Here is a 40,897-nt window from a genome sequence, read left to right as displayed (position 1 = left end):
GCGGGGTGGCGCCACCCCTGGCCCGCCGGTCGCGGCAGGGACGAGCTCACCGTCCTGCTCGCGGCGGCCATCGACGTCGCGGTCACTCCCGCGGACGTATTCCAGGTACGCCGACGGCGCGAGTCCGCGCTCTCCTCGACCGGCATGACACCCGTGGTCGCAGGTCGGCAGACGCCGCAGGAGGCCGATCCGAGCGAGCTCCGGAAGCTGATGGACGAGAACGAGGCACTGCGCGGCCAGGTGACCTGGTTCAAGCAGCAGATGCGTCAGCGTCAGACGATGACCCACGAGGTACGCACGGCGGCCCGACGCGACGTCGCGGCACTGAACGATCGCATCAAGGAGCTGGAGGACCAGCTGAGCGCTCGGCAGGCCCCGACCGTCAACCGAGTCGCCAAGCGCGCATCGTCCGTCCCCGGGCGGGCGCGTTCCGGCTTCGGACGCGTACCCGGGGCCCGGCGCGCGGCCCGCCTGCTCAGAAGGGTTCTCCGCGCGCTCCGACGCGTGGCCAAGCGCTAGCGCGCTTCAGCCGGTCACGCGTCGGTAAGCGGGGCCGGCGCGAGCCGCAGATGGATCTCGTCGGACCAGCCGAACTCGAGCTTCGCCGCCTCGGCAGCGGTCGGCTGAGGCACCCGCTCAGAGAGCTCGCGGGCCACGACGATCGGCTTGTGCTCGCGGCCGTCCAGCAACGACCACTGCGACCCCTCACAGGCTTCGTGCTCGACCGCGGTGCTGCGCAACGCACCCACAGGCACGGTGATCAGGAAGACCCCGTCACGGTCGGCCACGTCCAGGGCGACATCGAGGGGCTTCTCCGGGGTCGGCCAGGTCCGGAGCACCGCTCCCGTCGACTCCAACCGGGGACCGTCCGGACCACGCAGGATCAGGTCCTCACCCTGCCACCATGCGTCGTGAACGACGGGGCGGTCGGGCGTCGCGGTGATGACGAAGGAACCGTTCGGGTCGCGGGTGGCGTTCACCGCGCGCCCCTTCATCAGAGATCGAGACCCGAGAAAGTCCGGGTGCACCGGCAGCGGAGACGTACGTCCCTTCCGGGACAGCTTCACCCGGGTCGGCACGATCTCCTCCATCGGCATGTCCAGTCCGGACTTCTCGAGGACAGCCTCGACCGGCACCGTCAACTGCCACGGGGTGATGCCTCGCTCGCCCCGCTCGCCGATCGTCAGCGGATGGGTCACCACCGAACCGCTGCGGTCGGTGAGGGTCAGCTCCGCATGCTCGGGAGGAGTGCCCCGGAACGCGCCCCGGATCTCGATCTCGTCGCCGAGGTCGGTGGTGTGATCCACCCAGGCGTCCGGAAGGTCGCGGACGGTGACCCCGAAGCCCCCGGGGAGGCGTCCTGGGCGGCACCAGCGGTTGCCGATGCGGCGCCAGCCCTGCCACCGCTCACGTCCGTCTCCCGACGTCGTCACCTGGATCACGTCGCGGACATCGCGGTTGCGGATGCCGATCATGAGGCGCCATTGGCGATCGCCTGCCAGTCGCGACGGGTCGATGCTCAGCTCGAGCGTGGACCTGTCCACCTGGCCGAACGGGATCGCCCGCGGGCGGGCGACATGATCCACCGGCACCTGGCCGCCGGCGGGGCTCTCCAGCCACACCTTGAAGCGTGTCCGTGGCGCCAGCGCGAGGGTGTTGATGCCGATGTTGACCCGGACTGCGACTCGGGATCCGTCCCACCAGGCCTCGGTCGCCACTGCCTTGGCCTTCATGTACGCCGGGGCCAGGCGGAACACCGAGTCGGGGACGCCGACAGCGGCGTCCTCGAAGGAGGGGAGCTTGGCGTACCAGCCGTCCCTTCGGCGGGCCAGCGGCGCCTGGGTCCCGTATTCGGCCCGATAGCGGGTCAATGTGGTGAGCGCGTCATGCTTACGACGCTTCAGCAGATCGAACACGAGTCGCTCGAACGGTCCCTGACGGTTGAGGATCGCGTCGTCGACGCGCGCCAGGTAGCGCTCCGCCAGGTCGAAGATGCGTCCCGACTCGTCGGCCGGATGGTCCTCGATCGACCGGGCGAGCACCTGGACGTCCGTTGCCGCGAGATGGGACTTGACCAGGTCGGACAGGTAGGGAGCCTGCTCCTCGACCATGTCGAACAGCATCTCGGCCGAACGTACGCGATCGCTGAGGTTGTCGAGATTCCAGTGGCTCTGCGTGATCGAGGCCTCGCCACCGTCGCGATGCCGCCAGTAGTAGATCGGCTCGGCGAGAACGTCGACCTGGCGGGCGCGGATGTGCGCGGCAAGGGCGACCGGGTAGTCCTCGTAGAGCATGTCCGGGTAGCTGAGGCCGGCGGAGTCCCAGAAGTCGCGCCGGTAGACCTTGTTCCAGATGTAGCGATCGATGCCCAGGATGTGGGTCCGGCTGCAGTGCGTGGCGATGCGGGTGGTGACGAACGGGCGCCGGTGGGACCACGACTGCCAGACCGACACCGAGTCGAAACGGCGGGCGTTGCCGGCCACGAAGTCGGAGCCCGAGCGCGCCAACGTGTCCGTCATGAGCTGGTAGGCGTACTCCGGGACGTAGTCGTCAGCGTCGACGAACGCGAGCAGGTCACCCCTGCTCGCCTCGATCCCGATGTTTCGGGCCACCCCGACACCGACCTTCTCCGAGGAGACCACCCGGAATCGCGAGTCGCTCGATGCGAACCGGTCGGCGACGCTCGCGGACCCGTCGGTGGACGCGTCGTCGACCATGACCACCTCGAAATCCGAGAAGGTCTGGGCGCGAAGCGACTCCAGGCACGTCTGGAGGAAGGGCTCCACGTTGTGAAACGGGATGACGATGCTCAGAGCGGGATGCGGCACATTCTCACCTTAAGTCGCTCCGTCCTCGAGCCTTCGCAACCGCTCCTCGAAACGCGTGGCCGCGGTGATGCGGGCACGCACCTGCTCCTGCTGACGCTGGATCTCGGCCCAGATCGAGGAGGCGTCGACGTGGCCGTCCGACGGCGCTCCGGCCGCGAGGTTGCCGCGCTCGACGGTGTCACGCAGGGTCTCCAGACGTGCCTCGAGGGCCGCTACCTGCGGGCTGACCCGAGCGAGCTCGCGCTCGAGGTCACCGATACGGACGCGCTGCCGGTCCGTGATGGCACGCAGCTCCTCGATGGTGGCTCGAGCCTCGTCCAGGTCGGCCGCGGAGCCGGCCAATCTGTTGACCTTGCCGCGCAGTCGGTTCATCGCCATAGGGTTACGCGCCCCTCCTCGAGCCAGTCGGTCATGACGCGTGCCTCCGCCTCGATCCGATGCTCCGGCGCCACGGGCGAGGAGCCGCCTGCCTGGTAGGTCCACTCCGTCTGCCCGGGGTTGTCGACGAACGAGAACCCGGACAGCAGGATGTCGGACTCCGGGAACAGGTTGACCGCCAGCCACGCGGCGGTGAAGCCCGTCGTCGGCGCCAGCTTCTCGGTCCGCCAGGGGATGTCGAGGTCGTTCCCGGTGCCGGTGAGCAGCTCCCCGTTCGGGATGGGTACGAAGCCCAGATCGGGCGGCCATGACATCGGCCACACCTCGAGACGGCCGTGGAAGCGCATCGGTTCGGCGAGGAGGTAGAGGCGCTCGCGGTAGCGGTCGAAGGTGAACCGCGTCGGGCGGGTGATCCGGTTCCAGATCACCACGTCGGCCCGTGATCCCTGGGCGCGGGGCTCACCCGGGACATCCAGCACGAAGCTGTTGACCCGGATCACCAGGTCCGAGTCGTCGATGGCCTGCGCTCGGTCGTCGCTGGGCCCCAGCGGAGCATTTCCGAGCACCGCGACCGACCTCACCGGCGCCCTTCTGGCGTACGTGGTCATCAGGTCGCGTAGGTAGGCGAAGCCTTCAGTGACCGTGACTGCCCGTTCGGCGATCAACGTCACCGGCTTCCCCTTTCCAACGACCCTTGTCGCAGCGTCGTCACAGATCGCAGGGACGCGGCAGGCGCGTTACCCGTTCGGAAAAATCATAACGAGCCAGACCTCCGACAGTTACCCACCCGAGTATCGATTTGAGCGTGGGGGCGCGTTTTCACGCGTGCCGACGCAAAGTGCCATGACGCTGTTGGCGCCTCGTCACCATCCATACATCTGTGCGTCGTTCGCTGGTCAGGCGGACTGAGCCCCGGTCCAGCTCGTACGCTCGGCCTCGAGCTCGGCACGTACGGCGTCCAGCTCGGACTCCAGCTCGGCGACCCGGATGGCCGCCTCGGCAGCGTCGGCTTCGACGGCCTGGAGCCTCGCCTCGAGCTGCTCGCCGCGCATCTCGGCCTGGGCGGCCCGGCGGGCCTCCTCGCCACGGCGACGGACGGCCTCGGCGGCACGCTGGTGAGCGGCGGCCAGAGCGGCCTCGAGCTCCTCGACGGCCTGGACGCGTTCGGCGAGCTTCGCATCCATGTGCTCGCGGAACTCGGCGTTCTCCTCGGCCCGCTTCTCGGACTCGACGCGGTAGGCCTGGGCCTGCTCGGCCCGGTCACGCGCCCAGTCTCGGCGGGTCTGGAGAAGCTCGGAGTGAGTGATCTTGGTTGCGGCAGCGCCACAGGCGAGCCCGAGAACGGCTGCGAGCACGACGACCAGCCAGGACCCGGAGGCCACCGCGGCGGTGATCGTGATGGCGGCCAGCGCCAGCAGGCCTACAGCAACCGTCAGGCGTGTGCTGCGCTGACGCCTGCGTGTGACTGAAGTTGCGGATGGGGAAGGCATGCTTCCACGGTACGGCTAGTTTTCATCGCGTTTGCGGACCCGGCACGCGTGTTCGAGGAGTCGAGCGGCGATGAGGATCGCGGTTCCGGCCACGGCCGCGAGGGCCGAACGGACCAGCCGCTCCCCTGCCGCGGTGTTGGCGTCGTAGCCCAGCCAGCTCACCGCGTAGCCCAGATAGCCGCCGGCGAGGAGCGCGCCGACCAGGGTGCAGGCGCGGGCGAGCACCAGGCGGTTGACCGCCTGATGAGCCTCGATGCGCTCGCCGCGTACCTGCAGCTGGCGGTGGGTGATCCAGGCGGTCACGCCCAGAGCCGCCGCGATCAGCAGCAGCACCACCGGCTGCGCCCAGGTGATCACCGGGGCCACCCCGCGCCAGGACTCCAGCACGGGGTGAGCCAGCCAGCCACCCACGATCCCGATGACAGCCCACGCCGTGATGGCTCCGCCCGACATCGGGTGGAGCCGGCGCTCGTCGTCGGCGGGATCCTTCTCAGGACCCTGGTCGGGGTCCTCGGGTGCTCTGCTCAGATCCGGCTCAGAGCTCGAGGGTGAGGTCGTCGCGGCGGGTGATGCCGGACTGGTCGGACTGCTCCAGCAGCTCGGCGATCGGACCCACGCCGGGAAGATCGGCGCTCGGCTCCAGGTCGAGCCACGGCTTGAGCACGAAGGCCCGCTGGTGCGCACGCGGGTGCGGCAGGGTCAGCGACTCCTCCTCGAGGATCTTGTCGCCGACCGAGATGACGTCGATGTCGAGCGTGCGCGGCTCGTTGAAGATGCCGCTGCGCGAGCGTCCGTAGGCGTCCTCGATGGTGAGCGCACGCTCGAGCAGGCGCGTCGGGGTGAGCGTCGTGTCGGCAAGGACGATCGCGTTGAGGTAGAGCTCGGAGTCCTCGGGCGAGTCGACCGGCTCGGTCTCGTAGACCGGCGAGATCGTGGTCACCCAGACATCCGGGGTCTCGGCGAGAGTGTTCAACGCGTCCTGCAGATTTGCCAACCGGTCCCCGAGATTGGAGCCCAACGACAGCACCGCCCGCCGAATCGGCCGCATCTCCCCGGTGAGCGTGTCGGCGTCGATGATGTACGGGTTGGGTACCTCTGTCACGTGCTCTGCCTCCGGGTGATCGTCAGGGTGACGTCTTTGAACGTCGCTTCGATAGGCGCCCCCGGTTTGTGAACCGTAACACGTACCCAAAGTGCGCGGATGTCTGCAAGGCAAATGTCCGCGATCCGCTGGGCAAGCGTTTCGATGAGGTCCACCGGGTCGCGCTCAACATTGGTTTTGACCGCCATCGCGAGACTTCCGTAATCCACGGTGTCTTGCAAGTCGTCCGTTTCCGCGGCCTCGCGGGAGTCGGTGCCGATGACAAGGTCGATGATGAACTTCTGCCCCTCACGGCGCTCGAAGTCGAACACTCCGTGATGGCCGTAGCACTCCAGACCGAGGATCTGGATTTCGTCCGCGGGTTCCACAATGTTCATCGAGTGGTTCATCCAATTGTCTCCAGCTTGGCTGCCGCCGCGAGGGTGTCCCTGGCGGCACGTACGTCATGAACACGTGTGGCCCAGACACCGCGTTGCGCGAGAAAGACGGTGATCGCATCGTGGGCATTCTCACGCTCGGTCACCGGACGCAGGGTGCCGTCGGGGGCGGCCAGCAGGCGGCCGAGGAACGTCTTGCGGCTGGCACCGATGAGCACGGGGAAGCCGAGCTTGTGGAACTCCTCCACGCCCGCCAGGAGCCGCCAGTTGTCGTCGGCCGTCTTGGAGAAGCCGAGCCCGGGGTCGACCACGATGTTGTCGTCCTGGATCCCCGCGGCTCGCGCCGCCTCGATCCGCTGCTCCAGCTCCGCCTTGACGGTGGCGACCACGCCGTCGGCGTAGACGAGATGGTCCTGGTGCTGCATCTCCGCGCCGTGCGCACGCCAGTGCATCACGACGTACGTCGCACCATGGTCGGCCGCGACCTTCAGGATCCCCGGGTCGGCCAGACCGCCCGAGACGTCGTTGATGATCTTCGCCCCGGCCTTCAGGGCCGCCTCGGCGACCTCGGGACGCATCGTGTCGACCGAGAGGGTCGCGCCCTCCTCGGCCAGCGTCTCGATGACCGGCACCACCCGGGCCAGCTCGTCGGCCACCAGCGGCCTGGTCGCCCCTGGCCGGGTCGACTCGCCGCCGATGTCGAGCAGGTCGGCCCCCTGCTCCAGAAGCGCGTGACCGTGAGCCACCGCGTCATCGGTCGCCAAGAAACGTCCGCCGTCGCTGAACGAGTCGGGCGTGACGTTGACGATTCCCATGACCTGCACGCCACGACCCTATCCGGCGACGCCGGAAGGGCAGACTTGACCAGGCGGGCCCGCTCAGCCAGGCTGCCCGGCATCTCATTTACCCAGGGAGGCGTCGTGGCCAAGATCCTGCTCCGCTCAGCGAGGGACCCGTTCGAGGTGATCGAGGCGGGCGACCCGCGTGCGTGGGGCATCGGGTTCTACGGCACCAACGTCGGCAACCTCCTCTTCGCCGACTCGACACACCGGCTCCTCAGCGTGCCCGGAACCGAGATCGTCGCGAACCGCTTCGTCCATGAGCGGCGCGCGTTCACCGCCGACGAGGTCGCGGCGACCAACGACGAGTACGACCACTTCGTGGTACCGCTGGCCAACGCTCTCCGACCGGAGTTCACCCGCCCGTTGACCCGGCTGACCGCCTTCATCGAACAGCTCACGATCCCGACCACCATCGTCGGCATCGGCGCACAGCTCTCCCTCGACGACCTCGACACCGCTCCCGACGACGAGCTCGCCGCCCTCCATCGCCGATTCATGAACAGCGTCCTCGAACGATCCTCGAAGGTCGGCGTACGCGGCGAGATCACCGCCGCCTACCTGCGGCGGCTCGGCTACGGCGACGAGCACGTCGAGATCATCGGCTGTCCGTCGATCTACCTCAACGGCCCCGACCTCACCGTCCGCGACGAGCGCTCCACCCCGATCGCCGACGAGGACCCGATCGCCGTCTCGATGAGCCCGCTGACCGCGCCCTGGTTCGAGACGTACGTCGACGCCTTCGCCGACCGGCACCCGCGCATGACGTACGTCGGCCAGACCCACCACGACTTCGCCATGCTCCAGTGGGGGCGGCACCGTCAGCCCGAGATGGGTATCGACCGCGACCACCGGCTCTACGCCGAGGACCGGACCCGGATGTTCCTCGACGCCGGCTCATGGATGCGGTTCCTGGCAACGCAGCGGTTCGCCTTCGGCACGCGCATCCACGGCAACGTGGCCGCGGTGCTCGCCGGGACGCCTGCCATGGTCGTCGCTCACGACTCACGCGTGCTGGAGCTGTGCGACTACCACGGCCTCCCCTACACGATGCTCGACTCGATCACGCTCGAGACCACGGTCGACGAGCTGTTCCAGGCAGCCGATTTCACCAGCTTCCACAACCGCCTCGCCGACGGCTGGAAGCGGCTGACCGCGTTCCTGGACGACGCCGGCCTGGCGAACGTCGCGCAGCCCGGCCAGACGAGTGCGGCGTACGACGCCGAGCTCGCCGCGCTGGAGCCCGCGGCACCTGTCGCCACGCTCCGTGGATCGGGCGATGACGCCATCCGGCGCATCGAGGACCGGATCCACGCGCTCAAGATCGCCTCCGAGCACGCCGACACCGCCGCCAAGCGTCGCGAGCGGGAGCTCGAGAAGAAGCTCACGGCGTCGGCGAAGAGCCAGGCCAAGCGGATCGCAGCCCTCGAGGCGACCACGCGCAAGCAGCAGACCCGGATCGAACGGCAGGCCGGCCGCCTGGACCGCCAGCGAGCCCTGATCGACGAGCTGCGCGCAGACCTCGCTCGTCACCAGGAGCGAGCGGGCCTGCGCGGCTTCGTCCGACGGGTTCGTCGCCGCCTGCGCCGCTCCGCGGGCTAGCGGGTTCCGCCCCGGATCAGGGCCATGGCCTCGGCCCGGGTGGTGGCGTTGGAGCGCATCGTGCCGCGTACGGCACTGGTGATCGTGCGGGCGCCGGCCTTCTTGACGCCGCGCATCGTCATGCACAGATGCTCGGCCTCGACCACCACGATGACGCCGCGCGCCTCGAGGAGCGCCATGAGCGCGTCGGCCACCTGGGTGGTGAGCCGCTCCTGCACCTGCGGTCGCTTGGCGTAGACGTCGACCAGCCGGGCGAGCTTGGACAGGCCGGTGATCTTGCCGGAGGAGGCCGGGATGTAGCCGACATGGGCGACACCGGTGAACGGCACCAGGTGGTGCTCGCACATCGACCACAGCTCGATGTCACGGACCAGGACCATCTCGTCGTGGCCGAGGTCGAAGGTCGTGGTGAGCACTTCCTCGGGCGTCTGGTGCAGCCCGCGGGTCACCTCCTGGTAGGCCCGGGCGACCCGGGCGGGAGTCTCGAGCAGCCCTTCGCGATCGGGATCCTCCCCGATCGCGTAGAGCAGCTCGCGCACGGCCGCCTCGGCCCGCTTCTGGTCGAACACCGGTACGTCCGCCACGTCCCGCTCGGGGACATGGACGGGCGCTACGTCATCGAAGTTGTCGGACATGTCTTCAGTATCAGGCGGGCGGGGTGCCCTCGGGCGAGCCGGCCTCGGTCGGCTTGGCGAGGTCGACACCGTTGGCGGCCTGGGCACCCGACTGGGCGCCGGACTGCTTCCCGGCGGCTCGGATCGCCTTGGCGAGGTTCTCCTTGTCGCGCTCGACGATCCACCGCGGGATCTCGACCGCCGGGCGGTCGGAGGGGCGGCGGGTGTCGGAGCCGGTCCAGGCCGGACGCGGGTCGCGGCGACGCAGCGGCTCGAAGATCTCGGCGACCTCGTGCTTGGAGAGCGTCTCCTTCTCGAGGAGCTGCAGCACCAGGCTGTCGAGGACGTCCCGGTTCTCCTCGAGAATGTCGAAGGCCTCCTGGTGCGCGGTTGCGAGGAGCTTCTTGGTCTCGTCGTCGACGACGGCGGCGACCTCCTCGGAGTAGTTGCGCTGGTGACCGATGTCACGGCCCAGGAACGGCTCCCCGTTGGACTCACCGAGCTTGATCGCGCCGAGGCGCTCGGTCATACCGAACTGGGTGACCATCGCGCGGGCGAGGTTGGTCGCCTTCTCGATGTCGTTGCCGGCACCCGTGGTCGGGTCGTGGAAGATGAGCTCCTCCGCGGCACGGCCACCGAGCATGTAGGAGAGCTTGTTGAGCATCGAGGACCGGGTCTGCGAGTACTGGTCGTCGTCGGGCATGACCAGGTTGTAGCCCAGCGCCTTGCCGCGCGGCAGGATCGTGATCTTCTGGACCACGTCCGGGCCCGGAAGGGCTGCGGCGACCAGCGCGTGGCCACCCTCGTGGTAGGCGGTGATGAGCTTCTCCTGCTCGCTCATCAGACGCGTGCGCTTCTGCGGGCCGGCGATGACCCGGTCGATGGCCTCGTCGAGCGCCCTGTTGGTGATCAGCTTCTGGTCGCTGCGGGCGGTCAGCAGCGCGGCCTCGTTGAGCACGTTGGCCAGGTCGGCACCGGAGAACCCGGGGGTCCGGCGGGCGACCGAGTCGAGGTCGATGTCGCCGGCCAGCGGCTTGCCGCGGGCGTGGACCTGCAGGATCTTCTCGCGACCGGCGAGGTCGGGAGCGTCCACCTGGATCTGGCGGTCGAAGCGGCCCGGGCGCAGCAGCGCCGGGTCGAGCACGTCGGGACGGTTGGTCGCCGCGATCAGGATGACCCCGCCGCGTACGTCGAAGCCGTCCATCTCCACGAGGAGCTGGTTGAGCGTCTGCTCACGCTCGTCGTGGCCACCGCCCATGCCGGCACCACGGTGACGGCCGACGGCGTCGATCTCGTCGATGAAGACGATGGCGGGAGCGTTCTCCTTGGCCTGCTCGAACAGGTCGCGGACACGGCTCGCACCGACACCGACGAACATCTCGACGAAGTCCGAACCGGAGATCGAGTAGAACGGCACGCCGGCCTCGCCCGCGACGGCGCGCGCGAGCAGGGTCTTACCGGTGCCTGGCTGGCCGTAGAGCAGCACGCCCTTGGGGATCTTGGCGCCGACGGCCTGGAACTTCGCGGGCTCCTGCAGGAACTCCTTGATCTCCTGGAGCTCCTCGACAGCCTCGTCAGCACCGGCGACGTCGGCGAACGTCGTCTTCGGCATGTCCTTGGTGATCAGCTTCGCCTTGGACTTGGCGAACTGCATGACCCCGCGACCGCCACCGCCCTGGACCGAGTTCATCAGGAACAGGAACAGCACGATGATCAGGACGAACGGAAGCAGGAAGCTCAGGATCGAGCCGAGCACGGAGGGCTTGGCCACCTCGGAGTTGAACTCCTTGAGGTTCTCACCCTCGGCCTCGGTCTTGCGCACCATCTGGATGAGCGCTTCCTGGTCACCGTCGACCCAGGAGGTCGTGACCTCGGAGCCGCCATCACGGGTGCCCTTGACCAAGGTCGCCTTGATCTCCTGGTCGCCGTCGACGAACGTGATCTCCTTGACCTTGTCGTCCTGGATGTATTCGGTCAGCTCGCTGGTGGTGATCTCGTCGCCGCCGTTGCGGGGGGCCAGATACTGCAGCGCCAGGATCACACCGAGCACTGCCACGATGATCCACAGCCAGGGACCTTTGAATATGCGCTTCACAGGCTTCTTTCAACCGTTTACGGGGTCAGACACGCACGCAGGGCAGCGTGCACGTCATTTAGAACGACGGTACACGCCAAATCGTGCCCACCCCATCTGCGCGGTTCCGCTGTTGGCGTAACAGCAGGCGCTCGCCGGCTCAGTTCCAGCCTCAGCTGTAGATGTGCGGCGCGAGGGTCGAGATGTCGCGCAGGTTGCGGTACTTCTCGTTGAAGTCGAGGCCGTAGCCGACCACGAACTCGTCGGGGATGTCCCACCCGACGTACTTCACGTCGACCGGCATGCTGACCGCCTCGGGCTTGCGGAGCAGGGTGGCGATCTCGATGCTCGCCGGGCCGCGGCTGGTGAGGTTGGAGGTCAGCCAGGTCAGGGTCAGGCCGGAGTCGATGATCTCGTCCACGACGAGCACGTGCTTGCCGGTGACGTCGGTGTCGAGGTCCTTCAGGATCCTCACCACACCGGACGACTTGGTGCCGGAGCCGTAGGAGGAGACGGCCATCCAGTCCATCTCGACGTGGCGGTTCAGGGCGCGCGCGAGGTCGGCCATGATCATCACCGCGCCGCGCAGGACGCCGACGATCAGCAGCTCCTGACCCTCGTAGTCCTTCTCGATCCGGCGGGCCAGCTCTTCGACCTTCGCCTGGATCTCGTCGTGGGTGAACAGGGTCTTCACGAGGTCGTCGCCGACGTACTCGGTGTCCATGTCCGTCACTCTAGATGGTGGTGACGCATGCGGCGGAATACCCGGTTCACCGGGTATCCCTGCACTTCTCAGGCGTTGCAATGCCAGAGAAGTGCAGGAACACCCTGAGAAGTCCGGCTTACGACCCGCTCGACGCAGGTCGGATGTGGATCGAGCCGTCGCGACGTACGGCCTGGCGGTGTCCGGGAAGGTCGATCCAGCGCTGGCCGCGCCAGTCAGTGACCAACCGGTCGATCGCCAAGACGTGCTCACGGGTCAGCTCCGCCGGTGGGCAGCCGGCTTCGATCGCGGCGATCCGGAGGACCCGGGTGCGGACGGCGGACGGATACCCGGCGAGGGTCTCGACGGGGAGGGATCCGCCGAGCTCGCGGTGCATCGCCTCGGCGATGTCGTCGATGAAGTCGGCGTCCTCGCGGAGCTGCTCGGCGGTGCGAGCCAGCGCGTCGGCGACCCCCGGGCCGAGGTCCTCCTCGAGCGTGGGCAGGACGCGGTGGCGGATGCGCGCGCGGGTGTAGGCGAAGTCGCGGTTGTGCGGGTCCTGCCAGACGTCGAGGCCTTCGACCTGGCAGGCGGTCTCGGTGTCGATCCTGGTCGTCGCCAGGAGCGGACGGCGATAGCGGTCGAAGCCGGCTCGCATCCCGGATAGGCTGCGCGCGCCCGAGCCCCTGGTCAGGCCCAGCAGCACGGTCTCGGCCTGGTCGTCGCGGGTGTGGCCGAGCAGGATCACGCTCGCGCCGAGGCGCTCGGCGAGCTGGTCGAGGACCGCGTAACGGGCCTGGCGCGCAGCCGCCTCGGGACCCTCACCGTCGGCCTTGACCTCCACCGTCGCGGTCACGGTCTCGTCCACGCCCATCTGGGCGAGCTGTCCGACGACCTTCGCGGCCTGTGCGTGGCTGCCGTCCTGCAGGCCGTGGTCGACGGTCGCGCCGATGATGTGCAGCCCGAGCTTGTGACCCTCGAAGACCGCGGCCGAGGCCAGCGCCAGCGAGTCCGCTCCCCCGGAGCAGGCCACGATCACCTTCTCGCCCGGCTCGAGCCGCTCCAGTGTGGCGCGGACGGGTCGCCGTACCGCAGCAACCGAAGGATGCAAGCTCATGCCGCCGCCTCCGTCGAGGAGCGCGAAGAATACGGAAGCGGCGGCATGTTGTATTGGATTGTCGCTCGCTGGCGCTCGCTCACAGGACCCGGGTCACCCAGGCGTTCGGCTCGACGATCTCGGCCTTGGTCGGGAGGTTCTCGGGGCCGGCGAAGACGGCGTTGAACTCCTCCATGCCGACCCGGTCGACCACGTGGCGTACGAACTTCGCGCCGTCGCGGTACTGGGCCATCTTGGCCTCCAGCCCGAGCAGACGGCGCAGCAGGCGGTCGAGGACGCCGATGCCCTGGCGGCGCTTGTTGAAGGCCTTGCGGATCGTGGTGACGCTCGGGATCACGCCGGGGCCGACATCGTCCATGACCACGTCGGCGTGGCCCTCGAGCAGCGACATCATCCCGGTGACCCGGTCGATGATCTCCTTCTGCTCGGGCTTGGCGAACGCGTCCACGATGCTGCCGTTGCCCTTGAGCGCCTCGGTGACGCGCTGCAGCCCGCCGTCGAAGATCGAGGCCGGGTCCATCGCTTCGGAGAGGCCCTCGATCTGGGCGAAGAGGTGGTCGCGCATCCACGGGCTGGCGGTGAACTGGACCCGGTGGGTCTCCTCGTGGAGGCAGACCCACAGCCGGAAGTCGGTCGGGTCCAGGCCGAGCTCGCGCTCGACGTGGACGGCGTTGGGTGCTACCAGCAGCAGCCGCCCCGACGGCCCGTAGAACGGGTCGAACTGGCCGAGGATCTTCGAAGACATGAAGCCGAGCAGGCCGCCGACCTCGGCCGCGCTGATCTTGGAGCCGACCGCCTGGGTCAGGGCTCCCGGGGTGCGCTTCGCGGTGATCCGGTCGACCACCGGCGAGATCACGTGGGCGAAGGTGTCGGCGTTGGCCTGGATCCAGCCCCTTCTGTCCACCACCAGGACCGGCGCGGTGTCGCGGGGCGCGTCCAGACCGGTGAAGGCGCGTACGAACTCGGTCGCCTTGGCGGCGTCCGCGCGCAGCTCCTCGACGGCGTGCTGAGCCTCGCTGCGCGAGACGATCGGGCCATCTCCGCCGATCGTCGCACCGAGGCGTACGGCCAGGTCCCAGTCGACCATGGTCGCTCCGGACGGGGCGGGGTCCTCAGCACGATGGGTCATGCATACGACCGTAGCCGACCGGACCTATGCCGAACATCGACACGTCGCGACCGCCGTCATCGCGTCATCGAGGGCGTCGCGTACGTCCAGGGTCTGCGCCGGCTTGAACCCGTCGGCCATGAGTACGACGACGAACGGCGTGCCGCGGGTGTCGATCGCGATGCCGGAGAGTCCGGAGACGCCGGTGAGGGTGCCGGTCTTCGCCCGGACGCGGCCGCGACCCGGCTCGGCGTCGAAGTTGAACCGCCGCGAGAGCGAGCCGACCCAGCCGGCGACCGGGAGGCCCGTCATGGCCGGCGCGAGCTCGGGGCGGTTGGAGCTTGCGGCGGCCTGGAGAGTGCTCACCAGCAGCGTCGGCGGGATCCGGTTCTGCCGGGAGAGGCCGGAGCCGTCGCGGAGGACCAGGCCGGTGGTGTCGATGCCGAGCTCCTTCAGGGTGGCCGTGATCGCCGCGGTGGAGCCGTCGAACGTCGGGGTGCCCGCCGCGAGCCCGACCTGGCGAGCGAGCACCTCGGCGAGCTGGTTGTCGCTGTGCTGCAGGGTGTATTCGACGATCTCACGCAGGGTGTCGCCCTGGCGTACGGCGAGCTGGGTGCCGGCCTTCGTCCCCCTCGTGGGCTTCCCGTTGACCTTGATCCCGTGCTTGACCAGCGCCTTCTTGAACTGCTCGGCGGCCTGCATCGACGGGTCCCGGCTGTAGCCCGACGACTGGGAGCCGCCGTGGTCGACCAGCAGCGCGGTGATCCCACCGACCTCCTCACCCAGGTAGGTGCGTCGCCAGGTAGGGCTCAGGGTCGGGCCACCGAAGAGGGTGTCGTCGAAGGCGAGGGTCACCGACTTGGTGGTGCCGAGCTCCCGGGCCGTCTCCCCGGCGAGGTCGTCGAGGTCGCTGGTGCTGAGAGATGCGTCACCTCCGCCGACGAGGGTGACGGTGCTCCCCTGGAGGGTGGTGCTCGTCTCGAACCGGCGCTCCGGGCCGTACGCCTCCAGGACCGCCACGCTGGTCAGCACCTTCGTGACGCTCGCCGGGGTCGCGGCCCCGGTGCCGTGGCTCACCAGCGGAGCGCCCTCGAGCGGCGCGATCGCCGCCTTGAGGTGCTTGCCGAGCCGCTTGTCGCCGACCATCTCCCGCATCACCTGCTCCAGCGCCGCCTGATCAGGCTTTCCCGGGGCTCTGGTCTGCTCGCCCGCAACCGCCGCGGGGCTGACCGCGGCGATGCTCAGCGGGGCTGGCGGAGGGGTCGGCGCGACGTTGCCGCGGGCATAGCGGACCCACCCCAAGGCGTACGCAGCTGCTGCGACTCCCACCAGCAGCGCGAGCACCAGCGGCAGCACGACCACGAGCTTTCCGCGGCCCTCCTCCGGCTCCTCGGAAGGCCACTTCGGCGCGCTTTGGGGCTCCACGGATATCCTCCTCGATGCCGGATCTGACGCCGATCGGTGTCAGACTGTCCGGCATTCCGTTTTTGGGTTTGTCTGGAGGCAGAGAAGTGACGCTGGAGTTCGACGTACTGATCGAGGTCCCCAAGGGATCCCGCAACAAGTACGAGGTGGACCACGAGTCGAACCGGCTTCGACTCGACCGCGTGCTGTTCACCTCCATGATGTACCCCGCAGACTACGGCTACATCGAGGACACCCTCGGTGGGGATGGTGACCCGCTCGACGCGCTGGTGCTCACCCCCTACCCGCTCTTCCCAGGTGTGCTGGTCGAGGCCCGCCCGGTCGCGATGTACGTCATGGAGGACGAGAAGGGCCAGGACGAGAAGGTCCTCTGCGTCCCCTGCGACCCCCGCTTCGACCACATCCAGGACCTCGCGGATGTCGACGAGTGGACGCTCAACGAGATCAAGCACTTCTTCGAGCACTACAAGGACCTCGAGCCCGGCAAGACCGTCAAGGGCTCCGACTGGGTCGGCAAGGCCGCCGCGGAGTCGGAGATCGCCGCGTCCATCGACCGGTTCAAGAACACCGCTCACTGAGGCTTCGTGGGGGCAGATTCCCGCCATGGCGGGAATCTGCTCATGAAGCCGCCGTCGTGACGTCGCCGATGGCGCTGAGAACGGCGGCGTACGTCGCATCCGCCGCATCCGCGACGCTCGGGACCATCCTCGTCCCGGGACGTCGGGCAACCAGCTCGCGCAGCCTCGCGGCGTAATCACGTAGGACATCGTCGCCACCTGCTTCGGCGACCAGGCTCCGCACGATCGGATGCCACGGGTCCGTGCCGTCGTCGCGGCGGTGGAAGCGGCGTACGGCATCGTCGGTTTCGGCCTCCAGCATGACCTCGACGAACTCGGCACCCGCATCGAGCGCCGCCCGCTCGAACTTCTCGAGCTCACTCACCCTGGCGAGCAGCTGCGGCAACACCACATCCCCGGACTCCCGGAGATAGCCGGCGATCATGCCGAGCGCTGCCGGGCGGATCCGTGCACCCGCCTCCTCGAAGTCGTCGCGCCAGCCACCGATGAACGTCCGCAGCACGTCGACGTCACACAGCAGAGTGCCCGGGTGTTCCGTGGCGTACCGACGCGCGATCGTCGATTTCCCCACCCCGGGCAACCCGTTGAGCAAGATCAGGCGATTCACGCGGCGAGCGTATCGGCGGGCCGGGGCAAATTCCCGCCATGGCGGGATTCTGCGGCGGCGAGGGGTCGATCCTGGCAGCAATTTCCCGCCATGGCGGGATGCTGGCGCCTGCCTCAATCAGGCGCGATCCGGGAAGTGCTGCTTCCAGTTGTCGCTCAGCTTTCTGGGTACGCCCGGCTCGCCTCGCTGGAGGAGCACCCGATGGATCCTCTCCAAGGTCGTGCCTGGAGAGGTGTAGACGTCCTTGGCGACGAAGACGAGGATCCGCCATCCGTCGGTGTCGATCGCCTCACGGCGAAGAAGGTCGGACTCCCACTGTTCCTCGCGCTCGACGTGGTGCTTTCCGTCGTACTCGATGATCGTGCGCGAGCGCAGGTAGCTCAGGTCGTACTTCCGCCTGTCCAGCTCATCTCCGACCAGGGCGTTGACCGCAGGCTCTGGGAGCCCGGCGAGCACGATCAACAGGCGTAGTCGGGTCTCCATCGGCGAGTCCACCCCCGCGCGGACCAGTGAGGCGGCCCGACGCGCGAGGGCGGCACCAGGGCTCTTCGCCGTCGCACTGTGCTCCGCCAGCTCGTCCGGCGTCGCCAGCCCTCGTCGGACCATGTGATCGCCGACGACAACCAGCTCTACAAGCGGAATCAGCGCAGCCAGGTCGACAAAGACCTGTGCCGGAGCCGAGACATCCACGTGATCGAACTTCGTGATCAATCCGTCAGGCGCCGAATGGCAGCTGATCTGAGGACGTCCACGACGCTGGCTGCGCCGGAGAACCGTCACATGCTCACCCGGTAACGGAGGGATCGGGAGCTCCCACACCCGGGCCGCTGTCGCGTGACTGGCCCACGCCCCGAGCGGGTCCACACTCAGCACGACCGCCTCCGCGATCAGCAGCGGAGTCACCTCCACGGCGCTCGACACGTAGATCCCGTGGAAGAGCCGCCGGAATTCCCTGCGCCTCCGGCGCGGATCGAATCCGCTCGCCAGAGCGTGCTTGCGCCGGAACGGTCGGGTCGGATCGATCGGGATTCTGGGGATGGTCTTGGGCTTGATGCGTACGGCAGTCATACGGGAATCGTGCGCAATCCGCAGAACGCTCGCAGAAGTTATCCACACCCCCTGTGGATAACTCGCTCCAAGGGCGCTGGCGCACTAGGCGGCACTTTCCCGCCATGGCGGGATTCTGCCGCGCACCCAGCCCAATCGACCCCGCATTTTCCCGCCATGGCGGGAAAATGGCTCACGCCGCCTCAGCCGAGAAGGTCCTTCGACCGCAGCAGCTCTTCCGGTACGCCGAAGCCGTCGACGAGCAGCCGCGCGTCCGGGCGCAGCTGGCGGCAGAGGCGGTTGACCTCGGCGGTGATCGCCTTGGAGCGCTCGGAGGAGAGACGGCCGTGCTCCATGAACCAGGCGCGGTCGGCCTCGATGACCGAGAGGGCGCTGAGGTCGCAGAGGAGGTCCATCAGGTCGCGTACGGGACCCTCGGGGAGCACGCGGACCTTCTCCCGGAACGCCTCGTGGATCAGCCGCTCGACGTGCGCGTGAGCGACCCCGATGACGTGGTCCTGCACCGTCGAGAAGACCGCGCCCGGCTCGCGCCCGGCCTTGACCCCCGACTGCAGGCGCCGGGCGACGCCGGCGAGCATGTGCTCCTCGCGGAAGCGCAGCATCGCCAGGTGGTAGTCGGAGTCGAGGATGTCAGGCTCTCGCTCTCCTGCCACCGGGACCACGTCGCGGACCCGCTCGAGCAGCTTGTGCACGGCGGTCCGCTCCAGGACCGTCTCGACGGCGAGACCTGCCACGAACCGCACCAGGTCCAGCTGGTCCATCTCTTCGAACTCGCTGGAGTAGCCGGTGAGCAGCCCCTTGGCGACCAGCTGCAGCAGCACCGTGTTGTCGCCCTCGAAGGTCGTGAAGACGTCGGTGTCGGCCTTCAGGGCCGCGAACCGGTTGGCGGCCAGGTAGCCCGCCCCGCCGCACGCCTCCCGGCACTCCTGGATCGTCCGGGTCGCGTGCCAGGTCGCCAGGGCCTTGGTGCCGGCCGCTCGCGACTCGAGCTCGCGCCGGGCGTGCTCGGAGGTCGCGACGCCGGAGAAGACGTCGTGCAGGTCGTCGCGTACGACCTCCTGCGCGAAGCGCAGCGCATAGGTCCGCGCGACCAGCGGCAGCAGGCGCCGCTGGTGCTGGCCGTAGTCGAGGAGCAGCGACTCCTCGGCGTCCGACGACGCCTCGAACTGCCGGCGCCGCAGCGCGTAGCGGACAGCGATCGTCAGCGCGACCTCCGATGCCCGGATCGCCGCCCCACCGACCGAGACGCGTCCCTGCACGAGCGTGCCGAGCATGGTGAAGAAGCGCCGTCCGGCCGACTCGATCTCGGAGACGTACTCGCCGGCCTCGGTGACGTCCGCGAAGCGGTTCAGGAGAGACGTACGCGGCACCCGCACGCCCGTGAACCACAGTCGTCCGTTGTCGACGCCGTTGAGTCCCATCTTGGGTCCGTCGTCCTCGATCCGGACACCGGGAGCGGGCGCGCCGTCCACCCGGATCGGCACCACGAGAGCATGGACGCCGCGCTCCTCGCCGCCGACCACGAGCTGGGCGAAGACGACCGCGAGCTCACCGTGGGCCGCGGCGTTGCCGATGTAGTCCTTGTACGCATCCTCCCGGGTCGTCTCGATGACGAACTCCCGCGCATCCGGGTCGTAGGTGGCCACGGTCCCCACCGCGGCCACGTTGGACCCGTGGCCGTGCTCGGTCATCGCGAAGCAGCCGAGCAGGCGCCCGGAGACGATGTCGGCGAGATACCGATCGTGGTGGCGCGCCGTGCCGAGCTGCAGGATCGCGCCGCCGAAGAGCCCGAACTGCACGCCCGACTTCACCAGCAGCGACAGGTCTCCGCCAGCCATCTCCTCGAAGGCGGCGATGGAGGCGCCGACGTCACCACCCCCGCCGTACTCCTTGGGAAACCCGAGCCCGGTCAGACCGGTCGCGGAGACGTCGAGAAGCGTCTCGCGCACCCGCTCCCGATACTCGGCCCGAGGCAGCTCCTCCACCTCGTCGAGGAAGTCGGCGCGCTCGGCCAGGGCCTTACGTACGTCCTGTCGGACCTCGGCATATCGCCCGTCGAGAAGTGAAGTCAGTGCTGCGGCATCGATGGCGTTCACGCGGCCACCCTATGCCGGGTCGGGCCAGGATCAGGTCAGCTCGTGGGCGACCTTCGCCTCGCGTTCGGCGATCTCGTCGGACTCCGGGACGAGTCGCCGCACGCCCTTGCGCTGGAACTTCTGGCCGGCCGCGAGGCCGCCGAAGTAGTAGGCGACGAGCGCGATCATGCAGCCCGCGATGTCGTCGGCGAGGTAGTGCCAGCCGAAGTAGACGGTCGCCACGACGGTGATCCCGAAGTTGATCCAGCCGGCCCAGCGGGCGATCTTGTTGTCGATGGTGGCGTGGATCATCAGCGCCACCAGCAGGGTGATGCCGCAGTGCAGCGAGGCGAAGCCACCGACCGACTGCACGACGTTGGCGTCCACGTCGAAGAGGACGTGTTGTCGGGTGAAGACCAGCGATTCCATCAGTGTGCTCGCCGGCGTCTCGGGCAGATCCGCGTAGAGATAGGGGTACTGCAGGCCCGGACCGACCGTCGGCAGGCAGTAGTACGAGACCGTGCCCAGGATCCAGGCGATGCACTGCGAGCTCACGAACCAGTAGCCGTAGGCGAGGTTGCGCGACCACACCAGCCATCCGGCGACGGCGAACGGCACCAGCGGCAGGAACCACATGTAGATGTAGGAGAGGAACCAGGCCGCCCAGCCGGTGCCGAGGAGGTCGTGGAGCACGATCGCCGGGTCGGCGCCGAAGAGCACCGCCTTGTCGATCAGGTGCAGCTCGTGGTCGAACTCATAGGTCTCCGGCACCACGAACGGCAGGAACGACTTGAGGTTCCGGTAGCAGACGTAGACCAGGTAGAAGCAGACGATGCCCAACGCCACCAGCGTCAGCCGCTCACGGGTCCAGTGGGTGCGGAGCCGCTCCTTGAAGATCGGGCCCATGTCCTTCCACTTGAACCTCGCCAACCACAGCGTGCGTGGCACGAGGTCGACGAGCAGGGCGGCTCCGACGAGGAGGGGCAACCGGAGCCAGGACGGTCCGAGGAAGCCCTCCGGGTCGAGCATGCGCTTGTCGACGATCTGCGCGGTAACGACTGCGATCAGGCCGAAGATCAGCGCGCTACTGACGAGGAAGATCTGAGCGCGGCGATACATAGCCGCTAAGTTTAAATGGCGGGTGGCTGCTCTGCCGATTCGGGGACAACAGATTCTGGAATGGCCAGCCGGTTCGGCTCCACCCTCAGCCTGACCGACTCCCCCGGGGCAGGCGCCGAGTCTGCGACCGCGTCGACCTCGCCGATGTCGTCGAGACGTACGACGAGCCGGTGCTGTTCCGGAGTGGCCCTGGCCGAGACGACGGTGCCGGTGAGCGGCCCCACCGGGTCGGCGACGAAGGCCGAGCGGCGGAGCGCCACCGCGTCGGCGGGGCTGAGCCCGGCGGCCTTCAGGACCGTGTACGCCGCCGGCCCCTCGAGCACGCGGGCGTAGCCCAGGAACAGGGCGGCCCAGGTGTCCGTCGGCCTCGCCCACACCTCCCGCAGGGTCCCCGCCTGCACCAGGTGACCGTCTCGCAGGAGCGCGATCCGGTCGGCCACCGCGAAGGCCTCCTCCTGGTCGTGGGTGACCATCAGCGCGGTGGTGCCCGCCTCGTGCAGGATCCGACGCAGGTCGCCCGCGAGCCGTTCCCGCAGCCCCGCGTCGAGCGCGGAGAGCGGCTCGTCGAGGAGCAGCAGCCTCGGTTCGACGGCGAGCGCCCGCGCGAGCGCGACCCGCTGCCGCTCGCCACCGCTCAGCGTGCCCGGGAGGCGGTCCTGGTAGCCGCCCAGGCCGACGAGCTCCAGCAGGTCGGCGACCTTCCTCGTACGGTCGGCGGCCGGGACGCGGCGCAACCGCATCGCGTAGGCGACGTTGTTCGCGACGCTGAGGTGCGAGAACAGCTGCCCGTCCTGGAACATCAGCGCGAAGCCACGCTTGTGCGTCGGCACCCCGCGCAGCTCCCGCCCGTCCCAGCTGATCTCGCCCGTCGCCGGCTCCAGCCCCGCAACGGCCCGCAGCAGCGTCGACTTCCCCGACCCCGACGGCCCGAGCAGCGCCAGCACCTCCCCGTCCGCCAACTCCAGGCTGACGTCCGAGACGGCCGCCTTCCCGTCGTACGCCACCGACACCTCACGCAGCGAGAGCATCGCAACCTCGATCCTGGTTCACAGTGCTCCGATCGAAGGTACGCGGAGACGCTCGACGAGGAGCATCACGACGGCGGTGGCGGCGGCGAGGACGCAGGCGGCGGCGAGGGCCATGCCGTAGTTGTCGGAGCCCGGACGGGACAGCAGTCGCAGGATGACGACGGGGAGGGTGGGGCGCTCCTCGCGGACGAGGAAGGACGTCGCGCCGAACTCCCCCAGCGACGCTGCGAACGCGAACCCGGAGGAGGCGAGGAGCGGCTTCCAGATGGCAGGTACGTCCACGGTCATGACCGCGCGCAACGGCCCGGCACCGAGCCCGGCGGCGGCCTGACGGAGGCGGTCGTCGACCGATCCCAGCACCGGCACCAACGTCCTCACCACCAGGGGCAGCGCGACGAGGGCCTGCGCCAGCGGCACCAGCCACGGCTCGTCGCGGAAGTCGAGCGGGGCCGACCCTAGGGTCAGGTAGAGCCCGAGCCCCAGCGTGACGGCGCTGACCCCGAGCGGCACCATGAACAGCCCGTCCAGGACGGAACGCACCCGCCGCTCGGCCACCGAACGGGACCGGCGCGTCACCGCGAACGCCACCAGCAGCCCGAGGGCCAGCGCGACCAACGAGGCTTGCACCGCGACCGCCAGCGAGGTCATCAGCGCGGTCGTGGCCGGCACCGGCAGCGGTGGGTCGAACCCGGGAGTCTGCAGGGCCGTGTAGTTCCGGAGACTCCACCGGTCGTCGTCTCGCAGCGACCCGAGCAGCAGGGCGAGCAGCGGCCCGGCGACCAGCAGCACCAGCACCGACGTCGACAACAGGGCCGGGATGTCTCGCAGCGAGACCCGCCGGCGGCGTACGACGACCCGGGACTGCGCGGGATCAGGCACCGAGCGCAGCCGGCCGGCCACGACCAGCAGCCCGATGACGACCACCAGCTGGAGCACCGACAGCACCGCGGCACCGGGAAGGTCGAACAGGGTGAAGGTCAGCTTGTAGATCTCAGTCTCGATGCTGTTGTAGCGCACTCCGCCGAGGGTGAGCACGATCCCGAACGCGGTCGCGCAGAAGAGGAAGACCACCGACGCCGCGGAGACGATCGCGGGACGCAGCGCCGGCAGCGTGATCGTCAGCAGGACCCGCGCCGGTGAGGCGCCCAGCGCGGCAGCGGCCTCCCCGGGACGCGGGTCGAGCGACTCCCAGGCCGCGCCGACCGCGCGGATCACCACCGAGGCGTTGAAGAACACCAGCCCGAGGATGATCGCGGTCGGAGTCCCGTCGAGCCCCAACCCGGCCAGCGGCCCGGCCTCGCCGATGAGCTCGCGGAAGGCGACCCCGACGACGACGGTGGGGAGCACGAACGGCACCAGCAGTCCCGCCCGGATGACCCGCTGCATCGGAAAGCTCAGCCGATAGAGCGCGAACGCGGCCGGCAGCCCGAGCGCGACGCTCAGCACCGTTGCCAGCCCCGAGGACCACAGCGTGAACCAGAGCGCCCGCTGGATCTCCGGGCGCCCCAGGATCCTGGTCACGACCGACGGATCGAAGGATCCTTCGAAGAACAGGCCGCGCTGCACCATCCCGATGACCGGCAGGACGAAGAAGACCGCCAGCACGGCCACCGGGAGGGCGGCGAGCGCGACCAGGGTCCCGATTCGCCGGGTCACAGCACGACGGGTAGAGCTCACTGCGCGATCGTGTCACTCCAGGTCGCCAGCCACGCTTCCCGGTTCTCGTCGATCTCCTCGGGCTCGACCGAGAGCGGCGAGGTCGGCTGCTGCGCGAACTTCGCCCAGTCGGCGGGCAGCTCGACACCGGAGGAGACGGGGAACACGTACATGCTCTCCGGCAGCGCCCCCTGCACGCTGTCGGAGAGCATGAAGTCGATCAGCGCCTTGGCGCCCTCGGGGTGGTCGGCGCCCTCGAGCACGCCGGCGTACTCGACCTGTCGGAAGCAGGTGTCCAGCAGCGCCTTGGTCGTCGTCTTGCCGTCCTTGACGGTGAAGGCCGGCGAGGAGTCGTACGACACGACGATCGGTCGCGTCCCCTTGCCGCCGCCCTGGGTGAAGTCTGAGTAGTAGGCCTGGTCCCAGCCGTCGACGACCTTGGTGCCGTTGTCCATCAGCTTGCCCCAGTAGTCGGCCCAGCCGTCCTCGCCGTACTCGGCGACGGTCGCCAGCAGGAACGCCATCCCCGGTGTCGACGTCGCCGCGCCGGGGGTCACGAAGAGATCCTTGTACGCAGGCTCGGCCAGGTCGTCGAGCGACTCCGGCGGCGCCAGCTTCTTGGCCGCGAACCACTCGGTGTCGATGTTGACGCACACGCTGCCGTTGTCGACCGGGGTGAGGAAGTGCTCCTCGTCGCCCGGAAGGTTGAACTCGTCGACCCCGGCCGGGACCGTCTCCGGCGTGTAGGCCTCCAGCGCGCCCTGGTCGATCGCGCGGCTGGCGAAGGTGTTGTCGACGCCGAAGACCGCGTCACCGTCGGGGTTGCCGGTGTCCATGGCGACCTTGGTGGTCAGCTCGCCACCGTCGCCCGCGTGCCGGATCTCGGCGGTGTAGCCGGTCTTCTCGGTGAACTCGGCCAGCACCTCCTTCGGCAGCGTGAAGCTGTCGTGGGTCAGCAGCACGACCGACTTGTCGTCGGAACCGCTCGACGGCTCGGCGTCCGGCTCGGCGGGGCTGCCCCCGCACGCGGACAGCAGCAGCGCCGAGATAGCAGTGGCAGCGATGGCAGGCGTACGCATGCGCATTCCTGACTCCCTTCGCCGGTATCAACCGGAGCAGGTTCGGAGGGTCTGCGGCGCTGTTCGCCGCACTCTCAGGCCTTCCGGCCTCCCCTGTCTGTTCCCGCCAACACTACTGGTTGCGAGAATCCACCCATGACCGACGTCGCCCTCTCGTCCTTCGACGACCTCTCCCCGAAGACCGCGTACGCCCTGTGGCGACTGCGCCAGGAGGTCTTCATCGTCGAGCAGGACTGCCCCTACCTCGATCTGGACGGCCGCGATCTCGAGCCCGGGACGCGTCACGTGGTGCTGACCGACGGCGACCAGCTCGCCGGCACCGCCCGCATCCTCGACGACGGCGACGTGTGGCGGATCGGCCGCGTCGTCCTCGCCCCCACCCACCGCGGCCAAGGCCTGGCGGACGTGATCATGAAGGCCGCCGTCGAGGCCGTCACTGACCGCGATGTCGTCCTCGACGCTCAGACGCCGCTGGCCGGCTGGTACGCCAAGTTCGGGTTCGTGAAGGACGGCGAGGAGTTCCTCGAGGACGGCATCCCGCACACCCCGATGCGGCTCACCCGGTGACGGGGGCGAACAGGACGCTGGTCTCGGTCTCCTCGCGGGTTGCCTGACCGCGGGCGGCCAACAGCTCGAGGTGGGCCTTGGTCTCCATGACCGCGAGGCCGGCGTTGAAGTAGTCGAGCTCGGCGAAGGCACGCTCGTGGCGGGTCCAGCCGAGGTCGTTGGCGACCTCGAGCGCCGAGCGCCGACCGGCCTTCAGCGACGCCAGCGACTGGGCGAGCCGCGACTCGTGGTGGGCCAGGAGCTCGTCGACGCGGGCGTGCGACGACGAGGCGACCGGCCCGTGGGCGGGGAGAAGTCGCAGGTCGGGCAGGGTGCGGACCTTGGTCAGCGAAGCCATGAAGTCGCCCAACGGGTCGATGACCGGCACCGGCTCGAAGCCGATCGACGGCGTGATCGTGGGCAGCACGTGGTCGCCGGCGAAGAGGACCGAGCCGGCCAGATCGGCATAGACGTAATGGCCCTGGGTGTGTCCGGGGGTGTGCACGGCGTCGAGGCCGCGACCGGCCACATCCAGGCGTACGTCGCCTTCGAGCCACTGGTCGGGCATCCGCCAGTGGGACAGTTCGGGTGCGGGCGGCGGGTTGGCGGCCCAGAGCTCGGCCAGCTCGTGCGCACCGGCGTGGGCGAGCAGCCGGTCGGTCGAGACCCAGCCGTCGAGGTCGCCGTTGGTGAGCTCGAGGGTGGGCCGGTCGCCGGCGCCGAGCAGCACGTCCGCGCCGAACTCCTGACCGAGCACCGAGGCGAGCGTGTAGTGGTCGCGATGCACGTGGGTGACCAGGAACCGCCGGATGTCGCCGAACTCGAAGCCCAGCTTCTTCAGCCCGGACTCGAGCGCCGTACGTCCCTCGGTGATCGCCCAGCCACCGTCGACCAGGGAGAGCCCGTCGTCGCCCTCGAGGACGTAGATGTTGACCGCCTTGAGCCCGTCCATCGGCAGCGGCAGCGGGATCCGGTGCACGCCGTCGGCGACCGTCCACGCCCCCGGAGCGGACCAGTGCTCCCCCGAGTCAGGCGAGATTGCGGTGGCTGTCGACTGACTCATCCGTCTCCTTCGGGTTGACCTTCCAGAGCCAGAGCAGGCCCAGGATCGGCAACAGGGCAGGAACGAATCCGTATCCGCTCCCGAACTTCGACCATACCGAGTCGTCCGGGAACCAGGACGGCACGGCCAAGGACAGGACACCGACGACGATCACGCCGGCCAGCTCGATCCACAGCATGATCTTCGCGAAACCTGCCGACCCGGCGGCGGCCCGGCGGATCGCGAACCAGCCCGCGACGTACGTCGCCGCGGCGACGACCGAGAGCGAGTAGGCGATCGGGGCCCCGCCGAAGTCGGTGAAGACCTGCACCAGCGACCGGGCGCCCGCGGCGAGCACGAAGATCGCATAGACGGTCAGCAGCACCAGGTGCGGACCGGAACGAGTCTTGACGGGCGCGGTCGGGGTGCTCACCGCACCATCATGACGCGTACGGCCACGACGCCCGTTGCCAGGGCAGCCGCCGCGATCACGCCCGAGGACCAGGTCGAACGATCACCGCGCATCGTCTGCAGGGCCAGCGGCATCAGGCACACCAGCGCGCCGAGGTAGCCCAGGAAGGTCGACAGCGACTCCGGCTTGCGTCCGCCCGACCAGGCCGCCAGCGCCCCGATCGCGAGCACGACCGCCAGGATCTCCAGCATCCACGCCACCTGGTCCAGCCACTTCGGCCGGGGCGCCTTCAGCACCACGCCGAGCACGGCCGCGACCGTCACGAACGCGGCATACCCGGCCACGATAAATCCGATCAGGGTCACGGCGTCCACGTGCCAATCTTCTCCAATGACCTCCACATCTCCCGATCCGGGGCTCGTCGCTCGTCTCCGCGCCGCCGGCTGCGTCTTCGCCGAGGACGAGGCGGCGCTGCTCGAGTCCGCCCCGGTCTCCGCCCAGGAGCGGGAGGAGATGGTCGTACGCCGCGTGGCCGGCGAGCCGCTGGAGCTCATCCTGGGCTGGGCCGAGTTCTGCGGGCTCCGGATCCGGGTCGCGCCGGGGGTGTTCGTACCCCGGCAGCGCTCGGCGCTGATGGTCGAGCTCGCCTGTCGGGCGGCCGAGAGAGGCGCGGTCCGGAAGGTGCTCGATCTCGGCTGTGGGACCGGAGCACTGGGCGCCGCCATCGCGGCACGTCTCCCGGACGCGGAGGTCTGGGCCACCGACATCGACCCGGCGGCGGTCGAGTGCGCTCGGGAGAATCTGCCGCCGAGCCGGGTCGTTCTCGGCGACCTCTACGAACCGCTCCCCCACGACCTCGAGCTCGACGTGATCGTGGCCAACGCTCCCTATGTGCCGAGCGACCAGATCCGGAACATGCCGCCCGAGGCACGCGACCACGAGCACCACGTGGCCCTAGACGGTGGCGCGGACGGGCTCGACGTCCAGCGCCGCGTGATCGAGCAGGCGCCGAAGCACCTGGCCCCCGGCGGCGTACTCGTGATCGAGGCCGGCCAGGAGCAGGCGCCCATCACCGCGACCCTGATGCGGGAGCAGGGGCTCGTCGCGGAGATCCATCACGACGAGGACCTCTACGCCACCGCGGTGACCGGCACGGCCCGCTGAGAGCACCTGAAAGCGAGGCGTCCCTCTGATTGCACACCACCCCCGCAGTGTGCATTCAGAGGGACCGCCACCTGGAAGTTCGTCCACCCCCCACCGGTGGGCGACCTTCTCGCCGATGAAACGGGCCACCGGCGGACCCATGACGCGGGTTGGGAAGAATTTTTTCGAGATTCCGGTCAGACTTCCGTCATGCAGGCTTACGGTCTGGCCCACCTGGTGCCGTTGTCCCTGCTCACAGCGGGGATCGTGGCTGTCGTCTGGCTGGGCAGGCAGCAGCGGGCCGACACGAAGCCGTCGAGATTCTCACGAGGGTTCGCGCTCGCGATCCCGCTGACGACGATCCCGCTGCAGGCCCACGAGTGGGTCACCGACTTCGATCTCTTCATCGATCTGCCGATCCACCTGTGCGACCTGGCGTGGGTCGCGGCGGCGTTCGCGCTGTGGACCCACCATCCCTACCCGACCGCGCTGACCTGCTTCTGGGGCCTCACGCTGACCACGCAGGGCGTCTTCACCCCGGACGTGATGGACTTCCCGGACGTCAGCTACTTCACCTTCTGGGGACAGCACCTGATGATCGTGACCGCCGCGGTCTACCTGGTCTTCGGGCTCAAGCTGCTACCGCGGTGGCGCGACTACGGCTGGACGGTCGCGACCACGGCGGCGTGGGCCGCCGTGGCGTACGTCCTCAACCTCGTCCTCGACGCCAACTACGGCTACCTGCGCTACAAGCCGGAGTCGGGCTCGATGCTCGACCTGCTCGGGCCGTGGCCGGTCTACGTCCTCAACGAGATCCTGATCGTCGCCGGCGTGTGGGCGCTGATCACGCTGGGACTGCGGATCTGGGCGCGTCAGGACGGGTCGACGAGGACGCCGGTGCGCTCGTAGTCGGCGAGAGCCGAGGCGTACGGCGCCAGGTCGATGCCCATCTCGCTCACCCAGCCGTCGTCGTAGTAGGACGAGCGGTAGCGCTCCCCGGAGTCGCACAGCAGCGAGACGACGCTGCCCTCGGTGCCGGCCTCCCCCATCTCGCGTACGACACCCAGCGATGCCCACACGTTGGTGCCCGTCGAGGGACCGACCGAGCGGCCCATCCGGGCCGAGAGCCAGCGCATCGTCGCGATCGACGCCGCGTCGGGGACCTGGACCATGTCGTCGACGACCCCGCCGACGAAGGACGGCTCGACCCGCGGCCGGCCGATCCCCTCGATGCGCGACGGCATCCCGGTGGCGTAGTCGGAGGTGTCCGTCTCCCAGCCGCCGTAGAAGGCGGAGTTCTCCGGGTCGGCGACCATCAGCTTGGTGGGGTGGCGGCGGTAGTGGAGGTAGCGGCCGATCGTCGCCGAGGTGCCGCCGGTGCCAGCGGAGACGACGATCCAGGTCGGCACCGGGTGCCGCTCCTGCGACATCTGGTCGAAGATCGATTCGGCGATGTTGTTGTTGCCGCGCCAGTCGGTGGCCCGCTCGGCGTAGGTGAACTGGTCCATGTAGTGGCCGCCGCACTCGCGGGCGAGGCGCTCGGCCTCTGCGTACATGTCCGGAGCGCGATCGACGAAGTGGCAGCGGCCGCCGTGCCACTCGATCAGGCGCACCTTCTCCTCCGAGGTCGAGCGCGGCATCACCGCGACGAACGGCAGCCCGAGGAGGCCTGCGAAGTAGGCCTCCGAGACCGCGGTGGATCCGGAGGAGGCCTCGACGACCGTCGAGCCCTCGTGGAGCCAGCCGTTGCAGATCGCGTAGAGGAACAGCGACCGGGCCAGGCGGTGCTTCAGCGAGCCGGTGGGATGACTCGACTCGTCCTTGAGGTAGAGATCGATCCCGGCGGCAGCAGGCAGGGGCACCACGTGCAGATGGGTGTCGGCCGAGCGCTGCGCGTCGGCCTCGACGCGGCGTACGGCTTCGTCGATCCAGGCGCGATGGGAGTCAGAGAGGCGGGGCACCGGGCGAGCGTAACTCCACCCTGATCTGTCCCCGGCATGTGCGGTGAGCCACAATGACGGACGGAAACACGATCGGGTCCGGGCAGTGAAGTTGCCCACAAGTTAGACCGATCTAAGGACCCCGATTAACCATTGCGGCCCCAAAAGCGAGACAAAAGACCTGTGGACGAACCTCTTGACGTAGTGCTGATCGGCGGCGGCATCATGAGCGCCACCCTGGGTGTGCTCCTCCAGGAGCTGGAGCCCAGCTGGTCCATCAAGCTGATCGAGCGGCTCGACTCACCCGCCGCCGAGTCCTCCGGCCCGTGGAACAACGCCGGCACCGGTCACTCCGCGCTGTGCGAGCTCAACTACAGCCCGCAGAACGCCGACGGCTCGGTCGACATCTCCAAGGCGATCAACGTCAACGAGCAGTTCCAGCTCTCCCGTCAGCTGTGGTCCTTCCTGGTCGAGAACGGCCGCATCCCGGACCCGGACAAGTTCATCCACACCGTGCCGCACATGTCCTTCGTGTGGGGCGCCGAGAACGTCGACTACCTGCGCAAGCGCTACGAGGCGCTCTCGGTCCACCCGCTCTTCAGCGGGATGGAGTTCAGCGAGGACCCCGAGGTCATCAAGGGCTGGGCGCCGCTGCTGCTCGAGGGCCGCTCGGCCAAGTCCCTCGCCGACGAGCCGATCGCGGCCACCTGGACCAACGCCGGCACCGACGTCGACTTCGGTTCGCTCACCTCGATCCTGACCCGCACCCTGGTGGACAAGGGCGCCGACCTGGAGACGGGCTCCGAGGTCACCGACCTGCACCAGACCATGGACGGCTTCTGGCACATCTACGGTCGCAACGAGACCGGGAAGTACCACCTGCGTTCCCGCTTCGTCTTCGTCGGCGCCGGCGGCTACGCGCTGCCGCTGCTGCAGAAGGCCGCCATCCGGGAGATCCGCGGCTTCGGCGGCTTCCCGGTCTCGGGTGAGTTCCTGCGTACGTCCAAGCCGGAGCTCGTCGCCCAGCACCGCGCCAAGGCCTACGGCAAGGCCGCCGTCGGCGCTCCGCCGATGTCGGTTCCCCACCTCGACACCCGCTACGTCGAGGGCAAGACCCACCTGATGTTCGGGCCGTACGCCGGCTGGAGCCCGCGCTTCCTCAAGACCGGCTCGCTCACCGACCTTTTCCTCTCGGTGCGGCCCCACAACCTGGTGCCGATGCTGCGGGCCGGGCTGACCAACATGGATCTCACCGTCTACCTGGTCAAGGAGCTGCTGCGCTCGCCGCGCAAGAAGTTCGACGACCTTCTCGACTTCTTCCCTGCCGCTGACCGCAAGGACTGGGATCGGGTCATCGCCGGCCAGCGGGTGCAGGTCATCCGCCCCGACGGCGTACTCCAGTTCGGCACCGAGGTCATCACCGCCGAGGACGGCACCATCGCCGGCCTGCTCGGCGCCTCCCCCGGCGCCTCGACCGCCCCGGCGATCATGCTCAACGTCCTGCGCCGCTGCTTCCCCGACCGCTGGGACGGCTGGCAGCCCCAGCTCAAGACGATGATCCCGGCCACCGGTGCCGAGCTCAGCGCCGACCCCGAGCTCGCCGCCGAGACCTTCGCGCGCACCGACCGCCAGCTCCACCTGGGCTGACCAGCGAAGCGGTCAGCTCGTGAGGTGGGCTGCGACTGCTGCTGCCTGTCCTCGGATCTCGGGGATGGCGGTCGCCTCGTAGAGCGCACCCTTGCAGGGCGGGCCGACGGTCAGAAGATTGGGTACGACGCTGCCGTCTGCTCCGATGACGTGGCCGTCCTCGGTGACGTCGATGCCGAGGCGGAGGGGGTCGGGGGCGATCAGGCCGCGCTTCTGGAGCGCGAGCAGGAGGGGGTTGTCGGTGCGGGTGATGTCGGGGGAGGGGCCGGTGCAGTTGATCACCGCGGTGATCTCGCGGTCACCGTCGGCCAGGGAGACGACCGGCTGGCCGGCACCATCGACTCGGCAGCCGAGCACCCCGCCGCCGAGGATCTCCAGGCGTCCCTCGGCCCGGTAGGCATCGAGGAGGTCGGCGATGCGCGGAGCCATGCGGTGGCGGCGTACCTCCCACTCACGGGCGTAGACCTCGCGGAAGCGACGGCGCTCCGGCTCGGGCAGGCGGCGCCAGATCGACTGGGTCGGGCCACGGAGGCCATCGATGACGGCACGCCAGTCGACGCCGAGGCCGGCCGCGTGCTCGATCTGGTCGCGTACGAGATCCGCGATGCCGTCGGCGGTCAGCGGGCCGTCGGGGATCGGGGTCACCCAGGAGGTGAACTGGTCGTCGACGTGGGGGTTCGGGACCAGGCCGTGGCGGCTCACCATGATCACCCGGCGCTCCGGGGAGTCGTCGAGGAGCGTGACGGTCGTGTCGACGGCGGTCAGGCCGGTGCCGACGACGAGTACGGTCGCATCGACCGGCAGGGCGCTGATCCGGGCCACGTCCCACGGGTCCGACAGGTTCCACGGCGCCTCGGGGAGCCCGGCCAGGGGCTGGGGCGGCGGGTTGCCGTAGGCGAGGACGACGGCGTCCGCGACATGTCCTTCGTCGTCGCCGGTCAGCACCCGGAAGCCGACACCGAACGGCTCCACGTCGATGACCGTCTCACCGACCGTCTCCAGCGTTCCCGGACCTCCCTCGGCAGCGTGAGCGAGCCGGTCACGCAGGTAGCGCGCGTAGTCGCGCCGGGGCAGGAAGTCGATCGGGCCGAGCTCGATGCCGGCCTCGGCCGCCCAGTCGAGCAGGTCGTCACGGTCGTCGGGAAAGCCCGACATGTTGTTGGCCCGGACGTTGAGGAGATGACGGCCATCGGTGGTCGAGTAGGCCACTCCGTAGCCCGCCTCGCCACGCGACTCGAACAACGTCACCGAAGCACCGCGGCGGAGCAGGTTGATCGCGGTCAACGTGCCGCTGGCTCCTCCTCCGATGATCGCCACCTTCGGGGTGGAGGTCGGCGTGGGCGGCGCGGCGTCTGTCGTCACCCGGACAGGGTAACTGCGCTATCCAGGCTTTGTTCACCTGGTTACTCGATTTTCAACCGAACCGCATAAATCTATTTGCAAAGATCTCTTTGCGGTCTACCGTGGACCCATGGCAGCACGCGAGATCGTCCCCGGAGTCGACCAGCTCAAGGCCCTCACCCACCCCGTGCGCGTACGCATGCTCGGGATCCTCCGCGTCGACGGCCCGGCGACGGCGACCACCTTGGCCGCCCGGCTCGGCATCAACTCCGGCGCGACGTCCTACCACCTCCGGCAGCTCGCGCAGCACGGCTTCATCGAGGACGACGAGAGCCGCGGCAACGCCCGCGAGCGCTGGTGGAGGGCCGCCCACCAGGCGACCGTGACCGGCGACAGCGACGTGCCGGACACCCCCGAGGGCCGCGAGACCCTCGACGCCTACCTGCAGACGGTCGTCACCATCTACGCCCAGCGCCTCCAGGAGGCGATCGAGGAGCGGGCGCTCCTCCCCCAGGAGTGGCGCGAGGCCTTCGGCCTCAACGACCGCGTCGTCCGGCTGACCCCCGTCCAGGCCTCACGTGTCGAGGAGCAGGTCAACAAGATCATCGACGACCTGGAGGAGGAGCCGGAGGGCGAGGCCGTGATGTTCCAGTTCCACGTCTTCCCGCTGCCGGGTCACGTCAGCGCCGTCCACGACACAAGCCCAGAGGGGTAGGCCATGAAGCTCCCCCTCTACGGCTGGCTCGCAGCCGAGACCATCTCGCTGGTCGGCACCCGCATCTCGATGCTGGCGCTGCCGTGGTTCGTGCTCGAGACGACCGGCAGCCCCGCCAAGGCCGGCCTGATCGCGCTCTTCGAGATGACACCGCTGGTGCTCAGCAAGATCTTCGGCGGGCCGGTCATCGACCGCATCGGCCCACGCCGCGTCGCGATCGCCTGCGACCTCGGCTCGGCCGTCGTGGTCGGCCTCATCCCCTTGCTGTACGCAGCAGGCCTGCTGCACTTCCCGATCCTGCTCACGCTCGTCGCCCTCGCCGGCGCGCTGCGCGGGCCTGGTGACTCCGCGAAGTCGTCGATGATCCCGCAGCTGGTCGAGGCGGCCGGCGTACCGACGGAGCGGGCCACCGGGCTCCACTCGTTCGTCGAACGCACCGCCTCCATGCTCGGCGCCGCTGCGGCGGGGCTGCTGATCGGTCTGGTCGGCGCGACCGACGCGATCGTCATCGACGCCGCCTCGTTCGCCGTCGGCGCTCTTGTGCTCGCCACGACGACCGCCGGGCTGACGCGGGCCCGAGGACTGGAGCCCGCCGAGCACCCCGCGCGCCCCACGCCCTACCGGGCTCAGCTCGCCGAGGGCTGGCACTTCCTCCGCCGTGACCGGGTGCTCCTCGGGATCGCGTTCATGGTCGCGCTGACCAACCTGATCGACCTGGCCTGGAGCAGCGTGCTGATGCCGGTATGGGGCCAGCAGCACGCCGGCCCCGAGACGATCGGCCTGCTGTTCGCCACCTTCTCCGGCTTCTCCGCGGTGGGGTCGGCCGTGGCCGCGGCGCTCGGCAACCGGATGCGCCGCTACCCGACGTACCTGGTCTGCTTCCTCATCACCGGGATCCCTCGGTTCCTGGTGATCGCCTTCGGGGCGCCCCTGTGGGTCGTGTTCGTGGTGTTCGCGATCGGCGGGACGAGCAGCGGGTTCATCAACCCGATCCTCGGGGCGATCCAGTTCGAGCGGATCCCGGCCCACGTGCTCGGTCGGGTGATGTCGCTGATCTCGGCCTTCGCCTGGGGACTGATGCCGCTCGGCGGACTGCTCGGCGGCAGCCTGGTCTCGGCGTTCGGCCTGACCACGGCGCTGGTGGCCTGCGGGATCGCGTACTTCGTGGTCACGATGTTCCCCGCGATCGACCCGACCTGGAAGCAGATCGAGCGGCGGCCGGATCCGGCGGCTAGCAGGCTTCCCGCAGCCGCGGAATCCTAGGGATGCCGCCGAGCCGCTTGTTGTAGCGGACCTGGTCGGAGTAGCCCTCCAGGAGCGTCCACAGCGCCTTGTGGGCCGGCCACGGGATGGCCTCGCCGGGGAACGCCCAGCTGGAGCCGAAGCCGATCCAGACCGGGACCCAGTCCTTGGCGCAGTCCCACTCGCCCCGCTTGGACATCAGCAGCCGGTGGCGGACCTGGAACGCGAGCCGCTGCCCGTCCTTCACGATCGGCGCAGCGCACACCCGCCACAGCGGCATGTCGAGCGACATCAGCTCGATCTCGATGTCGCCCAGAACGCGCGGGTCCACCAGGACCGTAGCGACGTTCTCATGCGGGCGCCTCATGAACATCACGCTAGCGGCGAGCACCGACAAACGTGGCTGGATCCGCCAGGAGCGAACAGCGCTACCCGATTCGCCACCCCGCCGGACAAGACGTACGCAGCGGGCCTATCATCCCTCCCAATCTCGATCGGGCAGGGAGGCCCGAGTGGAGGATCGAGGAAGGACCCTACGTTGGCACCCCCGAGGCAGCCCAGAACGGGCGAGGAAGCCGAGAAGTACGCCGCGGAGCATCTGCATACCCTCGGCTGGCCCGACGCGGCCCCGTCAGGCAGCACCGCGGCCGCCGACATCGACATCATCGGCGGCCGGCCGGACAACGTCGTCGTCGCGCAGGTGGTGCTCACCCGCTCACCGACCGAGGCGCGCAGCGTCTGTGCCGTACGCGGCGCGGGCTACGCCTACGACGCCCGGACGGTCGCGCTGTTCAGCCGCGCGGGCTACACCGTGGACGCGGTCGAGTGGGCCGACCGGGTTCGGGTCGCGCTCTTCGAGTTCGCCGCCGACGGCTCGATCCGGACGCACGGCAAGCACGCGGCCGAGCTGGTCACCACCGCCACGGCGCCGGCCCCGACCTCGACCCTCGGCCGGGCGCCCGAGCCGGCCCCCGGCCGACACATCGACTCCACCCGCACCGGCAGCTTCAACTTCACCTCGAAGATCCCCGCGATCAGGCCGCGCCGGAGGGCAGCGGAGAAGCCGGCCGACCAGATCACCCCGGACGTCGCACCGGGTATAGCTCCGGACGCGACGGCACCGACCGTCGAGAAGATCGCCGGTCCGTTGACCGGCCAGGTCCCGGCGTACACCACCACCTACATCGTCTCGGCACCCGCTTCGACCATGAGCATCCCGAAAGCGCCCACCCCACCGCCCGGTGAGCGCTGGGTTCCCGACGGGCTCGGGCCGATCCTGGACGCGATCGTCCGGGCGTCGCAGCTGCCCGTGGTGCTCGTCCTGGGCTCGGACCGGCGGGTCGAGTGGGTGCGGCAGACCTTCCAGGTCGGCACGATCACGGTCACCGACGAGAGCGTGCTGCCGATGCTGCTCTCGCTGGTGACGGGCCGGGAGTCGCAGTACGAGAGCGGCGAGTCCTATCACAAGGTCGACGGCCTCAAGCCGCAAGGCGAACGGGCACTGGAGTCCTGGCGGGCGTGGGAGGCCTACGACCGCGCGATGGCCATCTACCGTCGGGCGGTCTGACCTCAGGCCGCTCAGCAGTAGCCGAGCATCTCCCCGAGCGCCCGCCGCTCGCTGTCGTCGGCGGCGAGCGACCAGCGGGTCTTGGTCTCGATCCAACGGGCTGCGTACGCACACTGGAACCCCTTCCGCGGACGCCAAGCCGCCGGGTCGTCGTCGCTCTTGCTCAGGTTGGTCGGGCCGTCGACGGCGAGCAGGTTGCCCAGGTCGTTGGCGAAGGCTCGGCGCCGGTCCGGGGACCAGCCGCTCGCGCCGGAGCGCCAGGCCTCCGAGAGCGGCACGACGTGGTCGATCTGGATCGCCTGAGCCTGCCGGGGCTCCTTCAGGTCGGTGAAGACCAGTCGTCTGCCGGTGTAGGGGTCGGCCCACGTCCCGGCGAGCACGTCGTGGTCGCATCGCCCCTGCGGCCGGGTCCGCACCTCGACGGCGTCGCGCAGCAGCACGTCGTCGCGCTGGTTGCACCCGTTGCCGTCGCTGTCCGCCCACTCCCCGCCGAACGACGAGCGTGCGTAGGCAACCAGCCCGTCGGGTCGCCTCGCCACCGTCGCCAGATCCCCGAGGTCACCGCGAGCCGCGGGCACGTCAACCGGCCCTGCTGAAGGCTCCGCGGTCGCCGGCGGCGTACGTCGTGTCGCCGGCGCTGCCTCGGGAAGCCACACCGAGACCGCCCAGCCGGCGATCGCCAGCAGGACGACCAGCACTCCCAGCGACGTACGTCTCCCCACGCCGTCGCATTGTGCCCGCGACCACCGACATCGATCCGCCTTCCGGCAGGTATTACCGAACTGTGACGGATGTGCCGAACGCTGTCGCCGAGGGGTCAGCGCTGGCACAGTGAAGGCATGACTGGGCTGGACATGGGACAGGCACCCCGCGCCGAGGTCGGGGTCATCGGCGGGACCGGGCTCTACGAGTTCTTGACCGATGCCGAGGAGGTGGCGGTCGAGACCCCGTACGGCGATCCCTCCGCGCCGGTCACGGTGGGCACCGTCGCCGGCCGGTCGGTGGCCTTCGTGCCTCGCCACGGCCGTTCGCACGAGTACCCGCCGCACGCGATCCCCTACCGCGCCAACCTCTGGGCACTGAGGTCGCTCGGCGTGACCCAGGTGCTCTCCCCCAGCGCCGTCGGCGGTCTCCGGGCCGATGCCGTCGCGACTGGTGACCTGGTCACCCCCGACCAGCTCGTCGACCGCACCTGGCGCCGGATCCCGAGCTACGTGGAGAGCGGCGCCACCCACGTACCTCTGGCCGACCCCTACTGCGCGCGGATCGCCAAGGCGTACGTCGCCGCTGATCCGTCCGTGAAGGTCGGTGGCACGCTCATCGTGATCGAGGGTCCGCGGTTCTCGACCCGCGCGGAGTCGATCCACCATGCCGCCCAGGGCTGGACGCTGGTCGGGATGACCGGTGCTCCGGAGGCGGCGCTCGCCCGTGAGCTGCGGATGTGTTACGCGCCGTTGTGCCTGGTCACCGACATGGACGCAGGTGCGGCCGAGGGCGAGGGGGTCGACGAGGACGACGTCTACGCGCTCTTCGCCGCCAACCTGGGGCGGATGCGCACCATCCTGGCCGACACGATCGAGGGCCTGCCCGACCCGGCCGGCTGCTCCTGCTCTACCTGGGCCGAGGGCAAGACCCTCGCCTACGAGATCCCATGAGGGTCCTGCTGACCGGGTCCGCCGGGTTCATCGGCACCGCGATCGGCCGGGTGCTGGAGGATGCCGGTCACGAGGTCGCACGCGTCGACGTGCTGTTGCCGATGGCCCACGGCGAGGCCGCCGAGGCGCCGCCCGGAACGAACCTCCTCGACGTACGCGACGCCGGCGGCTGGGGCGACCTGCTGGACGGCGTCGACGCGGTGTGCCACCAGGCCGCGGTCGTCGGTGCCGGCGTGACGGTGGCCGATCTCCCGCTGTACGCCGCGCACAACGACCTCGGCACCGCCGCGCTCCTGGCCGCGATGAGCGAGCACGGCGTCTCCCGCCTGGTGCTCGCCTCCTCGATGGTCGTCTACGGCGAGGGCCGCTACGTCTGCGCGACCCACGGCGACCGGGTCCCGCCGCCGCGCTCGCGGGCAGCGCTCGACTCCGGCGACTTCGAGAACCACTGCGACCTCTGCGGCGGCGCACTGACCTGGGCCGCCGTGGCGGAGTCCGCCAGGCTCGACCCGCGCAGCTCGTACGCAGCCAGCAAGGTCGCCCAGGAGCACTACGCCTCCGCCTGGGCCCGTCAGGCCGACGCGACGGCGATCGCGCTGCGCTACCACAACGTCTACGGGCCGCACATGCCCTCGGACACGCCGTACTCCGGGGTCGCCGCCATCTTCCGGTCCTCCCTGGAGCGGGGCGAGGCGCTGCAGGTGTTCGAGGACGGCGGCCAGCAGCGCGACTTCGTCCACGTCGACGACGTGGCCCGCGCCAACCTGGCGGCGCTGGAGGCGACCTCCGAGCGGTCACGCGGGGAGCTGGCGGCCTACAACGTCGCGTCCGGGCACCCGGTCACGATCAGCGAGGTGGCCTCGCTGGTCGCACGCGGGACTCGGACGGAGGTGGAGCCGGTGGTCACCGGGCGCTACCGGATCGGCGACGTACGCCATGTCGTCGCCTCCCCGGAGCTGGCGGAGAAGGAGCTCGGCTTCCGCGCCGAGGTGCTGCCGGAGGTCGGTCTGCCGGCCTTCGCCACCGCGCCGCTGCGGCCCTAGGGCCCGGGATCACCAGCTCGTGTAGAGCAGGTGCTGGACGAGCAGCGCGGTGAGGAGCTGCAGGGCCAGGCCGGGCCGTCGCCAGCGCTCGGGCAGGAGGGCGCAGCCGAGGGTGAGCCAGGGCATGAACGGCAGCCAGATCCGTTCCACCTCCGCCCGGCTCATCTGGGAGGCGTCGGCGAGACCGACCATGATCACCGCGGCCGCGACCAGGACGACGACCACCCGGTCGGCCTGTTCACGACGGGCGGCCCAGGTGGCACCGAGCCCGGCGCCGACGAGCGGCCCGGCGCTGATCGCGAGCGCCGCCAGGTTCCCCCAGGTCCAGTAGGCGCCCGGCCGCTGGTGCGCCAGCCCGTCCCAATAGCGATCGACCAGCACGGGATACGCCTCCCACCAGGCGAAGCCGCCGGCGGCGAAGGTGAGGACCACCGCGAGCGCCGACGCCGCCGCGACCGGCAGCACCCACCAGCCTCTTCCGAGCCAGAGCACCGCAAGGGCGAGCACGCCGGTGAGCGGGAGTCCGTACGACATCATCACGACGTAGCCCAGGAGCAGACCGGCGAGGACCGCCCACGGCCAGCCCCGACCGGCCCCGGCCCGGCAGGCGAGGGCCAGGCAGCACATCCCCCAGGCGACCGCGACCGCCATCACCGCATCGGCCGAGACCGCCAGGAACACCGCGCTCGGAGACAGGACCAGGTACGGCGCAGCCGCCCGGGCCGCATCCTCGGCACCCAGGGCACGGACCGTCGTCATGACCGCCAGTGGCAAGGTCGCGGCGATCACCGTGACGACCAGGCCCGCGGCGAGGTCTCCACCGAGACCGACCTTCACCAGGAGCACGAAGAAGAGCACCATCCCGGGCGGGTGGCCGGCGATGTGCACCGGCCAGTTCCCTTCCGGGGCGTCGTAGGGGATCCGGGAGACGTACGCCCGCAGCAGCCCCGGGACGTCGTCGACCGCCCTGGCCGTCTCGAGGTACTCGGTCGGGTTCCCCAGCACCCGCGAGATGCCCTCGGGGCCGTCCACCAGCGCCAGTGCGAGCAGCCACACTAGCCCCGCGGCGTACGCGACCAGGAGCAGGCGGCGCCAGGGCAGCCGCCTCGCCATCGGGTCGGCCCAGCGCAGCGACGCGACCGCGAGCAGGACCGCGGGGGCCGTTCCGATACCTACCTTGACCTGCGGATATCCGTGGAGCGGAGGGAACGTGCCGTCGTCGAGGTGCACCCGCGGCCACACCTGCCAGTCGAACAGGGGCGGCACGACGACGGCCGTCACGATGAGGAGGACCGTGACAACGAGCCCCACCATGGCGGCGCGGTGAGCTGAGGAGTTCACGACTGCGAGCGTAGGTCCGCGACGGCTCGATGGCCGCCGGCGCACGGGCCCCGTCACCGGACCGTAAGATCTGCGGCCCCCATCGGCGGTGGCGCGTTCCTAGAGTCGATCGCATGGCCGAGACCAGCCCAGAGACCAGCCCAGACATAGACCTTGTGCTGCCCTGCCGCGACGAGGCCGCGGCTCTGCGTGAGCTGCTGCCGCGGGTGCCGGCGGGACTCTCCGTGATCGTCGTCGACAACGGCTCGACCGACGGCACCGCCGACGTCGCCCGCGCGCAGGGGGCGCGGGTGGTGTCCGAGTCGCGGCCGGGATACGGGGCGGCGGTGCACGCCGGCCTGCTGGCCGCCACCGCGCCCTATGTCGTGGTGATGGACGGCGACGGCTCCTTCGATC

General features: G+C 69.6%; 42 protein-coding genes and 1 riboswitch (1 of these 43 cut by a window edge). Of the genes, 13 read left to right on the top strand and 29 right to left on the bottom strand.

Annotation, left to right across the window (positions count from 1 at the left end; all coding sequences use genetic code 11):
- On the top strand, positions 1-519 hold a 519-nt coding region (locus ACFX43_RS04985; protein WP_378817776.1), incomplete at its 5' end, for a hypothetical protein.
- 14 nt (positions 520-533) lie between these two features.
- Here ACFX43_RS04985 and ACFX43_RS04980 read toward each other — a convergent pair.
- The 8 genes from ACFX43_RS04980 to folP all read right to left on the bottom strand — a co-directional run bounded on the left by ACFX43_RS04980 (position 534) and on the right by folP (position 6,990).
- Positions 534-2,828: a glycosyltransferase gene (locus ACFX43_RS04980; RefSeq protein WP_378817773.1), complete on the bottom strand. Its 2,295-nt coding sequence runs from the start codon at positions 2,826-2,828 to the stop codon at positions 534-536.
- 9 nt (positions 2,829-2,837) lie between these two features.
- On the bottom strand, positions 2,838-3,200 hold the full coding sequence (locus ACFX43_RS04975) for a hypothetical protein (protein ID WP_378817770.1): 363 nt from the start codon (positions 3,198-3,200) through the stop codon (positions 2,838-2,840).
- Entirely contained in the window at positions 3,197-3,877 is a 681-nt protein-coding gene (locus tag ACFX43_RS04970) for a hypothetical protein (RefSeq protein WP_378817767.1), read from the bottom strand. Before ACFX43_RS04970 ends, ACFX43_RS04975 begins: the two co-directional genes overlap by 4 nt.
- A 225-nt stretch (positions 3,878-4,102) precedes the next feature.
- Positions 4,103-4,696: a hypothetical protein gene (locus ACFX43_RS04965; protein ID WP_378817764.1), complete on the bottom strand. Its 594-nt coding sequence runs from the start codon at positions 4,694-4,696 to the stop codon at positions 4,103-4,105.
- Positions 4,697-4,711: 15 nt separating this feature from the next.
- Positions 4,712-5,149 (bottom strand): DUF3180 domain-containing protein, encoded by a 438-nt coding sequence (locus ACFX43_RS04960; protein ID WP_378817761.1) that lies wholly within the window; start codon positions 5,147-5,149, stop codon positions 4,712-4,714.
- 82 nt (positions 5,150-5,231) lie between these two features.
- Entirely contained in the window at positions 5,232-5,798 is a 567-nt protein-coding gene (gene folK / locus ACFX43_RS04955; RefSeq protein ID WP_378817758.1) for a 2-amino-4-hydroxy-6-hydroxymethyldihydropteridine diphosphokinase, read from the bottom strand.
- On the bottom strand, positions 5,795-6,187 hold the full coding sequence (gene folB, locus ACFX43_RS04950; protein WP_378817755.1) for a dihydroneopterin aldolase: 393 nt from the start codon (positions 6,185-6,187) through the stop codon (positions 5,795-5,797). Before folB ends, folK begins: the two co-directional genes overlap by 4 nt.
- A complete protein-coding gene (folP, locus tag ACFX43_RS04945; protein ID WP_378817779.1) occupies positions 6,184-6,990 on the bottom strand; it encodes a dihydropteroate synthase in 807 nt (268 codons plus the stop codon). Before folP ends, folB begins: the two co-directional genes overlap by 4 nt.
- A 105-nt stretch (positions 6,991-7,095) precedes the next feature.
- Here folP and ACFX43_RS04940 point away from each other — a divergent pair, with 105 nt between their 5' ends.
- On the top strand, positions 7,096-8,616 hold the full coding sequence (locus ACFX43_RS04940; protein WP_378817752.1) for a polysaccharide pyruvyl transferase family protein: 1,521 nt from the start codon (positions 7,096-7,098) through the stop codon (positions 8,614-8,616).
- Here the strand turns inward: ACFX43_RS04940 and folE are convergent.
- The 6 genes from folE to dacB form a co-directional block, all read right to left on the bottom strand.
- Positions 8,613-9,251 carry a GTP cyclohydrolase I FolE gene (folE, locus tag ACFX43_RS04935; protein ID WP_378817749.1) on the bottom strand — a complete coding sequence of 213 codons (639 nt, stop codon included), beginning with the start codon at positions 9,249-9,251 and terminating at the stop codon, positions 8,613-8,615. The genes ACFX43_RS04940 and folE overlap by 4 nt on opposite strands.
- A 10-nt stretch (positions 9,252-9,261) precedes the next feature.
- Complete coding sequence (gene ftsH, locus ACFX43_RS04930) at positions 9,262-11,325, bottom strand: ATP-dependent zinc metalloprotease FtsH (protein WP_378817746.1); 2,064 nt, start codon at positions 11,323-11,325, stop codon at positions 9,262-9,264.
- 151 nt (positions 11,326-11,476) lie between these two features.
- A complete protein-coding gene (hpt, locus tag ACFX43_RS04925) occupies positions 11,477-12,028 on the bottom strand; it encodes a hypoxanthine phosphoribosyltransferase (RefSeq protein ID WP_141801736.1) in 552 nt (183 codons plus the stop codon).
- A gap of 118 nt (positions 12,029-12,146) precedes the next feature.
- A complete protein-coding gene (gene tilS, locus ACFX43_RS04920; protein ID WP_378817744.1) occupies positions 12,147-13,124 on the bottom strand; it encodes a tRNA lysidine(34) synthetase TilS in 978 nt (325 codons plus the stop codon).
- 79 nt (positions 13,125-13,203) lie between these two features.
- A complete protein-coding gene (locus ACFX43_RS04915; protein ID WP_378817742.1) occupies positions 13,204-14,253 on the bottom strand; it encodes a zinc-dependent metalloprotease in 1,050 nt (349 codons plus the stop codon).
- Between the two features lie 24 nt (positions 14,254-14,277).
- Positions 14,278-15,657 (bottom strand): D-alanyl-D-alanine carboxypeptidase/D-alanyl-D-alanine-endopeptidase, encoded by a 1,380-nt coding sequence (dacB, locus tag ACFX43_RS04910; RefSeq protein ID WP_378817741.1) that lies wholly within the window; start codon positions 15,655-15,657, stop codon positions 14,278-14,280.
- A gap of 86 nt (positions 15,658-15,743) precedes the next feature.
- Between dacB and ACFX43_RS04905 the strand changes: the two genes are divergently transcribed.
- Complete coding sequence (locus ACFX43_RS04905; protein WP_378817739.1) at positions 15,744-16,235, top strand: inorganic diphosphatase; 492 nt, start codon at positions 15,744-15,746, stop codon at positions 16,233-16,235.
- A gap of 40 nt (positions 16,236-16,275) precedes the next feature.
- Here ACFX43_RS04905 and ACFX43_RS04900 read toward each other — a convergent pair whose 3' ends face one another.
- The 7 genes from ACFX43_RS04900 to ACFX43_RS04870 form a co-directional block, all read right to left on the bottom strand.
- On the bottom strand, positions 16,276-16,842 hold the full coding sequence (locus ACFX43_RS04900; protein ID WP_378817737.1) for an AAA family ATPase: 567 nt from the start codon (positions 16,840-16,842) through the stop codon (positions 16,276-16,278).
- A 117-nt stretch (positions 16,843-16,959) separates the two neighbouring features.
- Positions 16,960-17,448, bottom strand: a complete 489-nt coding sequence (locus ACFX43_RS04895; RefSeq protein WP_378817734.1) for a DUF559 domain-containing protein — start codon at positions 17,446-17,448, stop codon at positions 16,960-16,962.
- A 644-nt stretch (positions 17,449-18,092) separates the two neighbouring features.
- The gene (locus tag ACFX43_RS04890; protein ID WP_378817731.1) at positions 18,093-20,006 is read right to left on the bottom strand and encodes an acyl-CoA dehydrogenase; all 1,914 of its coding nucleotides are present in this window, start codon (positions 20,004-20,006) and stop codon (positions 18,093-18,095) included.
- A gap of 30 nt (positions 20,007-20,036) precedes the next feature.
- Positions 20,037-21,104, bottom strand: a complete 1,068-nt coding sequence (locus ACFX43_RS04885; protein ID WP_378817728.1) for a phosphatase PAP2 family protein — start codon at positions 21,102-21,104, stop codon at positions 20,037-20,039.
- An 11-nt stretch (positions 21,105-21,115) separates the two neighbouring features.
- The gene (locus ACFX43_RS04880; protein ID WP_378817726.1) at positions 21,116-22,132 is read right to left on the bottom strand and encodes an ABC transporter ATP-binding protein; all 1,017 of its coding nucleotides are present in this window, start codon (positions 22,130-22,132) and stop codon (positions 21,116-21,118) included.
- 18 nt (positions 22,133-22,150) lie between these two features.
- Entirely contained in the window at positions 22,151-23,788 is a 1,638-nt protein-coding gene (locus ACFX43_RS04875; RefSeq protein WP_378817723.1) for an ABC transporter permease, read from the bottom strand.
- A 17-nt stretch (positions 23,789-23,805) separates the two neighbouring features.
- A complete protein-coding gene (locus ACFX43_RS04870) occupies positions 23,806-24,867 on the bottom strand; it encodes a thiamine ABC transporter substrate binding subunit (protein WP_378817721.1) in 1,062 nt (353 codons plus the stop codon).
- Positions 24,864-24,972: riboswitch (TPP riboswitch) on the bottom strand. Its footprint overlaps the gene before it by 4 nt.
- A 30-nt stretch (positions 24,973-25,002) precedes the next feature.
- Between ACFX43_RS04870 and ACFX43_RS04865 the strand changes: the two genes are divergently transcribed.
- Positions 25,003-25,434, top strand: coding sequence for a GNAT family N-acetyltransferase (locus ACFX43_RS04865; protein WP_378817718.1), 432 nt, complete (start codon positions 25,003-25,005; stop codon positions 25,432-25,434).
- Here the strand turns inward: ACFX43_RS04865 and ACFX43_RS04860 are convergent.
- Genes ACFX43_RS04860 through ACFX43_RS04850 form a run of 3 tightly spaced genes read right to left on the bottom strand, consistent with a single transcriptional unit; the run spans position 25,424 to position 27,241 of the window.
- Positions 25,424-26,476, bottom strand: a complete 1,053-nt coding sequence (locus ACFX43_RS04860) for an MBL fold metallo-hydrolase (protein ID WP_378817716.1) — start codon at positions 26,474-26,476, stop codon at positions 25,424-25,426. The genes ACFX43_RS04865 and ACFX43_RS04860 overlap by 11 nt on opposite strands.
- Positions 26,442-26,888, bottom strand: coding sequence for a hypothetical protein (locus ACFX43_RS04855; protein ID WP_378817714.1), 447 nt, complete (start codon positions 26,886-26,888; stop codon positions 26,442-26,444). The genes ACFX43_RS04860 and ACFX43_RS04855 overlap by 35 nt, the downstream gene beginning before the upstream one ends.
- Entirely contained in the window at positions 26,885-27,241 is a 357-nt protein-coding gene (locus ACFX43_RS04850; protein ID WP_378817713.1) for a hypothetical protein, read from the bottom strand. Before ACFX43_RS04850 ends, ACFX43_RS04855 begins: the two co-directional genes overlap by 4 nt.
- A 16-nt stretch (positions 27,242-27,257) precedes the next feature.
- Between ACFX43_RS04850 and ACFX43_RS04845 the strand changes: the two genes are divergently transcribed.
- Both ACFX43_RS04845 and ACFX43_RS04840 read left to right on the top strand, forming a co-directional pair.
- Positions 27,258-28,031, top strand: a complete 774-nt coding sequence (locus tag ACFX43_RS04845) for a putative protein N(5)-glutamine methyltransferase (protein WP_378817711.1) — start codon at positions 27,258-27,260, stop codon at positions 28,029-28,031.
- A 189-nt stretch (positions 28,032-28,220) separates the two neighbouring features.
- Complete coding sequence (locus tag ACFX43_RS04840; RefSeq protein WP_378817709.1) at positions 28,221-28,919, top strand: TIGR02206 family membrane protein; 699 nt, start codon at positions 28,221-28,223, stop codon at positions 28,917-28,919.
- Here the strand turns inward: ACFX43_RS04840 and ACFX43_RS04835 are convergent.
- Positions 28,883-29,971 carry a PLP-dependent cysteine synthase family protein gene (locus ACFX43_RS04835; RefSeq protein ID WP_378817708.1) on the bottom strand — a complete coding sequence of 363 codons (1,089 nt, stop codon included), beginning with the start codon at positions 29,969-29,971 and terminating at the stop codon, positions 28,883-28,885. The genes ACFX43_RS04840 and ACFX43_RS04835 overlap by 37 nt on opposite strands.
- Positions 29,972-30,133: 162 nt before the next feature.
- Between ACFX43_RS04835 and ACFX43_RS04830 the strand changes: the two genes are divergently transcribed.
- A complete protein-coding gene (locus ACFX43_RS04830; protein WP_378817706.1) occupies positions 30,134-31,597 on the top strand; it encodes a malate:quinone oxidoreductase in 1,464 nt (487 codons plus the stop codon).
- A gap of 12 nt (positions 31,598-31,609) precedes the next feature.
- Here the strand turns inward: ACFX43_RS04830 and ACFX43_RS04825 are convergent, their stop codons facing one another.
- On the bottom strand, positions 31,610-32,959 hold the full coding sequence (locus ACFX43_RS04825; protein ID WP_378817703.1) for an FAD/NAD(P)-binding protein: 1,350 nt from the start codon (positions 32,957-32,959) through the stop codon (positions 31,610-31,612).
- Between the two features lie 109 nt (positions 32,960-33,068).
- Here ACFX43_RS04825 and ACFX43_RS04820 point away from each other — a divergent pair, with 109 nt between their 5' ends.
- On the top strand, positions 33,069-33,653 hold the full coding sequence (locus ACFX43_RS04820) for an ArsR/SmtB family transcription factor (RefSeq protein WP_378817700.1): 585 nt from the start codon (positions 33,069-33,071) through the stop codon (positions 33,651-33,653).
- Positions 33,654-33,656: 3 nt separating this feature from the next.
- Positions 33,657-34,916, top strand: a complete 1,260-nt coding sequence (locus ACFX43_RS04815; RefSeq protein ID WP_378817698.1) for an MFS transporter — start codon at positions 33,657-33,659, stop codon at positions 34,914-34,916.
- Here ACFX43_RS04815 and ACFX43_RS04810 read toward each other — a convergent pair.
- The gene (locus ACFX43_RS04810) at positions 34,885-35,262 is read right to left on the bottom strand and encodes a hypothetical protein (RefSeq protein ID WP_378817695.1); all 378 of its coding nucleotides are present in this window, start codon (positions 35,260-35,262) and stop codon (positions 34,885-34,887) included. The genes ACFX43_RS04815 and ACFX43_RS04810 overlap by 32 nt on opposite strands.
- A gap of 171 nt (positions 35,263-35,433) precedes the next feature.
- Here ACFX43_RS04810 and ACFX43_RS04805 point away from each other — a divergent pair, with 171 nt between their 5' ends.
- The gene (locus tag ACFX43_RS04805) at positions 35,434-36,462 is read left to right on the top strand and encodes a hypothetical protein (RefSeq protein ID WP_378817694.1); all 1,029 of its coding nucleotides are present in this window, start codon (positions 35,434-35,436) and stop codon (positions 36,460-36,462) included.
- Between the two features lie 11 nt (positions 36,463-36,473).
- Here the strand turns inward: ACFX43_RS04805 and ACFX43_RS04800 are convergent, their stop codons facing one another.
- On the bottom strand, positions 36,474-37,184 hold the full coding sequence (locus ACFX43_RS04800; RefSeq protein ID WP_378817691.1) for an HNH endonuclease family protein: 711 nt from the start codon (positions 37,182-37,184) through the stop codon (positions 36,474-36,476).
- Between the two features lie 117 nt (positions 37,185-37,301).
- Between ACFX43_RS04800 and ACFX43_RS04795 the strand changes: the two genes are divergently transcribed.
- Together ACFX43_RS04795 and ACFX43_RS04790 are read left to right on the top strand one after the other, a co-directional pair.
- Positions 37,302-38,117 carry an S-methyl-5'-thioadenosine phosphorylase gene (locus tag ACFX43_RS04795; protein WP_378817689.1) on the top strand — a complete coding sequence of 272 codons (816 nt, stop codon included), beginning with the start codon at positions 37,302-37,304 and terminating at the stop codon, positions 38,115-38,117.
- Positions 38,114-39,160, top strand: coding sequence for an NAD-dependent epimerase/dehydratase family protein (locus ACFX43_RS04790; RefSeq protein ID WP_378817686.1), 1,047 nt, complete (start codon positions 38,114-38,116; stop codon positions 39,158-39,160). Before ACFX43_RS04795 ends, ACFX43_RS04790 begins: the two co-directional genes overlap by 4 nt.
- Positions 39,161-39,169: 9 nt before the next feature.
- Here the strand turns inward: ACFX43_RS04790 and ACFX43_RS04785 are convergent, their stop codons facing one another.
- Positions 39,170-40,501, bottom strand: a complete 1,332-nt coding sequence (locus tag ACFX43_RS04785; protein ID WP_378817684.1) for a hypothetical protein — start codon at positions 40,499-40,501, stop codon at positions 39,170-39,172.
- Positions 40,502-40,614: 113 nt separating this feature from the next.
- Between ACFX43_RS04785 and ACFX43_RS04780 the strand changes: the two genes are divergently transcribed.
- Positions 40,615-40,897, top strand: the start of a protein-coding gene (locus tag ACFX43_RS04780; protein ID WP_378817681.1) for a glycosyltransferase family 2 protein. The gene runs 398 nt beyond the window's last position; the window shows 283 of its 681 coding nt (coding positions 1-283); the start codon lies at positions 40,615-40,617; its stop codon lies off the right edge, out of view.

It is taken from the genome of Nocardioides sp. YIM B13467, from assembly GCF_042788075.1.
Lineage (GTDB): Bacteria > Actinomycetota > Actinomycetes > Propionibacteriales > Nocardioidaceae > Nocardioides.
This window is presented reverse-complemented; position numbering and strand designations above follow the sequence as displayed.

Coding starts and splice junctions, on each gene's coding strand:
- ACFX43_RS04975 (WP_378817770.1), bottom strand. CDS start 3,200: ATGAACCGACTGCGCGGCAAGGTCAACAGATTGGCCGGCTCCGCGGCC.
- ACFX43_RS04965 (WP_378817764.1), bottom strand. CDS start 4,696: ATGCCTTCCCCATCCGCAACTTCAGTCACACGCAGGCGTCAGCGCAGC.
- ACFX43_RS04960 (WP_378817761.1), bottom strand. CDS start 5,149: ATGTCGGGCGGAGCCATCACGGCGTGGGCTGTCATCGGGATCGTGGGT.
- folB (WP_378817755.1), bottom strand. CDS start 6,187: ATGAACCACTCGATGAACATTGTGGAACCCGCGGACGAAATCCAGATC.
- folP (WP_378817779.1), bottom strand. CDS start 6,990: ATGGGAATCGTCAACGTCACGCCCGACTCGTTCAGCGACGGCGGACGT.
- folE (WP_378817749.1), bottom strand. CDS start 9,251: ATGTCCGACAACTTCGATGACGTAGCGCCCGTCCATGTCCCCGAGCGG.
- hpt (WP_141801736.1), bottom strand. CDS start 12,028: ATGGACACCGAGTACGTCGGCGACGACCTCGTGAAGACCCTGTTCACC.
- tilS (WP_378817744.1), bottom strand. CDS start 13,124: ATGAGCTTGCATCCTTCGGTTGCTGCGGTACGGCGACCCGTCCGCGCC.
- ACFX43_RS04915 (WP_378817742.1), bottom strand. CDS start 14,253: ATGACCCATCGTGCTGAGGACCCCGCCCCGTCCGGAGCGACCATGGTC.
- ACFX43_RS04895 (WP_378817734.1), bottom strand. CDS start 17,448: ATGGTCCGACGAGGGCTGGCGACGCCGGACGAGCTGGCGGAGCACAGT.
- ACFX43_RS04885 (WP_378817728.1), bottom strand. CDS start 21,104: ATGTATCGCCGCGCTCAGATCTTCCTCGTCAGTAGCGCGCTGATCTTC.
- ACFX43_RS04880 (WP_378817726.1), bottom strand. CDS start 22,132: ATGCTCTCGCTGCGTGAGGTGTCGGTGGCGTACGACGGGAAGGCGGCC.
- ACFX43_RS04870 (WP_378817721.1), bottom strand. CDS start 24,867: ATGCGTACGCCTGCCATCGCTGCCACTGCTATCTCGGCGCTGCTGCTG.
- ACFX43_RS04865 (WP_378817718.1), top strand. CDS start 25,003: ATGACCGACGTCGCCCTCTCGTCCTTCGACGACCTCTCCCCGAAGACC.
- ACFX43_RS04860 (WP_378817716.1), bottom strand. CDS start 26,476: ATGAGTCAGTCGACAGCCACCGCAATCTCGCCTGACTCGGGGGAGCAC.
- ACFX43_RS04845 (WP_378817711.1), top strand. CDS start 27,258: ATGACCTCCACATCTCCCGATCCGGGGCTCGTCGCTCGTCTCCGCGCC.
- ACFX43_RS04840 (WP_378817709.1), top strand. CDS start 28,221: ATGCAGGCTTACGGTCTGGCCCACCTGGTGCCGTTGTCCCTGCTCACA.
- ACFX43_RS04820 (WP_378817700.1), top strand. CDS start 33,069: ATGGCAGCACGCGAGATCGTCCCCGGAGTCGACCAGCTCAAGGCCCTC.
- ACFX43_RS04815 (WP_378817698.1), top strand. CDS start 33,657: ATGAAGCTCCCCCTCTACGGCTGGCTCGCAGCCGAGACCATCTCGCTG.
- ACFX43_RS04810 (WP_378817695.1), bottom strand. CDS start 35,262: ATGAGGCGCCCGCATGAGAACGTCGCTACGGTCCTGGTGGACCCGCGC.
- ACFX43_RS04795 (WP_378817689.1), top strand. CDS start 37,302: ATGACTGGGCTGGACATGGGACAGGCACCCCGCGCCGAGGTCGGGGTC.
- ACFX43_RS04790 (WP_378817686.1), top strand. CDS start 38,114: ATGAGGGTCCTGCTGACCGGGTCCGCCGGGTTCATCGGCACCGCGATC.